At 73.3% G+C, this 56,399-nt stretch carries 51 protein-coding genes and 1 pseudogene (1 of these 52 running past the window's edge); 20 read left to right on the top strand and 32 right to left on the bottom strand.

Annotation, left to right across the window (positions count from 1 at the left end):
* The 5 genes from AB0D01_RS27815 to AB0D01_RS27795 all read left to right on the top strand — a co-directional run.
* Window positions 1-2,738: the 3' portion of a TIM-barrel domain-containing protein gene (locus AB0D01_RS27815; RefSeq protein ID WP_363059924.1), read on the top strand. It extends 481 nt beyond the left edge of the window; only the last 2,738 of its 3,219 coding nucleotides appear in the window; its start codon lies beyond the left edge, outside the window; the stop codon is at window positions 2,736-2,738.
* A 158-nt stretch (window positions 2,739-2,896) separates the two neighbouring features.
* Entirely contained in the window at window positions 2,897-3,259 is a 363-nt protein-coding gene (locus tag AB0D01_RS27810) for a PRC-barrel domain containing protein (protein WP_363059922.1), read from the top strand.
* Window positions 3,260-3,339: 80 nt separating this feature from the next.
* A complete protein-coding gene (locus tag AB0D01_RS27805) occupies window positions 3,340-4,269 on the top strand; it encodes an oxidoreductase (protein ID WP_363059920.1) in 930 nt (309 codons plus the stop codon).
* Between the two features lie 91 nt (window positions 4,270-4,360).
* A complete protein-coding gene (locus AB0D01_RS27800; protein ID WP_363059918.1) occupies window positions 4,361-6,433 on the top strand; it encodes a prolyl oligopeptidase family serine peptidase in 2,073 nt (690 codons plus the stop codon).
* Window positions 6,434-6,578: 145 nt separating this feature from the next.
* Entirely contained in the window at window positions 6,579-7,754 is a 1,176-nt protein-coding gene (locus AB0D01_RS27795; RefSeq protein WP_363059916.1) for a GAF domain-containing SpoIIE family protein phosphatase, read from the top strand.
* Window positions 7,755-7,819: 65 nt separating this feature from the next.
* Here AB0D01_RS27795 and AB0D01_RS27790 read toward each other — a convergent pair whose 3' ends face one another.
* Complete coding sequence (locus AB0D01_RS27790; protein WP_363059914.1) at window positions 7,820-9,940, bottom strand: SpoIIE family protein phosphatase; 2,121 nt, start codon at window positions 9,938-9,940, stop codon at window positions 7,820-7,822.
* Between the two features lie 72 nt (window positions 9,941-10,012).
* Window positions 10,013-10,615 carry a TetR/AcrR family transcriptional regulator gene (locus AB0D01_RS27785; RefSeq protein ID WP_363060027.1) on the bottom strand — a complete coding sequence of 201 codons (603 nt, stop codon included), beginning with the start codon at window positions 10,613-10,615 and terminating at the stop codon, window positions 10,013-10,015.
* Between the two features lie 279 nt (window positions 10,616-10,894).
* Between AB0D01_RS27785 and wrbA the strand changes: the two genes are divergently transcribed.
* The gene (gene wrbA, locus AB0D01_RS27780; protein WP_363059912.1) at window positions 10,895-11,509 is read left to right on the top strand and encodes an NAD(P)H:quinone oxidoreductase; all 615 of its coding nucleotides are present in this window, start codon (window positions 10,895-10,897) and stop codon (window positions 11,507-11,509) included.
* A gap of 71 nt (window positions 11,510-11,580) precedes the next feature.
* Here the strand turns inward: wrbA and AB0D01_RS27775 are convergent, their stop codons facing one another.
* Window positions 11,581-12,081, bottom strand: a complete 501-nt coding sequence (locus AB0D01_RS27775) for a hypothetical protein (protein ID WP_363059910.1) — start codon at window positions 12,079-12,081, stop codon at window positions 11,581-11,583.
* A 210-nt stretch (window positions 12,082-12,291) separates the two neighbouring features.
* Complete coding sequence (locus tag AB0D01_RS27770; RefSeq protein ID WP_363059908.1) at window positions 12,292-12,543, bottom strand: hypothetical protein; 252 nt, start codon at window positions 12,541-12,543, stop codon at window positions 12,292-12,294.
* A 265-nt stretch (window positions 12,544-12,808) separates the two neighbouring features.
* Between AB0D01_RS27770 and AB0D01_RS27765 the strand changes: the two genes are divergently transcribed.
* Entirely contained in the window at window positions 12,809-13,546 is a 738-nt protein-coding gene (locus AB0D01_RS27765) for an SOS response-associated peptidase (protein ID WP_363059906.1), read from the top strand.
* Window positions 13,547-13,642: 96 nt separating this feature from the next.
* The gene (locus tag AB0D01_RS27760) at window positions 13,643-14,461 is read left to right on the top strand and encodes a class I SAM-dependent methyltransferase (RefSeq protein WP_363059904.1); all 819 of its coding nucleotides are present in this window, start codon (window positions 13,643-13,645) and stop codon (window positions 14,459-14,461) included.
* 77 nt (window positions 14,462-14,538) lie between these two features.
* Here the strand turns inward: AB0D01_RS27760 and AB0D01_RS27755 are convergent, their stop codons facing one another.
* From AB0D01_RS27755 to AB0D01_RS27685, 15 genes and pseudogenes are all read right to left on the bottom strand, one after another.
* Window positions 14,539-15,201, bottom strand: a complete 663-nt coding sequence (locus AB0D01_RS27755) for a methionine ABC transporter permease (RefSeq protein ID WP_363059902.1) — start codon at window positions 15,199-15,201, stop codon at window positions 14,539-14,541.
* Window positions 15,198-16,214, bottom strand: a complete 1,017-nt coding sequence (locus tag AB0D01_RS27750; RefSeq protein ID WP_363059900.1) for an ATP-binding cassette domain-containing protein — start codon at window positions 16,212-16,214, stop codon at window positions 15,198-15,200. The genes AB0D01_RS27755 and AB0D01_RS27750 overlap by 4 nt, the downstream gene beginning before the upstream one ends.
* The gene (locus AB0D01_RS27745; RefSeq protein WP_363059898.1) at window positions 16,211-17,101 is read right to left on the bottom strand and encodes a MetQ/NlpA family ABC transporter substrate-binding protein; all 891 of its coding nucleotides are present in this window, start codon (window positions 17,099-17,101) and stop codon (window positions 16,211-16,213) included. Before AB0D01_RS27745 ends, AB0D01_RS27750 begins: the two co-directional genes overlap by 4 nt.
* 139 nt (window positions 17,102-17,240) lie before the next feature.
* A complete protein-coding gene (locus AB0D01_RS27740) occupies window positions 17,241-17,657 on the bottom strand; it encodes a GntR family transcriptional regulator (protein ID WP_363059896.1) in 417 nt (138 codons plus the stop codon).
* Window positions 17,658-17,720: 63 nt separating this feature from the next.
* Window positions 17,721-18,740 (bottom strand): ABC transporter permease, encoded by a 1,020-nt coding sequence (locus AB0D01_RS27735; protein ID WP_363059894.1) that lies wholly within the window; start codon window positions 18,738-18,740, stop codon window positions 17,721-17,723.
* On the bottom strand, window positions 18,737-19,681 hold the full coding sequence (locus AB0D01_RS27730; protein WP_363059892.1) for an ABC transporter ATP-binding protein: 945 nt from the start codon (window positions 19,679-19,681) through the stop codon (window positions 18,737-18,739). Before AB0D01_RS27730 ends, AB0D01_RS27735 begins: the two co-directional genes overlap by 4 nt.
* Window positions 19,682-19,844: 163 nt before the next feature.
* Window positions 19,845-21,164, bottom strand: a complete 1,320-nt coding sequence (locus AB0D01_RS27725) for an MFS transporter (protein ID WP_363059890.1) — start codon at window positions 21,162-21,164, stop codon at window positions 19,845-19,847.
* On the bottom strand, window positions 21,161-22,270 hold the full coding sequence (locus AB0D01_RS27720) for a PLP-dependent cysteine synthase family protein (RefSeq protein WP_363059888.1): 1,110 nt from the start codon (window positions 22,268-22,270) through the stop codon (window positions 21,161-21,163). Before AB0D01_RS27720 ends, AB0D01_RS27725 begins: the two co-directional genes overlap by 4 nt.
* Window positions 22,271-22,346: 76 nt before the next feature.
* Window positions 22,347-22,844: a hypothetical protein gene (locus AB0D01_RS27715; RefSeq protein ID WP_363059886.1), complete on the bottom strand. Its 498-nt coding sequence runs from the start codon at window positions 22,842-22,844 to the stop codon at window positions 22,347-22,349.
* 234 nt (window positions 22,845-23,078) lie between these two features.
* Window positions 23,079-23,567: a hypothetical protein gene (locus AB0D01_RS27710; RefSeq protein ID WP_363059884.1), complete on the bottom strand. Its 489-nt coding sequence runs from the start codon at window positions 23,565-23,567 to the stop codon at window positions 23,079-23,081.
* Window positions 23,568-23,606: 39 nt separating this feature from the next.
* Entirely contained in the window at window positions 23,607-25,505 is a 1,899-nt protein-coding gene (locus tag AB0D01_RS27705; RefSeq protein WP_363059882.1) for a helix-turn-helix domain-containing protein, read from the bottom strand.
* Window positions 25,506-25,519: 14 nt separating this feature from the next.
* Entirely contained in the window at window positions 25,520-26,878 is a 1,359-nt protein-coding gene (locus AB0D01_RS27700; RefSeq protein ID WP_363059880.1) for an MFS transporter, read from the bottom strand.
* A gap of 389 nt (window positions 26,879-27,267) precedes the next feature.
* Window positions 27,268-28,335 (bottom strand): terpene synthase family protein, encoded by a 1,068-nt coding sequence (locus AB0D01_RS27695; RefSeq protein ID WP_363059878.1) that lies wholly within the window; start codon window positions 28,333-28,335, stop codon window positions 27,268-27,270.
* A complete protein-coding gene (locus AB0D01_RS27690) occupies window positions 28,332-29,684 on the bottom strand; it encodes a cytochrome P450 (protein ID WP_363059876.1) in 1,353 nt (450 codons plus the stop codon). Before AB0D01_RS27690 ends, AB0D01_RS27695 begins: the two co-directional genes overlap by 4 nt.
* 45 nt (window positions 29,685-29,729) lie before the next feature.
* A pseudogene (locus AB0D01_RS27685) lies at window positions 29,730-30,518 on the bottom strand (transposase family protein).
* 282 nt (window positions 30,519-30,800) lie between these two features.
* On the opposite strand from AB0D01_RS27685, the gene AB0D01_RS27680 reads away from it, so the two are divergent.
* Window positions 30,801-31,175 carry a C2 domain-containing protein gene (locus AB0D01_RS27680; protein WP_363059874.1) on the top strand — a complete coding sequence of 125 codons (375 nt, stop codon included), beginning with the start codon at window positions 30,801-30,803 and terminating at the stop codon, window positions 31,173-31,175.
* Between the two features lie 456 nt (window positions 31,176-31,631).
* On the top strand, window positions 31,632-31,844 hold the full coding sequence (locus AB0D01_RS27675; RefSeq protein ID WP_363059872.1) for a cold-shock protein: 213 nt from the start codon (window positions 31,632-31,634) through the stop codon (window positions 31,842-31,844).
* 340 nt (window positions 31,845-32,184) lie between these two features.
* On the opposite strand, the gene AB0D01_RS27670 is transcribed toward AB0D01_RS27675, so the two are convergent.
* Both AB0D01_RS27670 and AB0D01_RS27665 read right to left on the bottom strand, forming a co-directional pair.
* Complete coding sequence (locus AB0D01_RS27670) at window positions 32,185-32,742, bottom strand: EF-hand domain-containing protein (RefSeq protein WP_363059870.1); 558 nt, start codon at window positions 32,740-32,742, stop codon at window positions 32,185-32,187.
* Window positions 32,743-33,035: 293 nt separating this feature from the next.
* On the bottom strand, window positions 33,036-33,281 hold the full coding sequence (locus tag AB0D01_RS27665; RefSeq protein ID WP_363059868.1) for a hypothetical protein: 246 nt from the start codon (window positions 33,279-33,281) through the stop codon (window positions 33,036-33,038).
* Window positions 33,282-33,570: 289 nt separating this feature from the next.
* On the opposite strand from AB0D01_RS27665, the gene AB0D01_RS27660 reads away from it, so the two are divergent.
* On the top strand, window positions 33,571-33,906 hold the full coding sequence (locus tag AB0D01_RS27660; protein ID WP_363059866.1) for a hypothetical protein: 336 nt from the start codon (window positions 33,571-33,573) through the stop codon (window positions 33,904-33,906).
* Here the strand turns inward: AB0D01_RS27660 and AB0D01_RS27655 are convergent.
* Together AB0D01_RS27655 and AB0D01_RS27650 are read right to left on the bottom strand one after the other, a co-directional pair.
* Window positions 33,903-34,214, bottom strand: a complete 312-nt coding sequence (locus tag AB0D01_RS27655; protein WP_363059864.1) for a GNAT family N-acetyltransferase — start codon at window positions 34,212-34,214, stop codon at window positions 33,903-33,905. The genes AB0D01_RS27660 and AB0D01_RS27655 overlap by 4 nt on opposite strands.
* Before the next feature lie 293 nt (window positions 34,215-34,507).
* Window positions 34,508-35,626, bottom strand: coding sequence for an IS630 family transposase (locus AB0D01_RS27650; protein WP_363060025.1), 1,119 nt, complete (start codon window positions 35,624-35,626; stop codon window positions 34,508-34,510).
* Window positions 35,627-35,731: 105 nt separating this feature from the next.
* Here AB0D01_RS27650 and AB0D01_RS27645 point away from each other — a divergent pair, with 105 nt between their 5' ends.
* Complete coding sequence (locus AB0D01_RS27645; protein ID WP_363059862.1) at window positions 35,732-36,163, top strand: helix-turn-helix domain-containing protein; 432 nt, start codon at window positions 35,732-35,734, stop codon at window positions 36,161-36,163.
* 42 nt (window positions 36,164-36,205) lie between these two features.
* Here the strand turns inward: AB0D01_RS27645 and AB0D01_RS27640 are convergent, their stop codons facing one another.
* Complete coding sequence (locus AB0D01_RS27640; protein ID WP_363059860.1) at window positions 36,206-36,808, bottom strand: ATP-dependent Clp protease proteolytic subunit; 603 nt, start codon at window positions 36,806-36,808, stop codon at window positions 36,206-36,208.
* A gap of 1 nt (window position 36,809) precedes the next feature.
* Window positions 36,810-37,448, bottom strand: a complete 639-nt coding sequence (locus AB0D01_RS27635; RefSeq protein WP_363059858.1) for an ATP-dependent Clp protease proteolytic subunit — start codon at window positions 37,446-37,448, stop codon at window positions 36,810-36,812.
* Window positions 37,449-37,718: 270 nt separating this feature from the next.
* Here AB0D01_RS27635 and AB0D01_RS27630 point away from each other — a divergent pair, with 270 nt between their 5' ends.
* Both AB0D01_RS27630 and AB0D01_RS27625 read left to right on the top strand, forming a co-directional pair.
* Complete coding sequence (locus AB0D01_RS27630) at window positions 37,719-39,701, top strand: hypothetical protein (RefSeq protein WP_363059856.1); 1,983 nt, start codon at window positions 37,719-37,721, stop codon at window positions 39,699-39,701.
* A 4-nt stretch (window positions 39,702-39,705) separates the two neighbouring features.
* Window positions 39,706-41,184: a branched-chain amino acid ABC transporter substrate-binding protein gene (locus AB0D01_RS27625; protein ID WP_363059854.1), complete on the top strand. Its 1,479-nt coding sequence runs from the start codon at window positions 39,706-39,708 to the stop codon at window positions 41,182-41,184.
* Window positions 41,185-41,297: 113 nt separating this feature from the next.
* On the opposite strand, the gene AB0D01_RS27620 is transcribed toward AB0D01_RS27625, so the two are convergent.
* Window positions 41,298-42,890: an alpha/beta fold hydrolase gene (locus AB0D01_RS27620; RefSeq protein ID WP_363059852.1), complete on the bottom strand. Its 1,593-nt coding sequence runs from the start codon at window positions 42,888-42,890 to the stop codon at window positions 41,298-41,300.
* Window positions 42,891-43,047: 157 nt separating this feature from the next.
* On the bottom strand, window positions 43,048-43,581 hold the full coding sequence (gene cpt / locus AB0D01_RS27615; protein ID WP_363059850.1) for a chloramphenicol phosphotransferase CPT: 534 nt from the start codon (window positions 43,579-43,581) through the stop codon (window positions 43,048-43,050).
* A gap of 217 nt (window positions 43,582-43,798) precedes the next feature.
* Between cpt and AB0D01_RS27610 the strand changes: the two genes are divergently transcribed.
* From AB0D01_RS27610 to AB0D01_RS27600, 3 genes are all read left to right on the top strand, one after another.
* On the top strand, window positions 43,799-44,623 hold the full coding sequence (locus AB0D01_RS27610; protein ID WP_363059848.1) for an AraC family transcriptional regulator: 825 nt from the start codon (window positions 43,799-43,801) through the stop codon (window positions 44,621-44,623).
* 191 nt (window positions 44,624-44,814) lie between these two features.
* Window positions 44,815-44,937, top strand: coding sequence for a hypothetical protein (locus tag AB0D01_RS27605; RefSeq protein WP_363059846.1), 123 nt, complete (start codon window positions 44,815-44,817; stop codon window positions 44,935-44,937).
* 442 nt (window positions 44,938-45,379) lie between these two features.
* Window positions 45,380-45,607, top strand: a complete 228-nt coding sequence (locus AB0D01_RS27600) for a hypothetical protein (protein WP_363059844.1) — start codon at window positions 45,380-45,382, stop codon at window positions 45,605-45,607.
* 65 nt (window positions 45,608-45,672) lie between these two features.
* Here AB0D01_RS27600 and AB0D01_RS27595 read toward each other — a convergent pair whose 3' ends face one another.
* Window positions 45,673-46,614, bottom strand: a complete 942-nt coding sequence (locus AB0D01_RS27595; RefSeq protein WP_363059842.1) for an MBL fold metallo-hydrolase — start codon at window positions 46,612-46,614, stop codon at window positions 45,673-45,675.
* 171 nt (window positions 46,615-46,785) lie between these two features.
* On the opposite strand from AB0D01_RS27595, the gene AB0D01_RS27590 reads away from it, so the two are divergent.
* The 3 genes from AB0D01_RS27590 to AB0D01_RS27580 are packed head-to-tail and all read left to right on the top strand — an operon-like array spanning window position 46,786 to window position 48,991.
* Window positions 46,786-46,995 carry a hypothetical protein gene (locus AB0D01_RS27590; RefSeq protein ID WP_363059840.1) on the top strand — a complete coding sequence of 70 codons (210 nt, stop codon included), beginning with the start codon at window positions 46,786-46,788 and terminating at the stop codon, window positions 46,993-46,995.
* Window positions 46,982-48,406 carry an amidase gene (locus AB0D01_RS27585; protein WP_363059838.1) on the top strand — a complete coding sequence of 475 codons (1,425 nt, stop codon included), beginning with the start codon at window positions 46,982-46,984 and terminating at the stop codon, window positions 48,404-48,406. Before AB0D01_RS27590 ends, AB0D01_RS27585 begins: the two co-directional genes overlap by 14 nt.
* Before the next feature lie 9 nt (window positions 48,407-48,415).
* The gene (locus AB0D01_RS27580) at window positions 48,416-48,991 is read left to right on the top strand and encodes a TetR/AcrR family transcriptional regulator (RefSeq protein WP_363059836.1); all 576 of its coding nucleotides are present in this window, start codon (window positions 48,416-48,418) and stop codon (window positions 48,989-48,991) included.
* 52 nt (window positions 48,992-49,043) lie between these two features.
* On the opposite strand, the gene AB0D01_RS27575 is transcribed toward AB0D01_RS27580, so the two are convergent.
* The 4 genes from AB0D01_RS27575 to AB0D01_RS27560 form a co-directional block, all read right to left on the bottom strand.
* On the bottom strand, window positions 49,044-50,603 hold the full coding sequence (locus AB0D01_RS27575) for a DUF4139 domain-containing protein (RefSeq protein ID WP_363059834.1): 1,560 nt from the start codon (window positions 50,601-50,603) through the stop codon (window positions 49,044-49,046).
* An 8-nt stretch (window positions 50,604-50,611) separates the two neighbouring features.
* On the bottom strand, window positions 50,612-52,744 hold the full coding sequence (locus AB0D01_RS27570; protein WP_363059832.1) for a DUF4139 domain-containing protein: 2,133 nt from the start codon (window positions 52,742-52,744) through the stop codon (window positions 50,612-50,614).
* Between the two features lie 273 nt (window positions 52,745-53,017).
* The gene (gene surE, locus AB0D01_RS27565; protein ID WP_363059830.1) at window positions 53,018-53,968 is read right to left on the bottom strand and encodes a 5'/3'-nucleotidase SurE; all 951 of its coding nucleotides are present in this window, start codon (window positions 53,966-53,968) and stop codon (window positions 53,018-53,020) included.
* Window positions 53,969-54,086: 118 nt separating this feature from the next.
* Window positions 54,087-55,415 carry an MFS transporter gene (locus AB0D01_RS27560; RefSeq protein ID WP_363059828.1) on the bottom strand — a complete coding sequence of 443 codons (1,329 nt, stop codon included), beginning with the start codon at window positions 55,413-55,415 and terminating at the stop codon, window positions 54,087-54,089.
* Window positions 55,416-56,399 lie beyond the last annotated feature (984 nt).

The following is a 56,399-nucleotide window of genomic DNA, read 5'->3' as shown; positions in this document are numbered from 1 at the left end:
GGGAGACCCGGCCCACCACCTGGGGCGGCGGAAAGACCACCCAGTACCTCGCGCGCGGCGCCGACGAGCAGTTCTACGGAACCGGCCTGCGCCTCGGCGAATGGGCCCTGCGCGACAAGACCGTGCCCGTCGCCGTCGACAACAGGTGGCGCGAGAACGACAACGCCAGCCCGGCGCCCTTCTACATGTCCACCAACCGCTACGGCGTCATGCGCAACACCTGGGCCCCCGGCTCGTACTCCTTCGGCGCCCCCACCGCCCTCACCCACGACGAGAACCGCTTCGACGCCTGGTACTTCACCGGCGACTCCCTCAAATCCGTCCTCGACGCCTACACCGACGTGAGCGGCAAACCCTTCCTCGCCCCCCACTGGGGCTTCGAACTCGGCAACGCCGACTGCTTCAACGCCTCCAACCCCGACTACCAGGGCGATCACGGCCGGGCCCGCCACCAGACCACCCCCGACGTCGTCGGCTACGCCGCCGACGCCCGGGCCGCCGACATGCCCTCGGGCTGGTTCCTGCCCAACGACGGCTACGGCTGCGGATACTCCGCGCCCCTGAAGTCCACCGTCGACGCGCTGAAGGCCAAGGGGTTCCAGACCGGCCTGTGGACCTCCACCGGCCTCGGCTCGATCGCCGACGAGGTGGGCACGGCCGGCAGCAGGGGGGTAAAGACCGACGTCGCCTGGATCGGAGCCGGCTACGAGTACGCCTTCGACGGGGTCCGACAGGCCGTCGACGGCATCGAGAAGAACTCCGACGCCCGCCGCTTCGTGTGGACCGTCGACGGCTGGGCCGGCACCCAGCGCAACGCCGTCGTCTGGACCGGCGACACCCACGGCACCTGGGACGACATGCGCTGGCACGTCCCCGCCCTCGCCGGCGCCGGCCTGTCCGCCCTCAACTACGCCGCCGGCGACGTCGACGGGATCTTCGGCGGCAGCCCGAAGACGTACGCCCGCGACCTCCAGTGGAAGGCCTTCACCCCCGCCTTCATGACCATGTCCGGCTGGGGTGCCACCAACCCCCAGGCCGGCTACCAGGACAAGCAGCCCTGGCGGTTCGCCGAACCGTACCTGTCGATCAACCGCAAGTACCTCCAACTGAAGATGCGGCTGATGCCGTACCTGTACACGATGAGCCGCACCGCCCACGAGAGCGGCGTCCCCAGCACCCGCGCGATGGTCCTCGAATACCCGGACGACCCGGTGGCCCGGGGCAACCTCACCAGCGGCCAGTTCATGGCCGGCGACTCCTTCCTCGTCGCCCCCGTCGTCTCCGACACCACCGTCCGCGACGGCATCTACCTGCCCGCCGGGACCTGGACGGACTACTGGACCGGTCGGACGTACAGCGGCCCGGGGTGGCTGAACGGTTACCGGGCGCCCCTCGACACCCTGCCGCTGTTCGTCAAGGGCGGGGCGATCGTCCCCATGTGGCCGCAGATGAACCACACGGGGGAGAAGCCCGTCTCCACCCTGACGTACGACATCCACCCGCGCGGCACCTCCACCTTCAGCCTCTACGAGGACGACGGCCGCACCCGCGCGCACCTGACCGGCGCCTACGCCCGCCAGCGCGTGGACGTCACCGCCCCCACCGCCGGCCGGGGCACCGTCACCGTCTCGGTCGGCGCGCCCACCGGCACCTACGCCGGGCAACCGGCCGCACGGGGCTACGAGTTCAGCCTGCACGTCGCCACCGCCCCCACCGCCCTGGCCGTCGACGGCGTCCCCCAGACCCGGCACGCCACCAAGGCCGCCCTCGACGCCGCCGGCACCGGCTGGTTCCACGACCCCGCCGACCGGGCCGGGATCCTGTGGGTGAAGACCGGCACCAGGGCCGGCGCCTTCACCGTGACCGCAACCGACACCACCGTCCCGGCCGGCACCCCCGTCCCGACGGGCTCCGCGCCCATCGACCGCGCCGGCTGGAGCCTCGTCTCCGCCGACAGCCAGGAGACCGCCGCCGAGAACGGCTCGGCCGCGCGCGCCTTCGACGGCGACCCCGCCACCCACTGGCACACCGCCTGGTCCACCGGCGCCCCCGCCGCGCTCCCGCACGAGATCGTCCTCGACCTCGGGGCGCGCCACTCCGTCGACGGCCTCGGCCACCTGCCCCGGCAGGACGGCGGCGTCAACGGTCGCGTGGGGCGCTACGAGATCTCCGTGTCCGACACCACCACCGACTGGGGTCCGCCCGTGGCCACCGGCACCCTCGCCGACACCGCCGCGGCCCAGACCGTCCCCCTCGCCCCCAAGGCCGGACGCTACGTGCGCCTGAAGGCCCTGACCGAAGCGGGTGGCCGCGGCCCCTGGACCAGCGTCGCCGAACTCACCCTCACCGGCCGCCCGAGCCCCCTCCCGGCCGACGCCACCCTCGTCGGGGCCGCCTCCGGCCGCTGCGTGGACCTCCCGCACAGCGCCACCACCCCCGGCACCGAACCCACCCTCTACTCCTGCCACGGTGGGCCCAACCAGCGCTGGACCCTCGGGCCCGACGGCCGGCTGACCGGGCTGTCGGGCGTCTGCCTCGACGGCGCCGACCCGGCGAGGGTCGTCGTCCGGCCCTGCGACGGGAGCCCGGGCCAGAACTGGTCGCCCGGCCCGGACGGCAGCCTGCGGACCGTCGGCCGGTGCCTCGCTCCGGCGGGTTCCGGCACCGCCGACGGGACCCGTCTGACCCTCGCCGCCTGCACGGGCACACCGGACCGGCGCTGGACCTTCACCCCCTGAGACACCGCGACACCCGCCCCGTCCGTCCCCACCGGGAACGGGCGGGGGCCGGGCCGGACACCTCCCCCACGGGTGCCCGGCCCGTGCGGGCGCCGGGTTTCGGATCCCGCTCACGGGTAAGGCGCCGTACGGGGCAACCGCACGAAAGGAGCCCGGCCATGGCGACCGAGATCTGGATCCTCGCCGAGGGCACCGGCTACATCCGCGGCACCGACCTCGTCGGATACAAGGTGGAGGCCGTCGACGGATCCATCGGGAAGATCGACAAGCACACCGACGACGTGAGCCGCTCCTACGTGGTCGTGGACACCGGCCCCTGGATCTTCGGCCGGCGCGTGATGATCCCGGCGGGCCTGATCACCCGCGTGGACACCGAGAACGAGACGGTGCACCTGTCGTGCGGCCGCGACCACGTCAAGGACGCGCCCGAGTTCGGCAAGGACCAGCACGAGGACGAGCCCACCTACGTGAGCGCGATCGAGAACTACTACACGAACCCGAACACCGGACCCCACATGTGAGGCACCCGCGCGGCGCCCGGGCGTCCGGGACCGACGCCATCGCCTTGGCACGGACCCGGCGCGCGGGTGATCATGCGCCCATGCCATCCGACAAGATCACCACCGACGTCACCGCCGCCGCGTCGGGCACCTGGAAGCTCGCCGACCTGGAGGTCAACCGCATCGGCTTCGGCGCGATGCGCCTGCCCCAGACCGGCCCGGCCCTCGTCCACGACGCCGTCCCCCGCGACCGTGACCAGGCCGCCGCCGTCCTGCGCCGCGCCGTGGAGCTCGGCGTCAACCACATCGACACCGCCTCCTACTACTTCTCCCCGCTGCGCTCCGCCAACGAGCTGATCAGGACCGCCCTCGGGCCCTACCCCGACGACCTCGTGATCGCCACCAAGGTCGGTCCGACCCGCGACCCCTCGGGCCGCTGGGCCGAACACGCCCGGACCGCCGAAGCCCTGCGCGGACAGGTCGAGGAGAACCTGCGCCAGCTGGGCCGCGACCACCTCGACCTCGTCAACCTGCGCGTCCTCGGCACCGAATCCCTCGCCGACCGCTTCGGCGCCCTGGCCGAACTGCGCGACGCCGGACTCGTGCGCCACCTCGGCGTCTCCAACGTCACCCCCGAGCAGCTCGCCGAGGCGCGGACCATCGCGCCCGTCGTCTGCGTACAGAACCCCTACGGCATCGGGCTGCGGCCCGACCAGGACGCGTTCGTCCGCTCCTGCGGGGAACAGGGCATCGCCTACGTCCCCTTCTTCTCCATCGCCGCCGCCGCGCGGGAGGCCGGCGCCGGAGCGGCCGAGGACGCGCAACTGTCGGCCGTGGCGCGGGCCCACGGCGCGAGCCCGGCCCAGGTCCGACTCGCCTGGACCCTGAGCCGGGGGCCGCACGTCCTGGCCATCCCCGGCACCGGAGACCCCGAGCACCTCGCCGCGAACGTCGCCGCCGGCGCCCTGCGCCTCACCGAGGAGGACCTCGCCACCCTGGAGCGGCTGCACCAGGCACCGCCCGCCGCCTGACCCCGCGCGGGTCGGCCGCCCCTCCCGTGACGCCGCCGTGACGTCGCGGGGCGGGGGCGGCCACCCCTGCGCCGTCCGGCACAATCGGCGGATGAGCGAAGACCTCCCGGCCACGCCCGCCCCCGCCGTCCCGGCACCCGACCACGACCCCTACCTGTGGTTGGAGGAGGTGTCCGGCGAGGTCGCCCTCGACTGGGTGCGGGAACGCAACGCCGAGACCGTGGCCGCGCTGACCGGCACCCCCGACTTCAAGACGCTGGAGCGGGAGGTCCGCGAGGTCCTCGACGACGACGGGCGGATCCCCTACGTCGTGCGCCGGGGCCGTCACCTCTACAACTTCTGGCAGGACGGCGACCACCTGCGGGGCCTGTGGCGGCGCACCACCCTGGAGGAGTACCGCACGGAGCGGCCCGACTGGGAGATCGTCCTCGACCTGGACGCGCTGGCCGAGGCCGAGGGCGAGCCGTGGGCCTGGTCGGGCAGCAGCGTCCTCGCCCCCGACCACCGCCACGCCCTCGTCCTGCTCTCCCGGGACGGGGCCGACGCCTGCGTGGTCCGCGAGTTCGACCTCGAACGGCTGACGTTCGTCGAGGACGGGTTCACCGTCGCCGAGGCCAAGACCCGTGCCGGCTGGCTCGACCACGACCACCTGTGGATCGGCACCGACTTCGGCCCCGGCTCCCTGTCCCCCTCCGGCTACCCCCTCCAGGTGCGCCGCTGGCGCCGCGGCACCCCCCTCGACCAGGCCGAGCTCGTCTACGAGGGCCGGCCCACCGACCTGTCCGCCGCCGGTTGGCGCGACCACACGCGCGGATTCGAACGGGACTTCGTCTCCCGCCAGATCGACTTCTGGAACCAGGAGCTCCACCTCCTCCCCGAGGACCCCGCCGCACCCCCCGTCAAGATCGACGTGCCCGACGACGCGGTCGCCTCGGTGCACCGCCGCTGGCTGCTCGTCAGCCCCCGCTCGCCCTGGCTCGGGGAGCCCGCCGGCAGCCTCCTCGCCTTCGACTTCGACGCCTTCCAGGCGGGTGGACGCGACCCGCACGCCCTCTTCACCCCGGAACCGCACACCGCCCTCGCGGGCTACAGCTGGACCCGCAACCACCTCATCCTGCGCACCCGCGCGGACGTCTCCTCCCGGCTGGAACTCCTCACGCCCGGACCCGACGGCTGGACCCGCGAACCCCTGGCCGGCGTCCCGCCGCTGTCCACGGCCTCCGTCGTCGCCACCGACCCCGACGAGAGCGACGAGTACCTCCTCGACGTCACCGGATACCTCCAGCCCTCCACCCTCCACCGGGGCACGGCGGGCGACGCGCGCGGCGACGGCGAGACCCTCAAGCAGGCGCCCGCCCTCTTCGACACCGCCGGCCTGACCGTCGACCGCCACTTCGCGACCTCCGCCGACGGTACCCGGGTCCCGTACTTCGTCGTCGGCCCCCCGGACCGGCCCGGCCCCGGCCCCACCCTGCTCTACGGCTACGGCGGCTTCGAGATCTCCATGGTCCCGCGGTACAGCGCCGTCACCGGCCGCGCCTGGCTCGCCCGGGGCGGAACGTACGTGGTCGCCGGCATCCGCGGAGGCCACGAGTACGGGCCGCCCTGGCACCGGGCCGCCCTCGGGGCCCACCGCGTCCGCGCCTTCGAGGACTTCGCCGCCGTCGCCCGCGACCTCACCGAGCGCGGGATCAGCACCCCCGCGCAACTCGGCATCGAGGGCGGCAGCAACGGCGGCCTGCTGATGGGCGCCATGCTCACCCGCCACCCCGAACTGTTCGGCGCGGTCGTCGCCCACGTCCCGCTGCTGGACATGCTCCGCTTCCACCGGCTGCTGGCCGGGGCCAGCTGGATCGCCGAGTACGGCGACCCCGACGACCCCGCCGACCGGCCCCACCTGGAGCGGATCTCCCCCTACCACCGGATCCGCGCCGAGGGGGACCCGTACCCGCCCCTGCTGCTGCTCACCTCGACCCGCGACGACCGGGTCCACCCCGGCCACGCCCGCAAGATGGCGGCCCGACTGCGCGAACACGGCCACCCGGTCCTCTTCCACGAGCACCTGGGCGGCGGTCACGCCGGCGCCACCGACCACCGGCAGACCGCCTTCAACGAGGCCCTGGTGCACGGCTTCCTGTGGGAGCGGCTCACCCCCGCGAGGTGAGGACCGCCCGGATCCGGATCCCCGTCGGGGTCCGGATCCGATCCGGTCCGGCCGCGCGCGGCGTGCTGCCGCGCCGCGCGCGCCGGGGCTGGTGGAATGGAGCGACCGGCGGCCCGCGGGGGGCCGCCCTCCCGGCGGAGGCGATGTGTCGGACCGCGAGGGGCGGGCGTGCGGACCGGCTCCGGACGAGGTCCTGGAGGCGATCGGCACCACCGACGACGAGCGCACCACCTGCCGGGAGCTGGCCGCCTTCCTCTTCCGGACGCTGTGCGAGGCGGTCGCCGTCGATCTGACCGACGGGGGCCGCGCCGAGCGGGTGGCCGTCGCCGGCGCCGCCTCCCTGCTGCGGCCCCCGGCGCCGGGCGGCGGCCCGGCCGTACGGGCGGTGGACGAGGGGCACCCGCTGCGCAGTTGGACGCTGCGGCCCGGCCGGGCGCCGGTCCACGGCCTGTCCGTCCCGCTCTCCCGGCAGGGGGCCTCGTACGGGACCCTCCTCGTCGCGCGGACGGGCCGGGCGTTCGACGACCGCGAGGCGGCCGCCGTGCACTTCGCGGCCCGGGTGGCGGCCGTCCACGTCCGGCACGCCCGCCGGCTGGCCGCCGGCGAGGAGCTCGCGCTGAAACTCCAACGCGCCCTCGTCGCCGACCCCGGCCGGCCGCACCCCAACCTGCTGATCGCGGGCCGCTACCGGCCGGTGGGGCCGAGCACCCTGGTGGGCGGCGACTGGTTCGAGACCGTACGCCTCCACTTCGGCCGGACCCTGCTGGTCGTCGGCGACGTGATGGGCCACGGCCTGGACGCCGCCGTGGACATGAACGTCTACCGCTCCACCCTGCGCGAGGTGGCCTCCACCGAACTGGCCCCGCACCGGGTGCTGCGCCGGCTCGACGCCCTGGTCGCGGAGGACGAGGCCCGACGCCCGGCGACCTGCCTGCTCGTACGGGTCGACCCGGCGCGCGGCGTCGCCCTCTGCGCGAGCGCGGGCCACCTGCCGCCGGCCGTCTTCGCGGCGGACGGCGCCGGGCGGCTGCTGGACGTGCCCGTCGGCCCGCCCCTGGGCACGGGGCTGGGCGGTTACGAGGCGGTGGCCCACCCCCTGGCCGCCGAGGAGACGCTGCTCCTGTACACGGACGGGCTCGTCGAGCACCGGGGCGAGGACATCGACGCCTCGCTGGCCCGCCTGACGGCCCTGCGGCTGCCCCGGGGCGCGAGCGTCGACGAGGCGGCGGACGCGGTGGTCGAGGGACTCGACGCGCGCCGCGCGGAGGACGACGTCGCGGTCCTCGCCGCCCGGATCCGCTCGCGGGGACCGCGTCCCTAGGGCCTGTCGTCAAACTCCTGTCGTCCCGCGGGGCAGGCGGGAGTTTGACGACAGGCCCTAGGCGCTCAGGGGTCGGTGCGGGCGATGAGGAGGGCCACGTCGTCGTGGGTGTCGGGGCGGCGCAGGGCGGAGAGCAGCAGGTCGCAGGTCTCCTCGATGGGCCGGTGGGGGCCGGCGAGGAGGTCGGTGAGGGTCAGCAGCCGGGTGTCGATGTCCTGGTCGCGTGTCTCGACGAGCCCGTCGGTGTACATGACCAGCTCGTCGCCCGGGGCGAGGGTGACGCTGGTGGTGCCGAAGGGGATCCCGCCGACGCCGAGCGGAACGGCCGTTTTCAGCCGCAGCAGTCGGGGGTGGCGTCCGCTGCGCAGGTGGACGGGGGGCAGGTGGCCGGCGGTGGAGATGTGGCACAGGCGGGTGCGGGGGTCGTAGACGGCGTACACGCAGGTGGCCATCGCCTCCCCGAGGTCGGCGGTGGCCGCGTCCAGGTGGGTGAGGACCGTCGCCGGTTCCAGGCCGAGGCGGCCCAGCGCGCGGGCGGTGGCCCGGAGCTGTCCCATCGCGGCGGCGGCGTTGATGCCGCTGCCCATGACGTCACCGACGACCAGCGCGGTGCGGTCGTCGCTGAGGGGGATGACGTCGAACCAGTCGCCGCCGGTCTCGTCGGCGGCGCCGGCGGGCTGGTAGCGGTAGGCGATGTCCAGCCCCGGGGCCGGGTGGGGGTCCTGGGGCAGCAGGTGCCGCTGGAGGGCGAGCGCGGTGTGCCGCTGGCGTTGGTACCAGCGGGCGTTGTCGATGGACACGGCGGCGTGTGCGGCGAGTTCGGAGGCGAGCAGGACGTCGTCCTGGCCGAACGGTACGGGGTTGCGGGCGCGTTTGAGGTCGAGGGCGCCGAGCACCTGGCCCCGGGCGATCAGGGGGACGGCCAGGTACGAGTGCAGGCCGGCCTCCCCGAGCAGCCGCGCCGCGTCCTGGTCGCGGGCGATGCGGGGCAGGTCCTCAGGACGCACGATCGGGACGAGCACCGGGCGCCCGGTGCGGGCGCAGTGGGCCACCAGGCGGGCGGGGCCGTAGAGGGCGACGTCCCCGACGGGGTCGGCCGCCGCCTCGGCCTGCGTGTGGTACGCCGACTTCAGGGCCAGGGCCCGGAAGCGCACGGCTCCGCCCTCGGACCCCTCGCCGGGCCGGGCGCCGGTCAGGATGGTGTCCAGGACGTCGACGGTGGCGATGTCGGCGACCTCCGGCACCACGACGTCGGCCAGCTCGCGGGCGGTGATGTCCAGGTCGAGGGTGGTCCCGATGCGAACCGAGGCGTCCGCGATGAGGGACAGGCGACGCCGCGCGTGGGCGGCGGAGACGGCGGCCCGGTGCTGTTCGGTGACGTCGACCACCGAGACGGCGACGCCGATGACGTGGGACGCCTGGTCGTCGAGCCGGTAGATCGACACCAGCCAGGCGTGTTCCTCCTCGTCGCCCGCGTTGACGCGGCCGGTGGTGAACTCGTCGAGGACGGGGACGCCGGTGTCCATCACCTGCCGCATGCGCTCCTCGACGGCCTCCGTGTCGAGCAGCGGCAGGACGTCGCCGATCCGACGCCCGAGGTGGCGGGCGGCGGGCACGCCGTTGATGCGTTCCAGCGCCGGGTTGACCAGGACGTAGCGCAGGTCCGTGTCGAGGACGGCGAGGCCGATGGGGGACTGGTCCACCAGGCGCAGGGACAGCGCGAGGTCGCGTTCGACCCGGCGCAGGGTGGCCTGCTCGGAGGCCAGCCCGAGGGCGAAGAGGCGACCGCTGTCGGCCTGGAGGCGCATGTTGCGGAACTCCACCAGGACGGTGTGTCCGTCGCGGTGGCGCACCGGGAAGGTGCCGGCCCAGGCGCCCTGGCCCGTCATGACCCGGGCGAAGAGGTCGAGCACCTCCTGCCGGTGGCTCTCCGCGACGAGCAGCCGTGCGGCGGATCGGCCCAGCGCCTCCTCGGACGTGTAGCCGTACAGGGTGGTGGCCTGGGGGCTCCACAGCCGGATGCGGCCCTCGGCGTCGAGGACGACGGCGGCCACGCCGAGGACGTCCAGCAGCCCGCCGGCGGCCGGGATGCCCACGGGGAGGGCCTGGGCCAGGGGTGTCGCGGCGGTCGGAGGGGGCCGCGTTCCGGGGCCCTCGGCCGGGGGAACGGGCTGCTCATCGGCCATCGGCGGCCTCCTCACCCGGTCGGACCTCTCTCCATGCTGAGGCCCCGGACCCGGGCGTGCGACCCGGTCCCCTCAGGGGCCGTCCGGGGTCGGTCGCAGACCGCTCGCGGCGAGCAGCTCGTCGAGCCCGTCCTTGATCTCCCGGGGGGTCCGGCCCCGGTCCGCGGTCAGGTGGCAGATGAGGCTCGGGGTGAGTGGGGCCAGCAGGAGGTGGGCCAGCAGCCCGGCGTCGGCCCCGGGGCGGATCCGGCCGACCAGGGTCGTCACGTGGGTGTGCATGGCGGTGTAGGGGCCGCTCGCGTACCGGGTGAGCGGGGAGGCCACCTCGCCGGCCAGCAGCAGCTGCCGCTGGTCGACGATGCGGTCGGTCAGGGCGTGCAGGAAGGCCCGCAGTCGTTCGGCGGGCGGCGCGTCGGGGCCCAGTGGGGGCGGCCCGCCGAGGAAGGCCTCCTGGAAGCGCAGTTCGCGGTCGTCGAGGAGGGCGTAGATGAGCTGTTGGACGTCGCCGAAGCGGCGGTAGACCGTACCGACGCCGATGCCCGAGGCGTGGGCCACGGCGTTCATGGTGAGGGCCTCGGGGCCCTGCCCGGCGACGATCGCGGCGGCCGCGTCCAGGATCCGGCGCCGGTTGCGCGCGGCGTCCGCGCGCTCGGGCGCGGGGCGTCCGCCGGCCATCGGCAGTTCGAGGCGGGGGCGCTCCCGGGGCGGGAGGGGATCGCCCCGCCGCTCCCGCTGATCGTGGTGCCCCGGTCGCTCGCTCGGCTCGCGCGGATCCGCCATGGCGGCCTCCTGTGGTCTTCCCGCCCTGCCCGGGCCGTGTGGAGGACGAGCGTACCGGAACAAGATCCGTTTTCGGGGCGGGAAGGGCTTGCGAAGCGGATGACTATCCGGTTCACTCTGAACAGGGAAACGGATAGTCATCCGCTTCCATTCGCTTCGGGAGGGTTACCCGTCATGACCGTCAGTCCCAGGATCGCCGTCGTCCACTACTCGTCGACCGGCACCGTCCACCGCCTCGCCGAGGCGCTCGCCGAGGGCGCGGAGAAGGAGGGTGCGGAGGTCCGCCTGCTGCGCGTCGCCGAGCTGGCCCCCGACGAGGCCATCGACTCGCGGCCGGAGTGGCGCGCGCACGTCGAGGCCACCCGTGACCTGCCCGTCGCGAGCCACGACGACCTGCGATGGGCCGACGCCTACGCGCTGGGCACCCCCACCCGCTTCGGCAACGTCTCCGCCCAGCTCAAGCAGTTCATCGACGGCACCGGCGGCCTGTGGGCCGAGGGCGTCCTCGCCGACAAGCCGGCCACCGCCTTCGGCAGCGCCGGCAACCTCCACGGGGGCAACGAGTCGACCCTCCTCGCCCTCTACAACACGCTGCACCACTGGGGTTCGCTGATCGTGTCGCCCGGTTTCACCGACCCGGCCGTCTCCGCCGCGAACGGCAACCCGTACGGCACCACGCACGCCTCCTTCGCGGGAGCGCCCGGCGAGAACATCCTCGAAGCCGCCCGCTACCAGGGGGCGCGCCTGGCCCGCATCACGGCCCGGCTGCTGGCGGGCGGCCGGGTCTGACGCGACGCGGCGCGCCACCGCCGCCCGGGGGGACGGGGCGGCGGTGGCGCGGACGTGCGACGGCGGGGCGGTCAGTGGAACAGCATGGACGCGCCGCCGGCCGGGGTGGTCACCGATCCGGGGCACAGGAAGCTGCCGGAGGTCTTGGTGGCGGTGAAGGCCCGGTTCACGTACTTGCGGCCGGTCCCGTCGCGGTCCCAGACCAGGTTCGTGGCCTTGTAGCGGCAGGAGACGAAGCTCTGCTGCCCGGTGATGTCGATGAGGTCGGTCCGGGCGGTGGCGGCGCCGTCGTCGAAGGTGAACGCCGGGTTGTTGTTGAGGGAGGCGCTGATGCCGCCGTCGCAGACGAGGTTCCCGCCGGGCTTGTTGACGGTGGTGCGGTCGACGGTGAGCGCGGCAGGGGGGACGGCGCTCGTCCTGGCGTTGGTCCAGGTGCAGGTGTTGCCCGCGACGACGATGACGCCGTCGACGCGCTGATCGGCCGTGCCGCCCGCCGCGACGGCCGTCGTGGCGCCGGTCAGGGTGGCGGCGACGGCGACGGCCGCCGTGCAGAGCTTCGCGAAGTGCCTCATGTCGGTCTCCTTGACACGTCCTTGTGGGGGTGTGGTGCGAGGCCGTTCGGAGTGCGCCACGGAGCGTGTCACAGGGGTCTTGAGATGTCATGGCCACATCACGCATTGGCCGGAACCCGGCCCCTCGGCGGGGCGTGCCGGCCGGCGGCCGGGGCGGGCCGGGGGTCGGGGGAGGGAAGGCGGGCGGCCGGGCGGCCGAAGGGCCGGGTGTCAGGGGACGTCGGTGTCGGTCGGCTCGGGCGCGTAGAGGTGCGGCGCGTCGCCCTGCCACTCGACCAACGGGGAGGGCTCGCCGAGGACCAGCTCGTCGGGGTCCGGCACCTCGGCCCGGCGCAGGAACTCGATCACGTCGGCGTCGGCGTGCGCGACGCCGAGGACGTTCTCGCGGTTCTGGACGCGCAGCGTCACCCGACGGCCGCCGGAGGGCGAGATGCGGTGGACGACGATCGGCGCGTGCTCCATCCCTCCACCCTGCGTCCGGGAGGCCCCGACCGCCACCGAGGTCCCACCGCCCGGCCCCGCGCCCGCCCGGATCGGCCCCGCGCCCGCCACCCGCGCCCGCCACCCGGTCCCGGTCTCCCGTGCCCGCCGTCCGCGCCCCGGCGAGGCCCGGCGAGGCACCGTGAGGCACCGGGCGAGGCCCCCGCGCGACGTCCCGCCCCGCGACCCGGGAGCCCCGCGTGATCCGCTCCCGGCGTCCCGCGCCGCGCGCCCGTAGGCTGGAGCCATGTGCGGCCGCTATGTCTCCACCCGCAGCCCCGAGGACCTCACCGACCTGTTCGGGGTGACGGCGCGCGGCGCGGACCCGGTGGTGCCGCCCAGCTGGAACGTCGCGCCCACGGACCCGGTGTGGGCGGTGCTGGAGCGCGCCGACCGCGAGACCGGTGTCCTGGAACGCCGTCTGCGGGCCCTGCGGTGGGGGCTCGTGCCCTCCTGGTCCAAGACCGCCGCCGGCGGGGCCAAGATGATCAACGCCCGGGTCGAGACCGTCGCGGAGAAGCCCGCCTACCGGCGCGCCTTCGCCGCGCGCCGCTGCCTGCTCCCCGCCGACGGCTTCTACGAATGGGAGGCCGTCCCCGCCACCGCCACGGCGAAGGCCTACAAACGGCCCTGGTTCATCCGCCCACGGGACGGCTCGGTGATGGCGATGGCCGGCCTCTACGAGTTCTGGCGCGACCCCGCGGTCGAGGACGACCAGGACCCGGCGGCCTGGTGGGCCACCTGCACCGTGCTCACCACCGAGGCCAGGGACGAAGCCGGCCGCGTCCACCCCCGCATGCCCCTCGCCCTCGCCCCCGCCGACTACGACGCCTGGCTGGACCCCGCCGGGACGGACGCCCACGACCTGCGCGCCCTCCTCACCACCCCCGCCGGAGGCCGGCTGGAGGTCCGCGCCGTCACGACCGCCGTCAACAACGTGCGCAACAACGGCCCCGAGCTCCTCGAAGCCGCGGCCGACGCCTGACCCCGATGCCTGCCCCCGGGGCCCGACCCCGGCGGCGCCCCGCGCCGCGACCCGCACCGAGCGGCGCCGACGGCCCGCCGGGTCGATAGTGGGGCTGTGGACGATGTGGCGCGGGAGCCGGAAGGACGCGGACCGGCCGACGCCCCGGACGCGGTCGCCTGGTCCGGGATCGAAGGGGCGCGGGCCTTCGCCGCCGTGGAGGGCGCCACGGACTGGCTGCTCGGCTACCCCTTCGTCCTGCGGGCCCTGGCCGGCCGGATCCGGGCGGACGAGGTCCTGCTGGACTACGGGTGCGGCCCCGGCAAGGTGGGGCGGCACGCCGCCCGCACGCTGGGCGTGCGGGTGCTCGGCGCGGACACCTCCCCGCAGATGCTGGCCCTGGCCGGGACCGCCGGTCGGGAGGAGGGGATCCGGGCGGAGTACCACCTCGTCGAGGACGGGCGGGTCACGGATCTGCCGGACGGGTGCGCGGACGCGGCGATGTGCAGCCACGTCGTCGCCTCGCTGCCCACCGAGGGGGCGCTGCTGGCCGTCTTCACGGAGGTCCGCCGCCTGCTGCGGCCCGGCGCCCCGTTCGTGCTGCTCGTCACCGATCCCGCCTGCGCGGGCCACGCGTACGCCTCCGTGCGGATCGGCGAGCCGGGTGCGACGTACGCGCCGGGCGAGCCGTTGACCGTCCGGCTGTTGCGTACGGACGGGTCCTGGCAGGAGGTGCGCAACCACGCGTGGCCGGTGGGCGGGCATCCGGCCCTGCTGGAGCGGGCCGGGTTCTCGGGCGTGGTCCAGCACCGGCCGACCGTGGCGGAGGCGGCGGCGGTCGCGGACCCCGACCTCGTGCGCGGACGGCCCTGGACGGCGGAACGGGAACGACCCCCGCTCGTGATCACCACGGCGTTCGCCGCCGACGGACCCTGACGGTCCACGCCCGACGCGCCACGACCGGTGGGGCCGGGGGCGCACGCCCCCGACCCCGTCCGCTCCCGTCGGCGTCGTCAGCGGCGCAGGATCCTGCGCGAGACGCGGTCGCCCAGGAACTGCGCGGACTGCACGAGCACGATCAGGACGAGCACCGTCACCACCATCACCGAGGTGTCGAAGCGCAGGTACCCGTACGTCATGGCCAGGTTCCCGACGCCGCCCCCGCCGACCGTGCCGGCCACCGCCGAGAAGTCGATCAGCGCGACCAGCATGAAGGTCAGTCCGAGCACGAGGGGACCGAGGGCCTCCGGGATCAGGACGGTGAGCAGGATCCGCAGCGGCCCGGCCCCCATGGAACGGGCCGCCTCGACGACGCCGGGCTCGACGGACAGCAGGTTGGACTCGACGATCCGGGCGATCCCGAAGGTCGCCACGATCGTCATCGGGAAGATGGCTGCGTTCGTCCCGATCATGGTGCCCACCACCGCCCGGGTGACGGGGGCGAGGGCCACGATCGCGATGATGAACGGCACCGGGCGGATGACGTTGATGAAGGTTCCCAGCACCGCGTGGACGAACCGGTTGGGCAGGACGCCGCCCTTGCGGGTGGCGTACAGGGCGAGCCCGACCGCGAGACCGGCGACGGTGGACAGCGCCAGCGTGATCAGCACCATGTAGACGGTCTGGCCGGTCGCCTCGACCACCTTGGGCCAGAACGTGCTCCAGTCGGCCTTCACCGGACCCCCGCTTCCCGCCGCGCGGGCGCGTTCAGCCCGGCGACCACGGCCTCCACGGCCTCGGGGGCGCCGCGCAGTTCGAGGGTCACGTTGCCCAGGGGGCGCCCCCGGACCTCGCCGACTCCGCCGTGGACGAAGGTGAAGTCCACGCCGTGCGTGCGCAGCAGGCCCGACAGGGCGTCGATCGCCGGTTCGCCGTCGACGACCGGCACCGTGACGAGCCGGCCCGCATGGCGGGTGCGCAGTCGTTCCCACAGGGGCTCGTCGGGGGCGCTGTGCAGCGCGGAGCGGGCGAAGGCGGCCGTGGTGTGGTGGCGCGGGCGCGCGAACACCTCGTAGACCTCGCCGCTCTCCACCACCCGGCCGTCCTCCATGACGGCGACGCGGTCGCAGAGCGTGCGGACGACCTCCATCTCGTGGGTGATCAGCAGGATGGTGACGCCCAGTTCGCGGTTGACGCGGCGCAGCAGGGCGAGCACCTCGCCGGTGGTCTGGGGGTCGAGTGCGGACGTGGCCTCGTCGCACAGGAGCACCTTCGGGCGGGTGGCCAGGGCGCGGGCGACGCCGACGCGCTGGCGCTGGCCGCCGGAGAGTTGCTCGGGGTAGCGCTTTCCGTGACCGGCGAGACCGACGAATTCGAGGGTCTCCTCGGCGCGTTCCCGGGCGCGGGCGCGGTCCATGCCGGCCAGGCGCAGCGGGTAGAGCACGTTGCCGAGGACGGTGCGCGAACGGAAGAGGTTGAACTGCTGGAAGATCATGCCGATGTCGCGGCGGACGGGGCGCAGCTCGCGCTCGCCGAGGGTGGCGAGGTCGCGGCCGTCCACCAGGACGCTGCCCGACGTCGGCTCCTCCAGCCGGTTGACCAGGCGCAGCAGGGTGGACTTGCCGGCGCCGCTGTGTCCGACGACGCCGAACACGCCGCCCGCCTCGACCGAAAGGCTCACCCCGTCGACGGCGCGGGCACCGCCCGGGAACTCCTTGGTCACGTCGCGGAACTCGACGGCGGCGCTCACTTGGCCAGCTGCTTGCGGATCCGGTCGAGTTCGGCGCGCAGATCGGCGGCCGGCAGGTCGACGTGGTGGGCGGTGCCGTTGCTGGTGCGGCGGACCTCGTCCTGCACGGCCTTCGAGGCGTACAGCTTGACGATCCTGGCGTAGTCCGGGTCGTCCTTCTGCGCGGCGCGGGCGGCGATGACGTTGAGGTACGGGACGGACTGCGGGCTGGTGGGGTCGTCCTTGAACAGGGCGGTACCGGCGTCGATGCCGGCCAGCTCGGCCACCCCGTCGTTGATGATCGCGGCGTCGGCGTCGCCCAGGGTGCGGGGGGTCTGCTGCGCGTTGACCGGGGTGAGCTTGATGTGCTTGGGGTTGGCGGTGATGTCGTCGGGGGTGGCGAACAGGCCGGCGTCCTTCTTGAGCTCGATCACCTTCGCCTGTTCCAGGACGCGCAGGCCCCGGCCCTGGTTGGCGGGGTCGTTGGGCAGGGTGACCCGGGCCCCGTCGGGGAGGTCGGCGAGCTGCTTGTGCCGGGAGGAGTAGAGGCCGAGGGGGACGACGGTCGTCGCGGAGACGGGCGCGATGTCGGTCTTGTTCTCGGTGTTGGACTGGGCGAGGAAGACCAGGTGCTGGAAGGCGTTGAGTTCGATGTCGCCGGCGGCGAGCGCCTTGTTGGGGAGCGAGTAGTCGTCGAAGACGACGGTCTCGACGGTGAGCCCCTCCTTCTTGGCCTCCTTGGCGAGGACCTCCCATTCGGGGGAGTCCCCGGAGACCCCCACCCGGATCCGCTTGCCGTCCGAGTCGCCGAGCCCGCAGCCGGAGACCAGGAGCGCGAGGGCGGTGACGGTGGTGGTGAGGGCGAGCGCGGTGCGGCGGCGCGGGGACGCGGGAAGCGAAGGAGACATCGTGGATCCAGAGATAGAAGAACGCGTGAAGCGAGGTACCTCTGAACCGTAGGTCGAAAATTCAGCGATGGCTTGGTATGAAAGATCGTATTCACGATCCTGCAATGAAACGAAGGTGAGAGGGGGTGTGGGCCTCGGGTCAGCCCGTGGGCGTGTGCGACGGACCGGCCGGCGCGCCCGGATAGTTCTCGCCGAGGACCGTGTCGAACAGGACGGTCACCTCGCGCGCGGACAGGCCCTCGTCGCGGGCCTCGCGCATCCACTCGCCCAGCCGCGTCCGCAACGGGGACTCCGGAGCCGTCCGCGGGCTCGCCAGCGACCGGGTGATGAAGGTGCCGGAACCCTGCCGCACCTCCACCAGCCCGGACCGCTCCAACTCGCGGTAGGCCTTGAGCGTCGTGTTCGGGTTGACCTTCGTGGTGGCGGCCACCTGCGCCGCCGTGGGCAGCTTGTCGCCCTCCGCCAACGCCCCCATCCGCAGGGCCTGTTCGACCTGGTTGACGATCTGGAGGTAGGCGGGCAGGCCGCTGCGGCGTTCGATGCGAAACACGACCACGGTGCCCGCCTCCTTGATCCTTCGTGGGTGGACTTTCAGCCTAGGGGTTGAACCGGACGCTCCTTACAGCGGTGCGCGACGGCTCCGCCACAGCAGCCCGGCGATCAGGGCGGCGGCCACCGTCAGGTACAGGGCGGCCCAGGTCCACTGGAGCCCCGCCATCTGGCCGCGTTCGTAGTAGTCCCACACCGAGTTGACGATGCCCAGCGAGGCCCGGCAGGCCTCGGGCGAGGGCTCGTGCACGCACGTGCCCCAGCCGTAGAGCTTCCCCGAGGCGGTGCCGATCCACTGGTCCACCTGCACCACGTGGTCCAGGAAGGCCGGCTGCGCGCCCTCCAGCGGGAAGGCGATCCGCCGCGGGGTACCCGCCCGATCCCGGTAGACCTCCGCGACCAGGGAGACCGCGTAGGAGGTGAAGAGGGTGAGCGCCATCGCCGGGACCGTCCGGCGCAGCAGCGCGCCGACGGTGATGCCGAGCGCCGTGTGGAACAGGGCCTGGGCCACCGGCATCGGCCCCGTGGCCGCGAACAACCCGCCGCTCAGCCAGTCGTGCGGGGCGAACGGTCCGGCCGACCGCCAGAACCAGCCGTAGACCAGGCCCAGCGGGAGCACCGTGAGGGCCGCCAGCGTCAGCGCGAAGCCCACCTTCCAGCACAGCCAGCGCCCCCGGGACACGGACTGCGTCGTGACCAGCCGGACGGTTCCGCGCTCCTGGTCGGAGGAGATCAGCGGGGCGCCGAGGAACGCCCCGAGCAGCAGGGGCAGGGAATCCAGGCTGGATCCGTACGAGTTGATCGTGTTCTGGATCCGGTTGGCGAGGTTGCCGTCGCGCAGCTCGGTGGAGGTGCCGTTCCAGCTGCCGTTCCAGCCCGCGGCCCGGAGGGAGTCCAGCATCGCGCCGCGCTGGTAGACCATCCAGGCCGATCCCAACAGGACCGCCGCCGCGCACACGAGGAGCGCCGTACGGTGCTGGCGCAGCACCAGCCAGGCCAGGCCGCGCGGGAGGCCCGCGCCGCGGGGGCGCCCGCGCCCGGAGGGGTCGACGGGGCCCTTGCCGGGGGCGGTGGTCGTGGTCGCGCTCACGCGGCGGACTCCTCTCGGTGGCCGGGGACGGCGGTGGGGGACAGCAGGGCGGGGGCGCCGGGCGAACGGAGGTAGGCGAGCAGGACTTCCTCCAGTCCGGGCTCCGACCGCTCCCAGGCGGGGTCGAGCGCTCCCTCGCGCCGCACCAGGGCGGTGAAGTGGCGCCCGGAGACGCGGGTCTCGATCACCGTGTGCGCGTCGAGACCGTCCGGCAGGGCCCCGTCGGGTCCGGTCACCCCCGCGACCACCGTGTGCATGGGCACCAGCTCGTCGGTGTCGCCCGCCATCCGCACGCGGCCCTCGCTGAGCACGAGCACGTAGTCGCACATGTCCTCGATCTCGCTGAGCACGTGCGAGGACATCAGGACGGTGGTCCCCTGCTCGGCCGCCTCGGACAGCAGCAGCGCCCCCATCTCGTCGCGGGCCACCGGGTCCAGGTCCGCCATCGGCTCGTCCAGGAGCAGCAGCTCGGGCCGTTTGCCGAAGGCGAGGGCCAGCGCCACGCGCGTGTGCTGACCGCCGGACAGCTCCTTGATCCGGGCGTCGAAGGGGATCTGGCCGGCCCGGACGATCCGCTCGGCCGCCGCCCGGTCCCAGCCCGGATTGAGCTCCTGGCCCAGGCGCAGCGTCTGCGCCACCGTGAACTGCTTGAACAGCGGCTTGTCCTGGCCGAGGTAGGCCCAGCGGGCCATGACGCCAGGAGCGTCCACCGGGGCGTCGAAGAGGCGCAGCTCGCCGGTCGTGGGGTCGGTGAGCCGCGTGACGAGCGACAGCAGGGTGCTCTTGCCCGCCCCGTTGGGGCCCACCAGGGCGGTGACGCGTCCGACCGGGATCCGGAAGGAGCAGTCGCGCAGGGCCCATCCCCGGCGGCGGCGGTACCTCTTTCCCAGGCCGCGCGCCTCGACGGCCCACCGGACGCGGGTCGGGCCGGACGTGGTCATGTCGGGCACGATTTCCCCCCTTGCTCCATCAATCCATTAGGTAACTAGTGGAATCATGGTCATCGGGTCGCGCCCCTGTCAACCGAGGGCGGGAACGCCGAAGGGGCGGGCCGGGTCGCCCGCCCCTTCGGGTCGGTGGTTCAACCGGAGCGCGACCGCGGGGTCAGGCCGTCACCGTCCGGGCCCGCGTCGGGCGGGCGGGCGGTGCGAGGCGCCCCGTACGGTCCAGGCCGTACACGGCGGCGGTGCAGCCGAGGCCCAGCGCGAACAGCGCCGCCCACGGGAGCGCGGACATCCCCGCCGAGCGGGCCGCGTCCAGCGCCGCGCCCGTCAGCAGGTTGCCGAGGGCGATGCCCACCCCGCACACGGTGTTGTAGAGCCCGTAGTGGGTCGCGACGAGCCGGTCCCCGGAGAGGCGGACGATGGTGTCCATCTCGAAGGGGTACGCGATCATCGTGCCCACGGCGAGCAGCAGCGCCGACAGCGCGGCCGGCCCGCCCGCGAGCAGCCACCGCCCCGGCCCCGCGTCCGGTACGGGCACCGCCGTCGCCACCAGCGGCGGCACGAACGCCACCCCCATGGCGAGCAGCCCCCGGCACAGGGCCTGTCCGGGCTCCAGCCGGGCCTTGCACCAGGCGGTCACCCGGGTCTGGAACACGATGGTGCTCAGCCCCGAGACGGCGAAGAGGACCGCCACGGCCGCCGTGCCGAACGCCCCCTCACCGCCCAGCCGGCGCACCTCCAGCGGCAGCGCCAGGTACACCTGGAAGGTCATCACGTACGAGCCGATCATGGCCACGGAGAACAGCAGGAACGGCCGGTTGGCCAGGATCCCCCGCCACTGCGCGAGCACGCCCTCGCGCGGCCCCTCCTCGCGCGGCCCCGCTCCGCCCGGTCCCGCGCCGTCCCCCCGACGGGCGGGCAGGGCCCGGATCTGCACGAGGCTCAGCACCGCGAAGATCCCCGCCGCGACCAGGCACGTGACGCGGAAGTCGACTCCCGTCAGCACCATGCCCACCAGCGGCCCGAGCAGGATGCCCGCCTGGTAGAAGACGTTGAACAGGGCGAACGCCTCCACGCGCCGCTCTCCCGCGTCCACCGCCAGGTACGCCCGGGTGGCCGGGTTGAACAGGGCCCCGGCCAGGCCCGTCGCCGCGGAGGCGGCGACGAGCGCCGGAACGGAGGAGACCAGGCCGAGCGTCGCGAACCCGGCGACGCGCAGCACCAGACCGGCGATGATCATCGGCTTGTAGCCCAGCCGGTCGGCGAGCGTCCCGCCGATCAGGAACATGCCCTGCTGGCTGAAGTTGCGCACGCCGAGGATCAGGCCGACCGTCCAGCCGGCGAGCCCCAGCGGGCCGGCCAGGTGCGTGGCCAGGTAGGGCATGAGCATGTAGAAGCCAAGGTTGATGGTGAACTGGTTGACCATCAACAACCGGGCGCCGCGCCCGTACGAGCGGAACTGCGCGATCGTGCCCTTCATCGGGGCTGCTCCTGCCGGGCGGTCGCCGCCTCGCCGAGCGTCAGCGGATCGACGACGCGGGCGCAGCGGGTCCAGCGGGTGACCTCCTTCTCGTCCAGCCGGCCGATCGTGTCCGGCTCCGCCGCCGGCGGGGCGTCCAGCAGGCCGTGGGCGGCGCAGTAGTCGTCGTCGTAGACGGTCCCCAGGTAGCGCTGCGGTCCGTCGGGGAAGACCGCCGCGATACGGGCGTCCGCGGGCAGGGTGCGCGCCAACCAGCCCGCCACCAGCGCGACCGCGCCCACGCTCCAGCCGCCGGTGGCGTAGTGCGAGGCCGCGAGGCGCCGGCAGGCCCAGACGGCCTCCGCCGGGGCCACCCAGTGCACCTCGGAGAACTGGTCGTAGGCGACGTTGCGCGGGTAGATGCTCGACCCCAGCCCGCGCATCAGGCGGGTGCGGGCGGGCTGCCCGAAGATGGTGGACCCCACCGTGTCCACCCCCACCACCGTCAGGTCGGGGTAGAGGCGGCGCAGCACCCGGGAGACGCCGGCCGAGTGCCCACCCGTGCCCACGCTGCACACCAGCACGTCGACGTGGCCCAACTCGGTGGCCAGTTCGAGGGCGAGCGGGGTGTAGGCGGTGGTGTTGTCCGGGTTGTTGTACTGGTCCGGGCACCAGGAATCGGGGTGCCGGTCCAGCAGCCGCTCGACGCGGTCGCGGCGGGCCTGCTGCCAGCCGCCGGTCGGATGGGGCTCGGAGACGACGTTGACCTGCGCCCCGTACGCGGTCAACAGGCGGGTCATGGAGGTCTCCAGGCCCGGGTCGGTGACCAGCGTGACCGGGTGCCCGTGGACCATCCCGGCCAGGGCGAGGCCGAGGCCGAGGGTGCCGCTGGTCGATTCGATGATCCGGCCGCCGGGCTTCAGGTCCCCGCGCGCCCGTGCCCGTTCCACCATGTGGAGGCCGGGCCGGTCCTTGATGCCGCCGGGGTTGAAGCCTTCGAGCTTGGCCCAGAAGCCGCGGCCGGCGGGGGCGAGGGGCTCGGACACGCGCAGCAGGGGCGTGTTGCCGACCAGCCCGGAGAGGTTGGCGCGGGCGGGGGGTGTCAGGTCGGTGGTCGAGGAGTGCATGCTTCCGCTCTCGGTTGATGGTGCGTCAGGGGATCGCTCGGACGTCGGCCGTTGAGCACGGCTCCACGGGAGCGGTCTAGACGCGCCACCGACACACGCCGGTGAGCGTGGTGCGGCCGGAGCGGTCGATCAGGGGCCCGTCGGCGCCGGGCGGCGCCGCGGGAGCGGGGGGCGCTCGGCTCGCGTCGTGACGGACGTACGCGGCCGAACCCTTGGGGGACGGGCCCTCCGCCTGGGCCTGCGCCCCCAGGGCGGGGGCGGAACAGGCCGGGCCGTGTCCCTGGTGGGGAGGCGCCGGCGCCTCCGGGGCGGACCCTTCGGGGGAAGCGGAGCGCGGTGCGCCTGCGGCGGACGGCGCGTCGGGGGAGAGGGCCGCGAGCCCCGCGGGGAGTGCCGCTCGGGCGTGGTCGAGCCGCCGCTCGTGCGTGGCGTCGTGGCCGTGGTGGCCGTCGCCGAACAGGTGGGGAGGGCAGTGCGCGAGCGTCAGGAGCAGCGTGCCCAGGAGTACGACCAACAGCGCGCCGGCCCGTGGCACGCGCCGGCGGACCGGCCGTGAGCGGGGGCGGCGGGACACGGTTCCTCCGTGGGGGAAGGGGTCGCGGTCGTTCGGCACCTGGAGGCCAGGATAGGGATGAACCCGCCCAAAACTCCGCTTCGGGGGAGAGAAGGGAGCGGCGCGGCGGGTCGCCCGGCGCGGGAACGCGAGGAGGGTGCGGGGAAGGGGCGGCGCTGATCCGGAGACGGCGCGGTACGGCATCGAGCGCGGGACGGCGTGGAGCGCGGGCCGGGGTCGGCCCGTGGGGCGGCTCTACACCCTCAGGACGACGGGGGCGTGCGAACGCGGTGGTGGCGCGGGGTGGCCGCCGTCCTCGACCCCCGGGTGGGCGTACGGGTCCCCGGGCCCCGGTGTCCGGGTCGCGGGCGGCGGTCCGCACGGGGCGGCCTCCGCCGGTGAGGCCTGTCGGGGCGTCAGCGGCTCGCACCCGTGGACCGGATGGGCCGCGCCGTGACCGTCGAGCGGCGCCGGGGCGGCGGTGCGTGTGTCGGGGAGGGTGGTGGTGCGGGCGTCGGCGGGGGCGGTGGGGGGCGTGGGGGCGGGGACGTGCGCTCCGGGACCGCCGGCCGCGGTGGCGGCGGGCGGCGCTCCGTGACCCGACCCCGAACGGCCGCTGTCGCCGTGCGCGTCGGTTCCGTGCGCCCAGAGCAGGCACCACAGCATCAGGGCGGCCCCGAGCACGCGCAGGAGACCCGCCGCGGGGCGGACTCGCGCCGTGGCATGCCGGCGGGCTGTGACCATACCGTGATCCTAGCCGCCGCCACCGGACCCGCAGCGCCGCTATTCGGTCAATGTCGGCGCGGGGTCGACCGCGGCCACCCGGTGCACGCGCAGGGCGAGTTGGAGCTCCAGGGCGCGGTCCGGAGACTGCCAGTCGGGACCCAGCAACCGCCCGATCCGCTCCAGCCGCTGCACCACCGTGTTCACGTGGACGTGCAGCGCGTCCTTGGCCCGCGACTGGCTCATGCCCGTCGCGAACCACACCCGCAACGTGTGCACCAGCTCACTGCCGCGCCGCGCGTCGTACTCCAGGAGCGGGCCGAGCGTCGTCTCCACGTACCGGGCCAGATCCGGCCGCTCGCCCAACAACACCCCGAGGAAACCGAGGTCCGCCAGGGTGCTCCCGTCACCCGCACGGCCCAGCGCCCGCAGCGTCGACAGGCAGCGCAGCGCCTCCGCGTGCGCCCGGGGCAGCTCCGCCGGCCCCGGACCCGCGCCCGCCGCCCCGACCGTCACCGGGCCGCCCACCGCCCTGCCCAACGCCGCGGCCAGGGCCGGGGCGTCCGCACCCGGACTCGCCGACGGGGTGAGCAGCACCGCGTGGTCGTGGTGGATCCCCGCCAGACCCCGCCGCTCGCGGGCGTGGTGCGCCGCCGCGGCGAGCAGGCGCGGGCGCGGCGCGGCGTCGCTGTGCAGCACGAACAGGGCGTGCGGGCGGGCGAGGTCGACGCCCAGCCGACGGGCCCGTACGGCCAACCCGGCCGGATCGGCCGCCGGGCTCAGCAGATCGCCCAACAGCTCCCCGCGGATCCGGTCCTCGGTCTCGGCCACCGAACGCCGCAGGAGCAGCAACAACGCCGTCACCATGGCGGCCCGCTCGAACAGCCGCCGGTCGGCGTCGTCGAGCCCCCGGCGGCCCGTGAGCGTGATGCTGCCCAGCACCTCCGGCCCCGCGAGCACCGCGCACACCCACGCGTCGCCCCGCAGGACCGCGCGACCCCCCGAGCGGGAGGCCGCGACGGCCTCGGCGGGCGGGGGCAGCGGGGGCGCGCCGGCGCGGGCCAGCTCCGTACCGTCCGCGTCGTGGACGAGCGTGCCGCCGCCCAGCAGCGCGCCGATCGCGGCGGCCACCTCGGCGACGTCCCCGCCGCGCAGCACGATCGCGGTGAGCCGGTCGTGCGCGTCCTCCGCCCGCCGCAGCGCGTCACTGCTCTCCTGGACCGCGCGCGAGGCCACGCCCAGTTCGGCCAGGGCCCGCCGGGTCTCCTCCAGGAGCCGGGCCCCGTCGATGGCGATGGCGGCGTGGTCGGCCAGCGAGGACAGCAGGGCCACCTCGCGCGGGGTGAACGCGCGCGTGGCGCGATCGGCGGCGAACAGCACGCCGATCACCTTCGACCCCAACCGCAACGGAACGCCCAGGATGGCGTGCAGGTCCTCCTCGGCCACGGCGCCGTCGATCGTACGGGTGTGCCGGAAGCGGGGGTCGCGCTGGTAGTCGCCCGTGGCGTAGGGGCGGGCGGTCTGGGCGACGAGCCCGCCCAGCCCCTCGCCCATCCCGAGCCGCAGCTGCTGGAAGGCGGCGGACACCGACCCGTCGGTGACCCGCATGAAGGTGTCGCCCGCCGCCTCGTCGTTCAGCGACAGGTAGGTGACGTCGGTGTGCAGCAACGCCTTGGCGCGGTGCGTGATGGCCCGGAGCACGGAATCCAGGTCGCGCAGCGCCGCGAGGTCACCCGCGGTGTCGAACAGCGCGGTCAACTCGACCTCGCGGGTGCGGTGTTGCTCCAGCGTCCGGTGGACCTCCAACGCCACCCGCGTGACCTCGGCCAGCGCCCCCACCTCGTCGGGGCCCGCACCGCCGGCGCGGGCCGCCGCCAACGGCCGGGTGAGTTCCTCGGCCGTCGCGCCGCGCGCGAGCAGGTGAAGCAGAACGCCGGGGTCGGTCACGGGGGTGAGCATACGGTCGGGTCCGCTCAGCCCGACACGGGGGCCGCGGGGGCGGTGGGGTCGGCGGGGCCGGACAGGCTGCGCCCCCGCGTCTCACGGGCGAACACCACGGTCACGGTGGTGATCAGCGCCGTCGCACAGAGGTACAGGGACACCGGCACGGAGGAGTCGTACTCCTTCAGCAGCTCCACCGCGATGATCGGCGCGAGCGCGCCGCCCACGATGGACGCGAGCTGCGAGCCCATGGAAGCGCCCGAGTACCGCACCCGCGTGTCGAACATCTCCGAGATGAAGGCGGCCTGCGGTCCGTACATCGCCCCGTGCAGGAGCAGTCCCGCGGTCACCGCCACCGCGATCACGGGGAAGGAGCGGGTGTCGAGCAGCGCGAAGAACGCGAACGCCCAACCCGCCATGCCCACCGATCCGATGAGGGTCACCGCGCGACGGCCGAGCCGGTCCGACAGCGCTCCCCACAGCGGGATCGTCACGAAGTGCACCGCCGAGCCGATCAGTACGGCGTTCAGCGCCTCGCTCTTGGGCAGCCCGAGGTGGACGGTGACGTAGACCAGGAGGAAGGCGGTCAGGACGTAGTACGAGACGTTCTCGCCCAGCCGGACCCCGATGGCCCTGAGCACCGCGCGCCAACCGGTACGCAGCACCTCCACGACCGGCGGACTGTGCCGCGCCCCGGCCGCCTCCTCGGCCTCGGCCCGCGCCCGCGCCTCCAGGAACGCCGGGGACTCGGAGACCGAGACGCGGATCCACAGCCCGATGACCACCAGCACGCCCGACAGCAGGAACGGGACGCGCCAACCCCAGGCGAGGAAGGTCTCGTCGGACTGCACGGCCGCCAGCAGCGCCAGCACCCCGGTCGCCAGCAGGTTCCCGCCGGGGGCGCCGGCCTGCGGCCACGAGGCCCAGAAGCCGCGGTTGCGGTCGTCGCCGTGCTCCGCGACGAGCAGCACCGCGCCGCCCCACTCACCGCCCAGCGCGAACCCCTGCACGAGGCGCAACACCGTCAGCAGGACGGGCGCCGCCGCCCCGATGCTCGCGTGCGTGGGCAGCAGACCGATGGCGAAGGTGGCCCCGCCCATCATCAGCAGGCTGAGCACCAGCAACCGCTTGCGCCCGATCCGGTCGCCGTAGTGCCCGAACACGATCCCGCCCAGCGGCCGGGCGGCGAAGCCGACCGCGTAGGTCAGGAACGCCAACAAGGTTCCGACCAGGGGATCGCTGCCCGGGAAGAACAGCGTGTTGAACACGAGCGCGGCGGCGGAACCGTAGAGGAAGAAGTCGTACCACTCGACGGTGGTCCCGACGAGACTGGCGGCGACGATCTTCCGTATGCCTGACGGGCCGGTTCTGCTCGCTCCGTGGGAGACCATGTGCACCACTTCCAGGGGGTCCGGGGGGACGTCGGGTGTGGCACAACGTAGAAGTACCGGGGCCGGCGCCCTATGGGGCGGGCCATCACAATCCGGCGCCATCCTGTGTGCCGCACCACCACACGACCGTCGATGGCTGTTTCCACCCACCCGTGTCCGCACCGGCCGGCTTCGCCCAGGGCGGAAGGCCACTCCCTTCCCCCCGCGCCCCGGATCCCTAGTGCTGCGACCGAGAAGGTTCACCGGCTTGGCGGTTGGCTGCCGCGGTAGCGAGAGCACGAGGACGGGTCGGGTCGGCATGGGCACCCCGGTTCCGCCTAGCGTGTTGACGCAGTAACGCTTCGTGTTGGGGAGGCCCCGCTGGTTACCGTGTCAGGCGCTCACAGGGCCTACTCAGGCCGGAAGAGGGTTCGGTGCGGTGTGAGGATGACGGTGGCGGCGGTGTGGCCGTTCCAGGTGTGGTCTCGGCCGTTGTAGCGGGTGGTGATGTAGGACCATTCCAGGTTGCCGGCGATCATCCATCGCAGTACTTCGACGTACCGACTGACTGCCGGGTCCCGGCCCGGCGCTGTGGTCAGCAGGTGCTCGCCGAGGGCGCAGAACTCGTCCTCGGTTCGTCGGATGGTGTCGGTGATGCGGTCGACTGCGGCTTGCAGGTTGCCGCCGTTGGTGGTGAGGGCGAGGGCGATTTCGTTGATGGTGTCGCCGCTGTAGAGCTCTTTGCGGTAGGAGAAGATGTCGTTGACGCCAACCCAGTGTCGTGCCACCAGATGGTTGAGCCGCCTGAGCTCCGGCATGGCGGCGAAGTGGTCGGTGAGGTCGATGCCCAGTCCGTATTCCAGGAGCGGGAAGCAGCATTCGCCTACGCTCTTGATCCGCGATGCCTCGTAAGCGGCCATGTCTACGGCCGTGCCGGCCTCAAGCCAGTCCCGCTCAGTGCGGCAAGCAGCGAAGAACCCTTTCATCTCGTGGGCGAAACGGTTCCACAGGCCGGACGGCATGCCGGCGCGGATGCGTTGCGCCAGCATGTGCAGCACGCGCGGGTAAGGAGCACGGGGGGCGGGCTGGTCGTCATCGAGGACGGCATCGAGCTGGTGCAGACCCAGGCGTTCCAGGCGTGGGCGCGGGGCGTGGACGAAGAGATCGTCAATGCTGAACAGGACATCGATCCAGTGGCAGATCGTCTTCGTCCGCTCGGTGTCGGTGGTGGGGTAGGCCAGCAGGTTCCACAAGGTGGTGCGCTGATGGAGGAACTCCTCGAACGCCTGCGGGCTGTCGGCGTGGGCGTCCCGCAGAGCGTCGTCCAGCCATGTACGGCAGGAGTGCTCCAGGTAATCGATGCCGGGGCGGCGCAGTGCGGGCTGGAAGCGTGGGAGGGACGGTAGCCGAAAGCTGGGGTAGGAACTCGGTTCGACTGCGTCGCCGGGTCGGAGGCCAGGGCTGGGGAGGCTGGTCACCGCGGAGCGCCTTCCCGGGTGCGCAGGTGCAGGGTGAGGGGTTGTTCGGCGGGGACGAGCAGGAAGCGCGGCCGCGGGCGTAGGGAGACCGGCCGGGTCGGGCGCAGGTGCCAGGTGCGGGTGATGGTGGCCAGCGCGAGGGTGGTCTCGGTCATGCCGTAGAACTCACCCATGCACCGGCGGCGTCCGGCACCGAAGGCGAGGAACGACTGGCGCTGGCCGGGGGTGAGGCGTTCGGGCAGCCAGCGGTCCGGGTCGAGACGGTCGGCGTCGGGGAAGACCTCGGGGTTGCGTTGCAGGGCGTAGGGGCTGACCAGAACGTCGGCACCCTTGGGCAGCAGGAATCCGCAGATCTCGGTCGGTTCGACGACGATGCGGCTGAGCAGCCAGGTGGGTGGGTACAGCCGCAGGATCTCGGTCAGCAGCCGCTTGGTGTAGGGCAGGGACGGCAGATCCTCGAAGGTGACCGGACGTTCTCCCAGGGCGCCGTCGACTTCCTCCCACAGCCGGTGCTGGATTTCCGGGTTGCGACCCAGGAGTTGGAAGGTCCAGGCGAGAAGCGAGGCAGATGTCTCCACGCCTGCGGCCAGCACCGACATCACCTGGTCACGCACCTCGGTATCACCAGGTCGGCGTCCGCTGTCCTCGTCCCCGGCCATGATCTGCGACAGCAGGTCTTGCCGGCCCTGCTCATGCTGCCGGTACTGGGCGATGACCTCACCGATGGCCGCGTGCAGGCGGGCGCGCGCCGCATCGAAGCGCCGGTTCGCCGGGGTCGGAACGCGGTGAACCCAGTCCGCCGGGATCAGCATCCGGCGGAGCAGACCGCGCAGGAGCTCCGGCAGCGCCTCCGCCATCACCTGTGCCGCCTGCCTGCCGGCTGGCGCGGATACCAGTGTTCGCGCGACCACCAGCGCCGCCACCCGGTACATCGCGGACCCGACATCGAGTACCTGGCCCGCCTGCCAAGAGGATGTCGCTTCCACCACGCACTCGCGCATCACGTCGGTGTAGCCGGCGACCCGGCTGCGGTGGAACGCGGGCTTCATCACCGGCTGCTGAGCCCGGTGGTCCTCGGCACTGCAGGTGATCACACCGTTCCCGACCAACTGGCGGGCCGCCTCCATGAACGGGCCGCCCTTGTCGAAACGTTCCTGCCGCGCGACGAGCACCTGCATCGCCGCCTCGGCACTGTTGACAAGGAAGCACTCCCGCCCCATCAGGCGCAACGCGACTACTGGATCTGATGCCCGCCGCTGCTCAAGAAAGCCCAGCGGGTCCACCGCAAGCCGTCCGGCATGCCCGATCAGCGGGAGCTCTCCTGGAGACGTGCGGACCGTTTGCGGCATGAGCTTCCCCCGATTGGATGCCGGTGATCTTCGGGGAGGGTACCGTCAGCGCAGTCGCGCCGCCACTGTCAGTGAGTTTGTTCGGTGGTGCGCCTCCAGGACGGGGACGGCCTTGACCACTGACGGCAACCGGTTCGGCCACAGCGGGCGTGGCGGAAGATCTTCCGGCGTTCGAGCGTGGCAACGCCGCGTTCGAACGGGTGGCGGAGCCGGGCGTGAGCCCGGCTCACTGACCGCTGCCCGGGGCTGAGTTCCTTGCGGAGTGGGCGTCTTGTCGGGCCTGGGAAGGTCCTGCCGGTGCCGGTGCCGGTGCCGGTGCCGGTGCCGGATGTCGGCCAGGGCTGGGCTGCGGAGCCGGACGCAGGTCTTCACAATGCGGTGTCGGCGGGCCGTGGTCAGGTCGTGGGTGCGGCCGGGCAGCGCGCGTGGGACCCGCACCAGTGAGCCTGCCGAATTGGTGATGACGGGTGGCTTCCGCCGTGGCGTCGGTGCTTTGCGAAGTGGTCGGCGCTGCCGTCGCCGGCGTGGTCGCACTCGGTGAGGGTTCCATCGACCAGGACGTACCCGGGATCGGCGTCGCGGAGGGCCCGGGTGAGGCCGGGCGAGTAGGTCGGTGAGGGTGTGGACGCAGGCGTGCGCGGTGCCGACATCGATCCGGAAGCCGGCCGCGTTCTGAGTGGGCGTGTCGTGCTTGAGCGGGGACACCAGTGCGGCCGGTGCCTGCCGGGAGGGGCGGAGCTTGCATCGGCGGTCGTCCTCGCGGGTGACGATGAGCGCGGTGGCCCACTTGACGAGCGCGTGCGGCAGGTCCGGTAAGGCCGGGCCGGTGGCCAACGAGGCTCCTCGGCCGACTGGTTGTGACGTGAGGCGTCTCGTTCAACCGCCTGGGAGTCCCGTTCGCTTCCGTCCCTGTCGCGACCCGCCCGGCCGTCACCCGATCGGTGCCCACCCTGGCAGGGGTCAGTGCTGGTGCATGCATCAATACGGACTTCTTCCGCCCCTTTTTGTTGATCTTGCACGTGGGCCGGGACGTCTGCGGGATGCTGTCCCCGTCACAGTCGTGCACGGGGCCCACCCGGCGCCGACAACCATCAACCCCACGAGAAGGTGACGGCTATGGCTGAGCTGCAGCTCCTCCTGTCCGCCGAGAAGCTGGCGAACAGGGACCCGGACGGGGCGGGCGTCTCCGACCCCTACGCCAAGGTCTTCGTCATGGAGAACGACAGCTGGACCCTTGCCGGGACGACCGAGGTGATCCGCGACACCCTGAATCCGGAATGGAAGCAGCCCATCACTGTGACCGCCACCCGCGGCCAAGGGGAGTACATCAAGATCGAGGTATGGGAAGAGGACGAGGGCAGGGACGACTTCCTCGGTAATCTCCTGCTCTCGTTGGACGCACTCCTGGAGAGCAACTGCTACCAGAGGCTGCCACTGTCCTTTGCGGGCACGATGACTATCCGGACAGTCGAATGGGGCGAAGGATTCTGACGGCCAGACACCAGCGAGACGCTACCGGCCCTGTGTCGAACATCCGATGGAGCGGGGTGGGGCCGGTCCGGTCTCTACTCACCCGTGCGGGTGGGCCCGCCCGCGTCTCACCGGCGGCGGCCGGCCGGAGCTCCTGGCGTTCCGCGCGGGCGTCCCCTGCCCTGATGCGGGTGAGGCTCGGCGCGTCACAGTTCGGGCAGTCGTGACAGTCTGCCGCCAATGCGGCCCGATCGGGCGTGAGATCCATCCAGGAAGCCTCCCGGCCGCCTCGCACCACGTGCGGGTTTCGAGGGAGCTTTCGAGAACGGTGACCTGCGGAAACGTGATCACTCCGGGGGCTCTCGCAGAACTCTCACCGATGGATATTTCTGCGAATCACCACCACCACGCTCGGCTGAGTGAGACATGATCAGGTCGTGTGGCCGTTCCGGCCAACGCATCACGGATGGAGTTCGCATGGCCGACAGGCAGCTGGGCACGGTCAAGTGGTTCAACGACGAGAAGGGCTTCGGATTCATCACGCCGGCCGGCGAGGGTCAAGATCTGCTCGTCCAGACCAAGGACATCGAGAGCTATGGCTTCAAGTCCCTCAAGGAAGGGGAGGCCGTGAGCTTCGTTGCCGAGAAGACCGCGAAGGGAATGCAGGCAGTTCAAGTACGACAGGAGTGACCCGCGGCAGGGGACTGAGCGCGCTTGCGACCCCGGGCGTTGCCCCGAGGCGCCGATGCTGCTGGGCGGCCCGGTCGCCCGTGCTGTGCCTCACCGCTCCGTACGACGGGGACGTCCTTTACGCCGGGCGACTACAACGGTGCCGTGGTGATTGTGTTCGACGCGATACCCGGCCCGTAGATCGAAGACCAACCCGCGAACGAGGGGATGCCCAGGACGGGTGCGCCCGCCAGACGAGCGGACGCACCCGTCCGCCCTTGGCGGCGGCTCTGCGTCCCCACACCCTGGGGCCGTCCGGGCGCACCACCAGTCGTCATGTCCCACGGAGATGGGGGACGGATCAGGAGGAAGGACCTGCCGGGCCCAGCAGGTAGTTGCCGGGGGCGGCGGGGTCGGTGCTGAGGTAGAACTCCACGATCGCCTGACGGTACTCGGCGTGGCTGACGACGCCGTCCCCGTTCAGGTCGATCCGGGCGAACGCCGGTGCCGAAACTTCGCGGGGAACGCCCAGGGTCTCGTAGAGGCGCACGTACTCCTCCAGGGACAGCACGCCGTCCCCGTTGGTGTCGAAGGCGTCCATCACCGCGTCGGCGATCCGCATCACCGCGCTCTCGAAGTGCGCGGGCGCGGTCACGCTGTCCTGCATGACCGCCCTGAACTCCTCGCGTGAGACCAGCCCGTCGCCGTCGGTGTCGGCGTGTTCGACCAGCAGGTCCCACCACTGACCGAACGCCTCGTGGATGGCCTGCACGTTGACGTCGTCGCCCGGCCGGGCCGTCCGGGAGAACACCGCAGCCGTGGCCTGGAAATCAGCCCCCGACAGCTGACCGTCGCCGCCCTGGTCGAACCAGGTGAACAGGGAGTCGAACTTCTCGCTCATCGCAGTCGCAGCCGCCACCACAGGCCGTCCTCTCGCTCGCGCGGCCCGCACAGCGCGGGCCGCAGTCGCACGACCGTAGGACCGCGTCCCGATGCTCCACTGCGAAACCGGCGCAGGATCAGCCCTACGGGGTACTGCCGGCGCACACGGTTGATGCCAGGGCACTGGGGCGGGCAGCATCTCCCGGCCCCCGGGCAGCGGTCGTTGAACCGGCTCACGCCCGGCTCCTCCAGCCCGTTGGACGCGGCACAGCCACGCTCAACGGGCTGGAGGATCTCCCCGCCCGGGCGGGGAGATACGGGTGTCGACGCCTACTCGTCAACGGATGCCATGATGTTCGACTGGGGCATGAGCAGCACTTCCTGGCCGTCGATCTGCTCCACCTGGACGTCGTAGCCGTCGTAGAAGACCACGATGTCCCCCGGGCGAACCGTGCCATTGTCCCGGAGCACGCCTTCTCCCAGCGCCAGTACCTTGCCCCGGCCGTAAGGAGGGGCCAGTTCCGCGCTCTCGATTCGCTCGACCGCAATCCGGTCCCGCAGGGGGCGGATCTGCATGGCATACCTCCACAGGCATCGAGGTCGCCGCAAGGGGGACCCGGTAGGGCGAGGCCGGTCGGCCCCGACGGCGGTCATGCCCTGTGTTTCCGGCTCCGAAAACCACCGCCCGGCTCCTGGACGTGGTTATCCGGGGCAGTCACGGCGGACAGGAAGACCCGCGATCCGGAGGTCCTGGTGACGATGGACGCCGCCACCCTTTCCGCGTTCGGCTGACACGGTCGGCAACCGGACCCTACGCTGAGGTTGATCATCTTTGCCCACACCAACTGAACCCGAGGACCTCCTCATGGCAACCGTGCTCCCCAACGGCGCGACCCTCAGCGATGCCGCCGAAAGCGCCCTCAACGCGGCGCGGAACCGGACCGAGTACGAGGACGCCCTGCGGCAGGCACCCGCCTGCCTCTACGAAGACCCCTTCGGCAGCGGCATGACCTTCTACGAGAAGACAGCCGACGGGCACCTCTTCCTCAGGCACACGGCCGCTTGCAACCTCCAGCCGGAACGCTGCCCGGAGGGCTACCTCTACTTCAACATGACCGAGCAGAAGAACCTCTACCCCGACGAGACCCCCCGCCTGGGCGACGGCAGCGACCCCAACCCGAAGACCGGCCAGATCTACTAGATCCGCAGCGCTGACGCTGCCGGCCGGCATGCCACTGGGACCGTCACGCTCCTCGATGCATGGACAACCGCGGCCACTCGTCCACGCCATGAGCGGCTTAGCCGTACGGATGTCCTGCGGCCGGGGCTGAGCAGGTCGTCGTCCAGCACCTGGAACCCGCAGCGTGCGTAGCAGGGGGCACTCCACGGCACGGCCGCGAACATCGTGAGGGCCAGGGCGGGAACACTGCGGGCTGCCGCCCGCTCGGCAGGGTGGTCCAGTAGCGACCGTCCGATACCCTGGCCCGCGCTGTCGGGGTGCACCGGCATCTGTTCGATGTGACGGTTGCGCCGATGCGGTCAGCGATGAGACAGGCCATCGGAGCGTCGGACCCGTCGACGGCGACCCTAGGCCAGTCCCGCCCGCTGGGACCGGGCGAGTTCATCGAGCGGCAGCGGCTCGTCCTCCGCAGTCTCGGGCATGCCGATGCCGCGGAAGCACCGTCCGGCCGCTCACTCCATGTCCGGGAGCAGGGGCAGTCCCTCGCTCCGGACCTCTCGCATACGCATGGCCTCATTGTCCGAGGTTCATGCTGTGCCGAGAAGGTTGCCGGGAGACTCGATCAGGCGGCGGCAGCCGGTCTGCCGCCCCAGCGGAGCCCCTTCTCGCTGCGGACGCGGGCGCGTTCCCGGCGCTGGGCGGCCAGGACGTGGGGGTGGCGGGCGTTGGTGTTGCGCCAGCGCAGGTAGGCGTGCAGCTCCCGGGTCTGGACCGTGTGGTTCGGATGGTTGGAGTTGGCGAGCGTGAACTGCCGCAGCGGGCCGAAGTGAGCCTCGATCGGGTTAGCCCAAGAGGTGCTGGTCGGGGTGAAGCACAGGTGGACGTTGTTGTTCTTCGCCCAGCGCAGGACCTTCTTACCGTTGTGGGCGGACAGGTTGTCCAGGATCACGTAGACGGGGGCGCCGTCCGGGCGGGCGGCCCGGATCGACCTCAGCGCCGCCAGGGTGTTGGTGGTTCCCTTGCGGCGGCGGTTGACGCCCCACAGGGTGTCGTCGCCGACCGAGTAGCAGCCGTGGAAGTAGGTCACGCCGTGGGTGCGCTTGTAGGTCGCCGGCAGCCGGTCCGGCCTGCCCTGCTCGGCCCAGCAGCTGCCGGCGGTGGGGCGGATGCCCAGCGGCCCGAACTCGTCGAACGCGAACGTGCGGTCGGGGAAGCGTTCCAGGACGTGTTCGATCCGGTCGAGTTTGGCGTCGTAGTCGGGGTCGGTGGACTCCTTCCAGGTCTTGGTGCGCTGGAAGGTGACGCCTCGTCGGACCAGCAGGCAGCGCAGGGTCTCACGGCCTATGCGGATCACCCGGCCGTGAACTCGCCGTAGGTAGGCGAGGAGTTTGCGGATCGACCATCGGGTGAAGGGCTGCCCGAGCTTGGTCGGGCGGGTGGTGGCCGCCTGGACGACGAAGTCCTCGTCCTCAGGACTGAGCAGGCGGGGACGGCCTCCCGCCCACTGTGGGTCCAGAGCGCCCAGACCGATCTCGTTGAACCAGTGGATCACATCCCGCACCGTGTCCTCGTCGGCCTGGACCAGCCGGGCGATCACCGGGACCCGGTTCCCGCCGGCCGAGGCCAGCAGCATCATCGCCCGCCGGTACCGCACCGTGCTCGTGCTGCCCCGACGCACGATCCGCTGCAACTGCTGGCCCTCCTGGTCGGTCAGCCTCCGGACCTTGACCGGCTCCGCCACCGCGCCTCCCACACCGGATCGGATGTCGGGCCGCATCCAAACAGCTCCAGCGCCATCACCGCTAACCCGGCGAACCTTCTCGGTCACAGCACTAGGGTGAGGGGGGTGAGCACCCATGCGCCGAACGAGCCCCGCGTCACCCCCCTGCGCCCGCAGGTCCCGTCGCCCGGTTCCGGCGGGGCGGCCGGCGCCCCGCGGCGACCCGTGGGGGGTTCCCGGCCACACGCGCCGAGGGAGCCCCTGTGGCGTGACCTCGTCGGCGCCGTGCTCCGGCGCGAGCGGTCCGCCCAGGAGCGCACGCTGAAGGACGTCTCGGAGGCGGCCCGGATCTCGATGCCGTACCTGTCGGAGGTGGAGCGCGGACGCAAGGAGGCGTCCTCCGAGGTCCTCGCAGCCGCCGCCCAGGCCCTCGGGCTCAGCCTCGCCGAGCTGCTCGTGCTCGTCGGTGACGAGCTGGCCCGGCACACCCGGAGCCGGGGGGCCCGGGGCCGCACGTCTCCCACGGCGCGGTACGACGGCTTCCGCCTCGCCGCCTGACCGGCCGGCTCGCCCCGCCCCTCGGCCACGGCCGACGCGGGCTCAGACGAAAGCGGACCGTCGGCTCAGCACCTCGTCGGCGAGCCCGTAGGCCACGGCCTCCTCGGCGGTGAACACCTTCTCCCGGTCCATGTCCGCGCGCAGCGTCGCCGCGTCGTGGTGCGTGTGCCGGGACAGGACCTCCTCCACCTGCGAGCGGATGCGGACCATCTCCTCGGCCGCGAGGCTGAGGTCGGAGACCGTCCCCTGTCGGCCGCCGCCGGCCGGCTGGCCGAGCAGCACCCGCGCGTGCCGGAGCACGAACCGTCGCCCGGGATCTCCGCCCGCCAGCAGCACCGCCGCCGTGGACGCCGCCTGACCGACGCAGAAGGTGGAGATCGGCGCCTGCACGAACGTCATCGTGTCGTAGATCGCCATCATCGAAGTGAACGATCCACCGGGCGAGTTGAGATAGATCGAGATCTCCTGCTCCGGGTTGGCCGACTCCAGGTGCAGGAGCTGCGCGATGACCACGTTGGCAACGCCGTCGTCGATCTCGGTGCCGATGAAGACGATCCGCTCGTTCAGCAGTCGGCTGAAGACGTCGTAGGACCGCTCGCCCCGCGTGGTCCGCTCGATCACGTAGGGAACCGTGTACGACCCCATGTCACAGCCCCGTCCGTCGGCGCGGCGTGGCCGGGCGGATGTCGGCGAGGGACTCCACCACCTGGTCCACCATCCCGTACTCCCTGGCCTGTTCGGCCGTGAACCAGCGGTCCCGGTCGCCGTCCCGCGCAATCGTCTCCTCGCTCTGTCCGGTGTGCCGGGCGGTGATCCGCTCGACGGCCTTCTTGATGAACCGGAGGTTCTCCGCCTGGATCTCGACGTCTGCGGCGGTACCGCCGATGCCCGCCGAGGGCTGGTGCATCATGATCCGCGCGTTCGGCAGCGCGAACCGCTTGCCGGGCGTCCCCACGGTGAGCAGGAACTGGCCCATGCTGGCGGCGAAGCCCATCGCCAGCGTCGAGACGTCGTTCGGGATGAGCCGCATCGTGTCGTAGATGGCGAGACCCGCGGTGACCGACCCGCCGGGGCTGTTGACGTACAGGCTGATGTCGGAGCGCGGGTCCTGTGCCGACAGCAGCAGCAGCTGCGCGCACACCCGGTTGGCCGACACCTCGTCGACCTGGGTGCCGAGGAGGACGATCCGCTGGTCGAGCAGCCTGGCCGCGAGGTGGTCGTCGAAGTGGCCGGGCGGCGTGTCGCCCTCTTCCGATCGGGGCGCGAGCAGGGTGAGGGGAGTCATCTCTTCTCCTTGTCGAGGCGGGATGCCGTCGTTCGACTCCACTCTTGCCCCCGGAAACCCACCGAACGGCGTTCCTCTGCCTGCGGCAGATCCGCCACGGGCGGACACGACGCCATGGCACCGGCGGTCGCATCCGATCGGCTCGTCACCCACGCCGGAAACGATTCCAGTGGCCGAAACCCCTGTCTGACCGCGGCCGGGGATGGCAGTCTCTACTTCTCGGAAACGTCGTCCCGGGGGGGATCACGCGTGATGGAGCCGGGTACGGGCATGGGCCTGCGAGGCCGCAGCGGCATTCTGTCGCTGGTCGACGCCTGCCTGAAGGAGGACCCGGCGGCCGAGCGGCCCCTGACCGTACTGCTCGGCCCCGCGGGCAGCGGAGCCAGCGAGGCGCACAGCGCCCTCATGGAGCGCTTCGGACCCGACTACCCCTTCGCCTTCGTCAACTTCGGCGGGGCCCAGTCCCTGCTGCCGCGTTACGCCCTCGGACTCCTGGCACGGCAGCTCGAACGCAAACTCCCCCGCTACGGCCGTTCCCACTTCCCGCTGCTCAGCCTCGGCCTGCTCGCCTCCGACCAGGAGCTGCGCATGCACAGCCTTCCCGACGGCCGGCGTGAGGTGCGGCGGCAGCTCGACCGGTTCCAGGAGGAGAACGAGGCCCGGCACGGCGACTACCTGGCCGCCTTCTTCGAAGTGGCCATGGGCGCGGTCGGCATGCCCGAAGGCGCCTCCACCGCCGCGCACGCCCTCTTCCAGGACGCCCTGCGGCGTGGCCGCCGCACCATGCCCGGACTGTTCGGCGGCAGACCGGGCAGCCGGCTCACCGCCGGGGCCACCTGGTACGGACGCCACCCCATGACCCGCAGCGCGGACCCCATGGAGGCGCTCGTGGAGCTCAACCTCTGGCGCCACGAGGGCGACGAGAACGAGCAGGAGCGGCTCGACCTCGTCCTCTTCTCGGCCTTCCTGGAGGACCTCAGACGCAACACCACCCGCAACTTCATGCCCCGCTCCTACCTCCTGCTCCTCGACAACTCCCACACCGAGTACGGCCGCCGATTCCTCGACCTGCTCCTTCGTGCCCGGCACGACGAGACGGTCGTCGCCGGTCACGCGAGTGACCCGCTGACCGTCGTCGCCAGTTCCAACCGCTGGCTGCCCCGCTGGGGCCCGGCCACCGGCGAGTCCTGGCCGTGGCAGCTGCGGGGCCCCGACCGGGCCTCCCTGGCCGACTGGAACGCCCATCGGCCGACTCGCGACAGCGAGGACTCCTGGTGGTACCCGTTGCGCCTGCGTGACCTCAACCTGGACGAGGTGCGGATCCGGATAGAGCTCCAGCTCGGCGGCAACAGCGACCTGGCCCCGCTGACCCGGCTCACCCCCTTCGTGCACCGCCTCACCGGCGGACTGCCGCGTGCGGTCCACCAGGTGCTCGACGTACTCCGCCAGGCCGGGCCCCCTCGGGATTCGGGCCCCCAACAGGACCGCTGGCTGCGCACACTGCCGGACCGGCCGCTGCGCGCCGGGGAGGACTCCGCCTCCCTCGCCGACACCGCCCTCGGGCACCTCCTGCGCGACTTCGACGAGACCCAGCGCGCCACGCTCGCCGAATGCGCGGCGGCCCGTGACTTCTCGGTCGCCACCCGGCTGCTCAGTCCGGACGATTCCCTGTTCGGCGAAGTCCGTTCCCGCTGGCTGCTGAACGGGCCGGTCGCAGTCGTTCCCGTACTCCACCCCTGGCTGCGCCGCCTGCTGCTGTGGCGGCTCGCGGCACGTCCGGACAGGTGGGACGCCGTGCACGAACTCCTCGCCGAGTACTACCGCGGCGAGGGCAAACCGGTGCAGGAGATGTACCACCTGCTCGCCCGCGGGCGGACCGAGGAGGTCACCGCCCACCTGGCGCGACGCTTCATCGCGGTACCGGCCGCGCAGTGGATCTCCGAGCTCGACGCGATCACCGCCGCGCCGAACCGACTACCCGCCGGCAGCGGCCCGTTGGAACTGCTCGCCGGGCTCGTCCCACGCAGTCCCGGGCGCGTCGTGGACACCGAGTCCGTGATCCACACCCTGGTGACCACCCGCTGGGTGTGGAGCGATCCGCTCGCCGACCCGGCCATGCGGCTGGGCGACCTGATGGCCGACGGCTACACCCAGCTGTCCCAACTTCGGAGGAACGACATCGTGGCTCTGTTCAACGAAGTGGAACGGTACCGCCACTGGCGTGATCCCCAGACCGCGGGCTGGGAGGGCTGATCGCGTGCCCAGACTCGAATGGCCCCTGCACGTCGTACGTCGTGTCGCCCTCGCCACCGTGGCCGCCATGGTACTGGTCGCCGCGTTCTGGCTGGGGGCCGCCTGGTTGCAGGAACGCCAGGCGAGGTGCGGGGACGGAGTCGTCGAACAGGGGCCGGACGACGAGTGCGTCGGAGTGACCGACGGCTCCTACGTCTTCGCCCCGCACCTCGACTCCGTCAGCAAGCGGATCGAGGAGGAGAACAGCAGGGTCCTCGCCAACGCCGACAAGGAACCGTACGTCAGCGTCGCCTACTTCACCTCCTTCACCACCACGGCCGAGGACAGCAACTCGGCCGAGGGCGTCCGCCACGAACTCCAGGGCGCCTACCTCGCCCAGTACCGTCACAACCGGGGCGACCTCGCCGCCACTCCCAAGATCCGCCTGCTGATCGCCAACCCGGGCAGCAGGTCCGCGCGGTGGAAGCACACCGTCGACGAGCTGATCGCCCGCAAGGACGGCCCCGACCGGCTCGTCGCCGTGGCCGGCATGGGCCCCAGCACCAAGGAGAACCTCGCGGCCATCCAGCGCCTCTCCGAGAACGGCATCGCCATGGTCGGCGCCACCATGACCGCCACGAACATCCAGAACATCAACGGCTTCGTGCGGATCGCCCCCACCAACGAGGACGAGGCGTACGCGGCCGCCGGCTACCTCAAACGGCGCGGCGTCGCCACCGCCGTCGTCCTCCAGGACGTGGCGGAGGGAAACCTCTACGCCTCGACCCTCGGCACGGCCTTCACCAAGGCCTTCCAGGAGGGCGACAAGCACAGGCTCGTCTCCGAGCGGATGACCTACGACTCCTCCGTCAGCAGCGCCTGGCAGAACGAACTGCGCTACATCCCGGGGCAGCTGTGCCAGCAGCGCCCGCAGCTCGTCTACTTCGCGGGTCGCGGCAGGCACCTCACCCACTTCCTCGACGCGCTCTCCAACCGCAGCTGCACCGACCAGCAGTTCACCGTGTTCGCCGGGGACGACACGACCAACCTGAGCCCCGAGCAGCTCACCCACGCCGCCGAGACGGGTATCGAGGTGCTCTACACGGGCCTTTCCCACCCCGACATGTACCGCTCCGCTCCACAGGCGGTGTCCGCGCCGTCCGCGAAGAACTTCCAGCCGGGCGGGCTGCTGGACCAGTGGTTCCCGCACGACCCCCGTGTGGACGGCGGGGCGCTGATGGGCCACGACGCGGTCCTCACCGCGGCCCACGGAATCCAGATGGCCGCCCGGTGGCAGGGGCAGGTCGCCGGTGACGCGGTGGCCCGGATGTTCCACCAGATGGACGGCACCCAGCAGGTGGCCGGGGCAAGCGGCTTCATCTCCTTCCAGAACAACGGCAATCCGCGCAACAAGGCCGTCCCGATCCTGCGCCTCGACCGCAAGGGCCAGGTCGAGTTCGTCGAGGTGTCGGCGGCGGAGGGCAAGCCGCCGCAGGAGCAGTGACGCCGCCGATCGGGACGGCCCGCCGCCCGACCCCCTGTCGGGCGGCGCTTCGACGGCAAACCCGTCCTTCACGGTAGTGCGCCGGCGGAAGGCGGGCGCCGGGGGCGGGGCCTTCAGGAGAAGGGGGTCTTGTCGGGGCGGCAGACCGTGCCGGGGGGCGGGAGCGTTCCGTCGACGAAGTAGCGGCTCTCGTACGCGTTGACGCAGGCGCTGCCGTTGTTGAACAGGGCGGTGTGCCCGTACCCGTCGTTCGTCAGCAGGCGGGCGTCGGCCAGTTCGCGGGCCATGGCCTGCGCGCCCGTGTACGGGGTGGAGGGGTCGTAGCGGGTGCCGATCACCAGGACGGGGTGCGGGGTGGGCGCGTTCCACGGGCCGGAGTAGCCCGCGGCGGCCCGGGCGGGCCAGGTGGCGCAGGGCTCCGCCGCCCAGGTCCAGAAGCGTCCCGGGTCGCCGTACCGTCGGGCGCTGTCCTCCTCCAGGCCGTGGTAGGCGGCGGGGTCGCGCGGGTTGGGGCTGTCGGCGCACCAGACGGCCGCCGCCTGCTCGTCACCGAGGTACGGGTTCGGCTCGGCGACCGGGGGCGGCGGCGGGTAGACGGGGGGCTTCGGGGCGCGGCCCCGCGACAGTTCCTGGAGCCGCTCGGCGAGGGCCGACCAGCCGGGGTCGACGATGTAGAGGCTGTTCACCGTGTCGGCGACCGTCCTGGCGTACGTCCACGGGCCCACCGGGTGCTCCCGGAGGCTTGCCATCAGCCGGTCGAACTTGGCGCGGGTGGCCTCGGGGCTGCCCGCCGAGAAGGCGCAGCGGGCCGCGGGAGCCGATCCGCAGAGGGTGAGGAACCGGTCCAGGGTGGCCGCGGCGGTGCGGTCGGAGCCCAGGCGCAGGAGGGTCGTGGTGCGGGGCTCCTCCCGGGTGTCGCCCCCGGTCCAGGCATCGGGGGCGATGTTGCTGTCGAGGACCATGGCACGCACGTCGCCGGGGAAGAGGTTGGCGTAGGTGGCACCGAGGATCGTGCCGTAGGAGACGCCGAGGTAGTTCAGCGGACGGTCGCCGAGCGAGCGGCGGAGCAGGTCGAGGTCGCGGGCGGTGTCGGCGGTCGACACGTGACGCAGCAGCTCCGGGTCGCGCCGCTCGCACCGCCGGCCGAGGTCCGCGTACGCGTCGGTCCAGGCCTTGCGCTCCCGCACTCCCACGGGGAAGCCCGCGGGCGGGCGGGCCGCCCAGGCCTTGGCCTCCTCGGGGGTGTCGAAGCAGTTCACGGCCGTGCTGTTGCCGATCCCGCGCGGGTCCCAGCTGACGATGTCGAAGCGTTCCCGCAGCTCCTCGGGGAAGGCGTCGTAGTTCTGCGGCACCTGCACGGTGCCGGGGCCTCCGGGACCGCCGGGATTGACGAACAGCGTGCCGACGCGACGGTCGGGGTCGCCCGCCCGCCGTCGGACGACGGCCAGGTCGAGGGTGCGGCCCGCGGGGGCGGCGTGGTCGAGCGGCACCTTCGCGGTGGTGCACTCCCAGGGGCTGCCGGGCTTGCACGGGCTCCAGTCCAGGCGCGGCACGGACACCGGTGGCGTCGGCGTCGGTGTCGGTGCGGGGGCCTCGGGCGCGTCGGCGGGTCCGATCCCGGTGAGCAGCACGCAGCAGCAGGCCAGCGCGGCGGTGAGGGCCGCCGCGCGGCGGCGTCGACCGCCGGGGGGACGTGGTGCGGGCATGCTCCGCTCCCCTCCGTCAGGGCTCGGGGCGAGGACCCGGTCCGGCGGCCGACGCGGCCGCATCGGGCCCGTACGCCTCTGTCTCCACGAAACCGCGGTTCACCGGCGCGCGCGAGCCGGGCGGGGTGCCCGTCCCGCTCGGCGCGACGGAGCCGGGTCAGCGCACGTGCCGGGCGATGGCGCGCGCGCAGTCGAGGGTCTCGGCGTGGGTGGTGTCCACCTCCACGTCGTACACCACGCCCGCGTGCACCGTCTCGGCCTGGAGCGCGGCCATGCCCGCCGCCCGGTCGCCCCGGGCGATCTCCCGGCCCGCCGCGACCTCGGGATCGCAGCGCACCCCGACCCACAGGACGTCGAGGCCTTCGAGGTGGCCGCGCAGCCGCTCCTGGCCGTCGCGGCCGTCGAGGAAGACGTCGTCGATGATGACGCGCGCGCCGGCCCGGGCCATGGCGGCGACCCCCTTCGTCCAGGCGGTCTCCAAGGCGCGCCACTCGTCGCCGAGGACCACCTCTCCGCCCTGCCCGATCGAGATGCCCGAGCCCGAGCCGAGCAGGGAGGGCGGGAGCCGGTCGACCAGGTCGTCCACGCCCATGTTGATCCACGGCCGGGGGAGGACGGCCTTCAGACAGCGGACGATGCCGGACTTGCCGGAACTGGAACCACCGTTCAACACGATGACGTGGGTGCTCACTTGACGAACCGGCCTTCCGTGGTCGTGCGTCGGCCCGCTCGCGGGTGAGCGGTGCTCGGACGTGGCGTGGTCGAACGCGTGTTGACTTTAATGGGATCGCGGTCGCCACCTCACGCGGGTTTCCGGCGGCGGCGCCGGGTCGAGGGGAAGGACGGACGCAGTGGCCGGAGGTACCGGAAGTGCCGGAGGTACCGGTGGGGCCGGGCGGGGGATCGAGATGACCCGGGTGGGCGGTCGGTGGCGGGTGACCCGGCCGTGGCCCGCCCGGTTCCGCCCGTTCCTGCACAGCTACGCCGGCTACTGGGAGGAGCCCGGGGCCACGCCCTACCGGGCCCGGTTGGTCCCCACGGGCCGCGCCGTCGTGGTGATCAGTCTGGGCGAGCCGTTCTCCCACGTCCGCCGGCCCGGGGATCCGCACAGTCCGGTGACGGGCTCGCTGGTCGTGGGCCTGGAGGACGGGCCCCGGCTGTGCGACCACCCCGGCGGGCAGGAGGCGATCCGGCTCGAACTGACACCGCTGGGCGCCTACCGGTTGTTCGCCGTGCCGATGAGGGAGCTGACGAACAGGGTGGTGGCGCTCGGCGACGTCCTCGGGCCCGAAGCGGCGGCGCTGGCCGAGCGCATGGCGGCCACCGGCGACTGGGCCACCCGCTTCGACCTGCTGGACCTCGCGCTCGCGGCCCGCATCGAGCGTGGCCCGCGGCCGGCTCCCGAGGTGGGCCACGCGTGGCGACTGCTGTCCGACACCGGCGGGGCGATCCAGGTCGCCCGGATCGCGAGCGAAGTGGGCTGGAGCCAGGGCCACCTGGTGCGCCGGTTCACCGAACAGGTCGGCCTGACGCCCAAGACCTCCGCCCGGGTGCTGCGGTTCCACCGGGCGGTGGGGCTGCTCACCCGCGTCGGGACGAACCCGGCCGGAGTGACGGCCGCCTGCGGGTTCTACGACCAGGCGCACCTGAACCGCGAGTTCCGCGCCCTGGCCGGGACCACCCCGGTGCGGATGGCCGCCGCCCGCGTGACGGAGGGGGCCCTGTCCCTGTGAGGTGTGAGCGGTGAAGCGTGAGCGGTGAGGCGTTCGCCGTGACGTGGTGCGGCCCGAGGTCAGATTCGTCCAAGCCAGGCCGTTCGTACGTCGGTAGTGTCCGCGTTCGGAGTTGATCAGGCGCCCGGACGGCCGATGGGCCGGGGGAGCGACGATCGACGGTGAACCTGACCCAGAGTGGGGAGCACTCCATGGAAGACCTGCTGCGCATCCTCGTGGCCGGCGCGCTCACGGGCGGCCTGATCGGATTGGCGGGAGCCCTCGGCCGGCGCCGCCGCAACCGCCGGGAGGGGGGTGGCACGGGCGGTCGCTGACCCGTCGCGCCGGGCCGCGGCGCGCTTTTCGACGCGGGACCGGGCGCCGACCCTTCTCCGGTGAGGCCCGGAAAACCGCAGGTGGAGCCCGTGATCGGGACGGGCGGCCGGACCGTCGGCGGGGGGTCGACGGCGAACGGATCGCCCGCCCGAGATGCCCGCTCGCCGACGTGTGATTAGCATTGGTGGTTGAGAGCCGCAACCGCGGGTGACACCCTCGACCCGCTGTGATGCGCCGAAGCGCGAGGCTTGAAAATACGGCGTGCGCCATTCGAAAGGTCCGTGGCCCAACGGGGTCGCGTTGACGTCGCGTACGCGCTGATCGCATCGACGCGGCTGTCCGCACCACCCGTGCCCACTCCGGTGCGAGGGGCGTGAGGAGGCACCACCGATCTCGCGCCGCGAGCGGAGTGGCACGACAACGAGCGAGAAGGGTTCCACCATGCAAGCACTGAGAGTGAAGCGACTGTTCGCGGTGTCCGCCATCGGTGTCCTGATGGCCGGTGGCGCAGCCCTCGGAGCCGCGGGTACCGCTTCTGCGGCGACCCCGACGCACGCCCCCACGTACGTCACCGGCGGCGGCTGGGACGACGACCACGGCCACGGCGGCCACGGTGGTTGGTACGACGACGATGACGACTGGGGCGGAGGCTACGGCGACGACTGCTGACCGAACCAGGAGCCACGCTGTGCGACCCGGCGACGGGCCGTACAGCGTGCTGTCGTGACCGGCCGTCAGTCGTGAGCGGCCGTCAGTGGGCGCGGGGGGACGGGGACCAGGCGGTGGCCCGGCCCGTCGGCCACGACGGTACCCGCCGTCGGCGGCGGGAAGTGGGAGCCCAGGAGTAGGACGTCGCCGCCGGCGAGCGAGGCGAGCAGGGTCCGTCGCGTCGCTTCGGACAGCGCGGGGTCGATGTCCACGCAACTGCCGATCTGCGGGTACGGCAGCTGCACGGGATGGTGGACGCAGTCCCCGGTGATCAGCGCCGTCGCGCCGCGGTCGGTGTCGGTGATCCGGACCGCGACGTGGCCGGGCGTGTGCCCGGGGGTGGGGACCAGACGGATGCCGGGGGCGACGTCGGCGCCCTGCGCGGGGACGTCGACGAGGTCGAGGAGTCCCGCGTCCTCCACGGGCAGGACGGAGTCGCGGAACATCTGCCGGCGCGCGGCGTCCATGGGGTGGGAGGCCCAGAACTCCCGCTCCGTGCGGGAGACGAGGTAGCGGGCGCGGGGAAAGGTGGGGACCCACGCGCCGTCCTCCTCACGGGTGTTCCAGCCGACGTGGTCGGTGTGGAGGTGGGTGAGGATCACCAGGTCGACGGATTCCGGGGGGTATCCCGCCGCGGTGAGGCGCTCCAGGTAGTCGGTGCGCAGGTCGTTCCACGCCGGGTTCGCGCGCCGCTTGCCGTTGCCGATCCCGGTGTCGACCAGGACGCGCAGGCCGCCGACCGTGAACGCGAAGCTGTGGCTGGACAGGAGCGGGACGCCGTCCGGGTCGGCGAAGTCGGGCCGGAGCCAGTCCTGTGCGGCGACGAGGTCCGGGGTCGCGGCGGGCAACAGCCAGGCTCCGGTCGCCGGCGGGAGCGGCACCTCGTCCACCCGGTGGACGGCGATCGCGCCGACCGTCCAGCGGGGGAGGGGGGTGGCGGCGTCGGGGTCGGTCGGGGGCGTCTTCATCGTGGGGTGTCCTCCGTGACGGATGAGGCGACGGGTAAGACGACTGGTAAGGCGATTCCTTTGCGTTTGGGCAACGTAATCTCTGGCGGGCTTTAACGCAAACAGTTAGCCTTTGGTGTGGCGGTGCTCCCAACTGCCGCTCCACGCCGCCCCGATCAGGAACGAGCAACCGTGTCCGCTGCCCACCTCACCCCCCTGGAGGCGGCCCGCTGGGCCGCCCGCGCCGGGCTCCTTCTGGCGGACGACCGCCACGCGGCCGTCGCCGCGACCGCCGACCACATCCACTCCGTCGTCTCCGTCCTGCGCGAGCTCGACTTCGGCGACACGCCCCCGACCGCCGCCCACCCCACGCGGGAGGGGCACCACGATGCGACCGCATGAACTGTCCCTGGCCGCCTGCGCGCGCGAGATCCGCGCCGGACGCCTGTCACCCACCGAACTGGTGGAATCCGTCCTCGACCGGATCGACGCGACGGACGCGCACCTCGGGGCGTACGTGACGGTCACCGCCGAGCGGGCCCGCCGCTCGGCCCGCCGGGCCGAGCGCGACCTCGCGACCGGCCGCGACACCGGCCCCCTCCAGGGGATTCCCATGGGCCTCAAGGACCTGATCGACACCGCGGGCGTGGCGACCAGCGCGAGTTCGCGCGTACGGGTCGGACACCGCGCCGACTCCGACAGCGCCGTCGCCGCGCGCCTCGACGCGGCCGGCGCGGTGCTCGTGGGGAAGACCCACACCCACGAGTTCGCCTACGGCCTGACCACGCCCCAGACCCGCAACGCCTGGCACGCGCACCGCGTCGCCGGCGGCTCCAGCGGCGGCTCGGCCGTCGCCGTCGCCGCCGGGCAGGCGACCTTCGCCCTGGGCACCGACACCGGCGGCTCGATCCGCGTACCGGCCGCCCTCAACGGAGTCGTCGGCCTCAAGCCCACCTTCGGCCTCGTCCCCCGCCACGGGATCACCCCGCTGTCCTGGTCGCTCGACCACGTCGGCCCCCTCGCGCGCACCGTCGAGGACGCCGCGCTCGTCCTCACGGTCCTGGCCGGCCACGACCCCCGCGACCCCGACTCCCTGCCCCTGCCGGCCGTCGATCACCGGCCGACCGACGACGAGGACCTCACCGGCCTGCGCGTGGGCGTACCGGACAACCACTACTTCGACCACGTCGACCCGCAGGTGGAATCCGCCGTCCGACGGGCCGTCGCGCGCCTCGCCGACCTGGGAGCCGAACTCGTCGGCGTCGAGATCCCGATGGCCCGCTACATCCGGGCGACCCAGTGGGGCCTGATGGTCCCCGAGGCCACCGCCTACCACGAGCGCACCCTCCGGGCCGTGCCCGAGCTCTACGCGCCCGACGTCCGCATCCTCCTCGAAGCCGGCGAACTCCTGCCCGCCGGCGACCACCTGCGGGCCCGGCGGGCACGCACCCTCATGCGGCAGGCGTGGCAGCGCCTGTGGGACACCGTCGACGTGATCGCCGCCCCCACCGTCCCGATGACCGCCGCACGGACCGGACAGGAGAGCGTCACCTGGCCCGACGGCACCGTCGAATCCGTCTCCGACGCCTACGTACGCCTCTCGGCACCCGCCAACATCACCGGCGCGCCCGCCCTGACCGTCCCCGTCGGACACGATTCCCAGGGCCTGCCCATCGGCATGCAACTCATGGCACGGCCGCTCGGCGAGGCGGTCCTCCTGCGCACGGGACACGCGTACGAACGCGCCGAGCCCCTCCGCACCCTCGCTCCGGCCGGCCGACCGAACCCCACTGACGCATCGGCTTTGCGTTAAGGTGCCCCCATGCCCAGACCCATGGTGCGCCCGGGCGGGCGCAGCGCCCGCGTCCAGCAGGCGGTGCACACCGCCGTACGGGAACTGGAGGCCGAGGTGGGCCGCGCCGCGCTCACGGTCCCCCTCATCGCCGGCCGGGCCGGCGTCACCCCGTCGACCGTCTACCGCCGCTGGGGCGACCTCCAGGAACTCCTCTCGGACGTCGCCGTCGAACACCTGCGGCCCGACGCCGAACCGGCCGACCTCGGGGACCTGGCGTCCGACCTGCACGCCTGGGGCGAGCAGTTCGTCGAGGAGATGGCCTCCGAGGTCGGCCGCGCCTACCTCAGGGACGCGCTGGTGGGCGATGCGACCGGAGCCAACGCCGGCCGGTGCTCGCAGTACGCCGCCGAGGCGATCGAGGTCGTGCTGGCACGGGCGGCCGGTCGAGGCGAGGAGGCGCCCGACGTCGAAACCGTCCTCGACACCGTCGTCGCACCGGTCGTGTACCGCATCCTCTTCCGGCCGGGCCCGCCGGACGCCGCGTACGCGCGCCGCCTGGTCGACGCCTGCCTGGGACGGCCACAAGAACCTATCGGCGGGTGAAGCCCGATCCCCGGCCCGCTTCCCGGCCCGAGCCCCGGGCCGGGGGGCGGCGTCAGAGCCCCACGACCTTCGAGCTCGCGGACAGTTCGTAGACCAGGGTGAGCGTGCGACGCCCGCCGGGCGGCAGCGGCACGTCCCACCGGACGATGCCCTCGCCGTCGACGGCACCGGGCGCCGGCGAACAGGCCTCCCCGCGCAGGCGCACCTCCACCGCCGAGACCTCCGAGACCGGGATCCGCTCCCGCACGACGACCACCCGCTCGTCCCGCTCCCCGGGCGCCGAGAACCGCGACAGGTGCAACCGGACGGTGCGCGTGACCACGGTCCGCTGGGTGAGGCCCGTGGACTCCCGGGTCTCCTCCGCCGAGCGCACCACCCGGTGGTCGTCGCGGCTGCCGAAGGCCAACTCGACCGTCGCGCCCGCAGCGGTGAAGTCCAGCGTGCCGCGGCCGATGAACCCGCTGCCGCGCACCAGGTCCACCGGTCCGGCCAACAGCGCGTGACCGGACCGGTTGCCGAACCGCACCACCTGCGTGACCAGCGGCGACAGCTCGGGCGCGCACGCGTACTCGCTGCCCGCCTCCGTCGTGAAGGCGGAGAGCGGCACCCGGTGGGCGCGCCCGTCCGACGGCACCGACACCGGCGCGGGCGCGTGCAGGACCCGCGCCTCGCCGCCGTCGTCCACGCCCGGCAGACCCACGACCGGGGCCGAGCCGAGGTCCCCGATCTCCTCCTCGCGCAACTCGACGTCCACGGTGCGCCGTTCGGCGGCCGTACGCTCCTTGAGCGTCAGCCGGTCCTCCTCCAGCCGCGGCGGATCGCCGGCCAGCGCCGACCGGGCCGTCGACAACGTCAGCCGTACGTCCGACCAGTCCTCGCCCGTACGCTGCCAGACCACCGCCTCCGTCTCCAGCGTCAGCGCGTCCCCGTCGAGCACCGCACGGTAGGCGGGCCGCCACAGGGCACACGGCGTGAGGTGACCCACGACCAGCCCGACCGGGCCGGCGACCGCAGACTCCACCGTCAGCTCGATGTGGCCCACCAGCTCGGCGGGCCGCTCCTCGGCCGGCTCCAGGGCCCGCTGCGCCGCCGAGAGCTCGCCGCCCAGCGCGGCCGACTCGGCCTCCACCGCGCGCAGCCGCTCGCCGTACGCGTCGCGTTCCCCGTCCACCCGGTCCAGCTCGCGGGCCCAGCGCTCCGCCTCGCTCTCCCCGTGGCCGGCTCCCTCGCCGATCTCCCGCAGCAGATCGGCGGCGAGCCGGCCCAGCGCGTCGAGGCGGGCGCGCAGCCGGTCGCGCCGCCGGTCCAGGGCGAGGCGTTCCTCCTCGATGGCGCGCACGCGACGGCGTACGGCGGAGTCGTCGGCCGACGGCAGCGGACCGCGCGGCGTCCAGGTGCGGACGATCCGCGCGTCGAGGACGCTCGCCGGGTGATCGGCCGTCAACTCGGCGTGGAGGGTCCGGTCGACGGCCAGCGCGCTGACCGGCCCCAGCCGCAGCCGTTGTACGCCGGCCTCCAGATCGAGCACGGTGGAACGCTCGACGTGGGCGCGGTCCTCCAGGCAGGTGACGGCGGTCACGGGCAGCGCGATCGGCTCGGATGCCGTGGTCATGGCGTTCTTCAGCTCCTGCGGTTGCCGTCGACCAGGGCCTTGCCGGTCGGGATGCGGATCTCGTAGCCGCCTTCGAGGGCGGTGGTGGCGCCGGCGGGCAGGTCCACCCGCCAGACGCGGGTGCCCGGCGCGTGGTGCTCCGCCGCGCCGTGCTCGGACCCGGTGGTCTCCGGGGTCCTCCAGTCGGCCCGCTCCTCGATCCGCACGTCCTGCTCGGAGGTGACGGGGACCCGCTCGCGGACCTCGACCGTGATCGGCCGCGCGAGCCGGTTGGCCAGCTCCACGTGGACGCGGTGGTCGAGCACGGTGGTGTTGTTGCGCAGCCCCGACGTCGACTCGTACAGGTTCGTACGACGGACGACCCGGACGCCCTCGGCCGGCCCCAACCCCACCCGGCGGACGCCGCCGGGCGCGAGCGTGGGCAGCGCCGCCGTCAACAGGAACGCGCCGTCGACCGAGACTTCCACGGGGCCCGCGAGGAGGGCCTGGTCCGTGGCGTTGGAGAGGACCAGCGTCGCGTACACGGTCTGCTCCACGGACGGCACGCACAGGTACTCCGTGCGCAGCCCGACCGGGATCTCGCCGACGGTGACGGTGTGCCACGTGCCGTCCGACGGGATGTCGGCGCGGGCGGCGGCGTCGAAGCGGTGGTCGAAGGAACCCGCCGACTCGCGGGGACGCACGGCGTGTCCGGGCAGCGCGAGCGCCGACACCGACTCGGCGCGGCGACGGTACTCCGAGGCCACCGGATCGAACGGCGCCCCGGGGAACAGTCGGCCGCGGCGGCCACCCTGCTCGTCGGGGCCGCGCAGCACGAGGGCGGCGTAGTCGAGTTCGCCGTTGCCGGGCCGCGGCGGACCCGCGGGCGGCGCCACGGGGCGCGGCGCCGTCGGCGCGGGGCCCGAGGGGGCGGACGGTGCGGACGGGGCCACTGCGGAGCCGCCCGCGAAGGGGCCGCCGCCGGGCCGTGCGCCCGTACGGGCCCGGACCGACGGCGCGACGTGCGCGGCCCCGCCGGGGGCGGCGCCCGGAGCCCGGGGCGCGGGCGGCGGCGCCCCGTAGGCCTGGGGGGCCGGCGGTGGCGTCGGCGCCACGGGAGCGGACACGGGGAGCGGTACGGGGCCGGCCGCGACGGGCGCGCCGCCGGGGAGCGCGCCGCCGGGGAGCGGGCCCGGGCGGGGGCCGGCCGCCTCGTAGCCCGCGAACAGGTCCGCGAGTCCGGCGGGGGGCTCGCGCCAGCCGGACGGCGCGGGGTCGGGCTGACGGCGTCCGACGCGCACCGAGCGGAGCCTCGGCAGGTCGGTGCGGCGCCGCAGGTCGGCGGTGGCCAGGGCGACGCGCACGCCGCTCCAGTCCTCCCCGGTGCGCTGCGCGACCGAGGCGCGGAGCACCAGCCGCCCGGTGTCGTCGCCCTGACGGTGGCCCAGGCGGTACGTCGGCACCCAGACGGCGCCCGGCACCCCGTACTCCAGCTCCAGTTCCAGCTCCCGCTCCGGCTCGGCACCGTCGGTATCGGTGGCCGCGTCGGTCCCGGTGACGGCGTCGAGGGTCACGACCGCGCAGACGGTGGTCTCCACGTGCGGGGCGGGCGCGTCGGTGGAGGCGCGGGCGAGCCGGTCGCTCGCGACGGCGCGCTCGTGCTCCAGAACGCGCAGCTCCTCTTCCAGCTCGACGAGTCGCACGTGTAGCCGCTCCAGCCGCTCGTCGACGAACCCGGCGAGGTCCAGCCAGGCGTCGACCGGGGTGCGACGGTGCCGCGCGTCCTCGCGCTTGCGCGGAGGCGGCACCGGGCGCAGGGCCTGGACCTCCTCGATCACGCCCAGTTGCCGGTCCCGTCGGCCCCGCGCCGCAGCGTACGCCTCGTCCAGCCGCTCGACCTCGCGCCGCAGCGCGTCGGGGGCGTCCGCGCCGGCCAGTTCGGCCTCCACCTCGACACGCGCTTCGGTAACACGTGTTACGGAGCCGCCCAGGACGTTGACCCGCAGCGAACCCGGATCCAGGGAACGGGGCAGCCCCGTCACCCGCACCCGTCCGTCCGCCGGCACCCTGCCCCGGGCCAGGCGACGACACAGCGCCCCCTGCGCGTACACCACGACCGAATCGAGGGTCGAGTCCCACCTCTGTGCCGCATCGGCCGCCATGCGTTCCGCCCCCTTGCCTCCGTACCTGGGCGAAGCCTACGCCGACGCCCGCCCGACCCCCCAGGCCGGGCACCACCCACCCCCCGGTGAGGGGTGCCCGGGCGCGACCCACGACGGTCCGCGATGTCCTACGGGCTCACGCGGCGCACTCGGGCGGGCCCGACCGACCGGGATCACGACGTAGGGCACGCCGGTCGACTCCCGTGCCCCGTCGGGATTCCGGCCACGTGGCGGGCCCCGCGCGCCGGCCCCGGCGCGCCCGGGCCGCCGGGGTCACGGACGCATACCGGCGAGGAGGGCCGCGGTGGTGACGTGATCGACGGTCCCGGTGTTCCAGTCGGCGCTCATCGGGCTGACGGCGATCCGGCCGGCGCCCACCGCCTCCACGTCGCCGCCCTTCGCGGCCGGACGCAGGTCCACCTTCACCTCGACCTTCCAGGTGCCGTCCCCGGAGTCGGTGAAGTCCGGTCGCAGGAGGGTCTGGGGGTCCTGGAAGGTGGTGGACACCCCGGCCGCGGTCCCCTTGCCGTCGGCGCCGACGACGGGGTGGTTCACGTTCAGGCCCACCCCCTCGGGCAGCAGCGGGCCGGTGCGCGCCCGGGTCCGCAGCCGGTCGATGAGCTTGACCGCGAAGTCGAGCGTCGGGCCCATGGCGTTGACGGTGGTGACCGGGTCGGGCACCGAGAGGCCGCCCGTGCTCAGCGCGATGGCGGGGACCCCGGACTCCAGCGCCGTGACGGCGCCGCCGACGGTGCCGGAGTGGGTGGCGAGACCGGCGACGTTCGGGCCGAAGTTGGTGCCGGACACCACCAGGTCGGGGGCGCGTCCCGCGAACACCTCGGCGAGACCGAAGGACACCGAGTCGCCGGGAGTGCCGTCGACGGCCCACACCTTGGGCTCGGGGTGCTTCACCGTGACCGTGGGGGCGCTCGTGATCTTGGTCCCCGTACCGCTCTGGTTGGTGAGCGGGGCGACGATGGTCACGTCGTGCCCGGCGGCCGTCAGCCGCTCGAAGGCCTTGCGGATGCCGGGAGCGTCGTAGCCGTCGTCGTTGGTGAGCAGGATCCGCAGCGGAGCCGTCGGCCGCGCGGACCTCGCGGACGCGGCGGGGGTGGAGTCGGGGGCGCCGGCGGTCCCGGGCGAGGCGACCGCGGGGGCGGTGCCCACCAGGGCCGCGGTGCACACGAGCAACAGGGCGGGCGGCAGTACGCGGTGGTGTCTCACGGAAGGCTCCTTGGAGGTGGGAAAAGGGGGAGTGGAGGGGGAGGGGTGAGGGTCCCGCGGTGCCGCGGGACCGGCGGGCGCGCGACCCTCGGCACGCACCCGCCGGAGTCGGAAGGGATCAGCGCACGCCGCGGATCGGCAGGATGGCGAGCGCGCCGATCAGCGACAGGGCGCCGCCGACCAGGAACAGGGACGTGTAACCGCCCAGCGCGGTGACCACGGCGGACGCGACGAACGGCGCGACGATCTGGGGTCCGGCGTTCGCGATGTTGAGGACGCCCATGTCCCGCGCCGCGTCCTCGGCGCGGGGGAGGACCAGGGTGACGAGCGCGGTGTCGACGGCCATGAAGCAACCGAAGGCGAGACCGTTCAACGCGCTGAAGACGAGCATGCCGGTCCAGGTCGGGCTGACGACGGGGACCACCATCACCAGCCCCGCGAGGGCGGCCGATACGCCGACGAACACCTTGCGGCGGTTCCAACGGTCCGACAGCAGACCGCCGATGACGGTGGACAGGGCCACGGCGACCATCGAGACCGGTGTCAGGATCGCGAGGGCGGCGGGCGGGGTCAGCCCGTCGGGCAGCGTGATGTGGTCGCCCAGGATGTACAGCTGGTAGCCGACGACGGAGAAGTAGCCCAACACCATCAGGGCACGGCCGATGAAGGCCCAACGGAAGTCCTGGTTCGCCAACGAGGAGAGGAAGGAGCGCAGTTGGCCGGCCGGTGAGGTGCGCGGCGCGGGCTCGGCGCGGACGGTGTCACGGCAGAGGAGGGACAGCAGGAGGGCGGACGCGGCGACGATCGCGCCGAGGACCAGATAGCCGGTACGCGGGTGCGCCGCGGTCTGTGAGGCGATGAGGACGCCGGCGGTGCCGCCGATGGGCATGCCCAGCCCCACCAGGGCGGAGGCCGTGCCGCGACGGGCCGCGGGGACGCGGTCGGGCACGATCGCGGTGACGGCGGCCTGGAAGGTGTTCATCGTCGCCTGGACCAGGCACCAGCCGATGCCGACGAGCAGGGCGGTGGTGACGTTGCCGAGGAGGGCCAGCGCGAGGAGGGCGCCGAAGGCTCCGCCGAGGATCCAGGGGTTGCGGCGGCCGCTGCGGTCGGAGAGGGCGCCGGCGATCGGGTTGAAGGCGGTCGCGAAGACGGCGCTGACGCCGCCGACGATGCCGAGGACGGCGACCTTGTCGTCGGGGGCGATCGCGGCGACCTGGGTGGGCAGGAGGACGGAGCCGACTCCCATGTACACGGCCATCATCGCGGAGTTGGCGAGCAACAGCAGGAGCAGGAGCCCGCGTTGGCGAGGTGCGTCCGGCTCCGTGGCGGTGGCGGTGGTGGTCTTGGGGTCCGCCGTGGGGGAATCGCGGACGGCTGCGGGCGCGGGGGGCGGGTGGGGCGGGTCGAGTGGGTCGAGGGGACCCGTGAGCTCGTGCGTGGCCATGAACGACTCCTCGGGGACGGAGCGGGGAGGTGGTGGGGCACGGGGCGGCGGCACACTCGTTCCGCTTCGCGGGTGGGGCGGAACGAGGGGAGGGGTGGGGAGACGCCGTGCGAGCGGGAGCGGGGACGGCAGGGGTGGCCGGTACCGCGGCGCGCAGTGGTGCCGGCGGGGTGTTGTTACACGTGTCACCGACGGCGCTAGGTCATTGTGTAGCACCCATTTCCGGCCCCCGCCAGGGTTCGCGCACGCCCATTCGCGCATTGTGACCGAGAAAGTAATCGCACGTGGAACACGTGTAACCAATCGACGGTCGCCCTGACGGGCGCGATCGTCGCGCGTGTCGTTGTTGCCCTTGTGTCGGCGGTGACGCATCCGCGATACTCCGTGCCGTCAGTGCGACGCTCCCGGAGCTTCCGGCCTCGGCCGGCTCGTCATGCCCGCGTGCCCGGCGCGGTCGCAGGGCGCCCCGCGCCCTTCCGCTTCTGCCCGTCGGCTGCCCGTGGTGGGCACCCGGTCGCCGCCCACTGCCCCGAACGCCCCGGTGTCCACGTCGACTCCGACCGCCGAGGAGTCCGCGCCCTGCACGGTTCGCGCCCTGCCCGGTCCGCCACGGCCCGGCGCGGCAGGGCGCGCCCTCCCCCGTGCGACCGCCGACCGGGACCGGATCGTGTGCGTGCCGATCCACGTCACGGGGTGCCGTACGGGGCGGGTCCGCGTACGAAGATGCCGCCGCGAGCCGGTGGTGGGCGTGTCGGCGTCGGGGCCCGGTGGGCCCGCAGCGAAGCCCTCGGCGGTTACTCGCGTTACCCGCCGGGAAGCCCTGGGTGGTTACTCGCGTTACCCGCATACGGCGCGGGGGCGTGTGGCCTCCCCCCGTCGTCATCGCCGGCCCGGCCGAGCTCCTCTTCTACCTGGGCAGCGACACCCTCGCGGCGGGCGGGCCGGGCGACTACCGGACCACCCGGATCAACGCCTTCGCACAGG

Source organism: Streptomyces sp. NPDC048606, from assembly GCF_040650855.1.
GTDB lineage: Bacteria > Actinomycetota > Actinomycetes > Streptomycetales > Streptomycetaceae > Streptomyces.
The sequence above is the reverse complement of the archived record's forward strand: the minus strand, read 5'-3'. Positions and strand labels throughout refer to the sequence as shown.

What these genes read in the sequence shown, in the direction of transcription:
- AB0D01_RS27745 (WP_363059898.1), bottom strand. Translation starts at nt 17,101, where the DNA reads ATGTCTCCTTCGCTTCCCGCGTCCCCGCGCCGCCGCACCGCGCTCGCC.
- AB0D01_RS27765 (WP_363059906.1), top strand. Translation starts at nt 12,809, where the DNA reads ATGTGCGGCCGCTATGTCTCCACCCGCAGCCCCGAGGACCTCACCGAC.
- AB0D01_RS27620 (WP_363059852.1), bottom strand. Translation starts at nt 42,890, where the DNA reads ATGCCCGCACCACGTCCCCCCGGCGGTCGACGCCGCCGCGCGGCGGCC.
- AB0D01_RS27725 (WP_363059890.1), bottom strand. Translation starts at nt 21,164, where the DNA reads ATGAAGGGCACGATCGCGCAGTTCCGCTCGTACGGGCGCGGCGCCCGG.
- AB0D01_RS27585 (WP_363059838.1), top strand. Translation starts at nt 46,982, where the DNA reads ATGCGACCGCATGAACTGTCCCTGGCCGCCTGCGCGCGCGAGATCCGC.
- AB0D01_RS27675 (WP_363059872.1), top strand. Translation starts at nt 31,632, where the DNA reads ATGGCCGACAGGCAGCTGGGCACGGTCAAGTGGTTCAACGACGAGAAG.
- AB0D01_RS27700 (WP_363059880.1), bottom strand. Translation starts at nt 26,878, where the DNA reads ATGGTCTCCCACGGAGCGAGCAGAACCGGCCCGTCAGGCATACGGAAG.
- AB0D01_RS27655 (WP_363059864.1), bottom strand. Translation starts at nt 34,214, where the DNA reads ATGCCGGTGCACCCCGACAGCGCGGGCCAGGGTATCGGACGGTCGCTA.
- AB0D01_RS27720 (WP_363059888.1), bottom strand. Translation starts at nt 22,270, where the DNA reads ATGCACTCCTCGACCACCGACCTGACACCCCCCGCCCGCGCCAACCTC.
- AB0D01_RS27635 (WP_363059858.1), bottom strand. Translation starts at nt 37,448, where the DNA reads ATGACTCCCCTCACCCTGCTCGCGCCCCGATCGGAAGAGGGCGACACG.
- AB0D01_RS27775 (WP_363059910.1), bottom strand. Translation starts at nt 12,081, where the DNA reads ATGAGGCACTTCGCGAAGCTCTGCACGGCGGCCGTCGCCGTCGCCGCC.
- AB0D01_RS27600 (WP_363059844.1), top strand. Translation starts at nt 45,380, where the DNA reads ATGCAAGCACTGAGAGTGAAGCGACTGTTCGCGGTGTCCGCCATCGGT.
- AB0D01_RS27710 (WP_363059884.1), bottom strand. Translation starts at nt 23,567, where the DNA reads ATGGTCACAGCCCGCCGGCATGCCACGGCGCGAGTCCGCCCCGCGGCG.
- AB0D01_RS27665 (WP_363059868.1), bottom strand. Translation starts at nt 33,281, where the DNA reads ATGCAGATCCGCCCCCTGCGGGACCGGATTGCGGTCGAGCGAATCGAG.
- AB0D01_RS27790 (WP_363059914.1), bottom strand. Translation starts at nt 9,940, where the DNA reads ATGGCCGATGAGCAGCCCGTTCCCCCGGCCGAGGGCCCCGGAACGCGG.
- AB0D01_RS27800 (WP_363059918.1), top strand. Translation starts at nt 4,361, where the DNA reads ATGAGCGAAGACCTCCCGGCCACGCCCGCCCCCGCCGTCCCGGCACCC.
- AB0D01_RS27605 (WP_363059846.1), top strand. Translation starts at nt 44,815, where the DNA reads ATGGAAGACCTGCTGCGCATCCTCGTGGCCGGCGCGCTCACGGGCGGC.
- AB0D01_RS27770 (WP_363059908.1), bottom strand. Translation starts at nt 12,543, where the DNA reads ATGGAGCACGCGCCGATCGTCGTCCACCGCATCTCGCCCTCCGGCGGC.
- AB0D01_RS27805 (WP_363059920.1), top strand. Translation starts at nt 3,340, where the DNA reads ATGCCATCCGACAAGATCACCACCGACGTCACCGCCGCCGCGTCGGGC.
- AB0D01_RS27660 (WP_363059866.1), top strand. Translation starts at nt 33,571, where the DNA reads ATGGCAACCGTGCTCCCCAACGGCGCGACCCTCAGCGATGCCGCCGAA.
- AB0D01_RS27730 (WP_363059892.1), bottom strand. Translation starts at nt 19,681, where the DNA reads ATGACCACGTCCGGCCCGACCCGCGTCCGGTGGGCCGTCGAGGCGCGC.
- AB0D01_RS27630 (WP_363059856.1), top strand. Translation starts at nt 37,719, where the DNA reads ATGGGCCTGCGAGGCCGCAGCGGCATTCTGTCGCTGGTCGACGCCTGC.
- AB0D01_RS27640 (WP_363059860.1), bottom strand. Translation starts at nt 36,808, where the DNA reads ATGGGGTCGTACACGGTTCCCTACGTGATCGAGCGGACCACGCGGGGC.
- AB0D01_RS27810 (WP_363059922.1), top strand. Translation starts at nt 2,897, where the DNA reads ATGGCGACCGAGATCTGGATCCTCGCCGAGGGCACCGGCTACATCCGC.
- AB0D01_RS27580 (WP_363059836.1), top strand. Translation starts at nt 48,416, where the DNA reads ATGCCCAGACCCATGGTGCGCCCGGGCGGGCGCAGCGCCCGCGTCCAG.
- AB0D01_RS27705 (WP_363059882.1), bottom strand. Translation starts at nt 25,505, where the DNA reads ATGCTCACCCCCGTGACCGACCCCGGCGTTCTGCTTCACCTGCTCGCG.
- AB0D01_RS27690 (WP_363059876.1), bottom strand. Translation starts at nt 29,684, where the DNA reads ATGCCGCAAACGGTCCGCACGTCTCCAGGAGAGCTCCCGCTGATCGGG.
- AB0D01_RS27560 (WP_363059828.1), bottom strand. Translation starts at nt 55,415, where the DNA reads ATGGCCACGCACGAGCTCACGGGTCCCCTCGACCCACTCGACCCGCCC.
- AB0D01_RS27610 (WP_363059848.1), top strand. Translation starts at nt 43,799, where the DNA reads ATGACCCGGGTGGGCGGTCGGTGGCGGGTGACCCGGCCGTGGCCCGCC.
- wrbA (WP_363059912.1), top strand. Translation starts at nt 10,895, where the DNA reads ATGACCGTCAGTCCCAGGATCGCCGTCGTCCACTACTCGTCGACCGGC.
- AB0D01_RS27570 (WP_363059832.1), bottom strand. Translation starts at nt 52,744, where the DNA reads ATGGCGGCCGATGCGGCACAGAGGTGGGACTCGACCCTCGATTCGGTC.
- AB0D01_RS27785 (WP_363060027.1), bottom strand. Translation starts at nt 10,615, where the DNA reads ATGGCCGGCGGACGCCCCGCGCCCGAGCGCGCGGACGCCGCGCGCAAC.
- AB0D01_RS27595 (WP_363059842.1), bottom strand. Translation starts at nt 46,614, where the DNA reads ATGAAGACGCCCCCGACCGACCCCGACGCCGCCACCCCCCTCCCCCGC.
- AB0D01_RS27680 (WP_363059874.1), top strand. Translation starts at nt 30,801, where the DNA reads ATGGCTGAGCTGCAGCTCCTCCTGTCCGCCGAGAAGCTGGCGAACAGG.
- AB0D01_RS27575 (WP_363059834.1), bottom strand. Translation starts at nt 50,603, where the DNA reads ATGACCACGGCATCCGAGCCGATCGCGCTGCCCGTGACCGCCGTCACC.